Source organism: Clostridium sp. UBA1056, assembly GCA_002316385.1.
In the GTDB taxonomy this organism is placed as follows: domain Bacteria; phylum Bacillota; class Clostridia; order Clostridiales; family Clostridiaceae; genus Clostridium_J.
In genome coordinates this window covers 116,125-167,150 of record DCDL01000054.1, presented here as the reverse complement: position 1 = coordinate 167,150, position 51,026 = coordinate 116,125, and the positions used below count along the sequence as shown (strand labels likewise).

The 51,026-nt window shown below is 30.2% G+C and carries 50 protein-coding genes, 1 tRNA gene and 3 riboswitches; of the genes, 10 read left to right on the top strand and 41 right to left on the bottom strand.

What is annotated here, in order from left to right:
• Positions 1-51 precede the first annotated feature (51 nt).
• Positions 52-1,023, bottom strand: a complete 972-nt coding sequence (locus B3W71_RS13985; RefSeq protein ID WP_346889542.1) for an NAD(P)/FAD-dependent oxidoreductase — start codon at positions 1,021-1,023, stop codon at positions 52-54.
• Between the two features lie 514 nt (positions 1,024-1,537).
• On the opposite strand from B3W71_RS13985, the gene B3W71_RS13980 reads away from it, so the two are divergent.
• A complete protein-coding gene (locus tag B3W71_RS13980; RefSeq protein ID WP_346889564.1) occupies positions 1,538-1,849 on the top strand; it encodes a GNAT family N-acetyltransferase in 312 nt (103 codons plus the stop codon).
• 369 nt (positions 1,850-2,218) lie between these two features.
• Positions 2,219-2,695, top strand: coding sequence for a YbaK/EbsC family protein (locus B3W71_RS13975; RefSeq protein ID WP_346889541.1), 477 nt, complete (start codon positions 2,219-2,221; stop codon positions 2,693-2,695).
• A gap of 262 nt (positions 2,696-2,957) precedes the next feature.
• Here B3W71_RS13975 and B3W71_RS13970 read toward each other — a convergent pair whose 3' ends face one another.
• The 7 genes from B3W71_RS13970 to yedE all read right to left on the bottom strand — a co-directional run bounded on the left by B3W71_RS13970 (position 2,958) and on the right by yedE (position 8,361).
• On the bottom strand, positions 2,958-3,860 hold the full coding sequence (locus tag B3W71_RS13970; protein WP_346889540.1) for a HAMP domain-containing sensor histidine kinase: 903 nt from the start codon (positions 3,858-3,860) through the stop codon (positions 2,958-2,960).
• Between the two features lie 123 nt (positions 3,861-3,983).
• Positions 3,984-4,748, bottom strand: coding sequence for an ABC transporter permease subunit (locus B3W71_RS13965; protein WP_346889539.1), 765 nt, complete (start codon positions 4,746-4,748; stop codon positions 3,984-3,986).
• The gene (locus tag B3W71_RS13960) at positions 4,741-5,664 is read right to left on the bottom strand and encodes an ABC transporter ATP-binding protein (RefSeq protein WP_346889538.1); all 924 of its coding nucleotides are present in this window, start codon (positions 5,662-5,664) and stop codon (positions 4,741-4,743) included. Before B3W71_RS13960 ends, B3W71_RS13965 begins: the two co-directional genes overlap by 8 nt.
• A gap of 159 nt (positions 5,665-5,823) precedes the next feature.
• Complete coding sequence (locus tag B3W71_RS13955; protein ID WP_346889537.1) at positions 5,824-6,519, bottom strand: response regulator transcription factor; 696 nt, start codon at positions 6,517-6,519, stop codon at positions 5,824-5,826.
• A 306-nt stretch (positions 6,520-6,825) separates the two neighbouring features.
• Positions 6,826-7,062 (bottom strand): DUF3343 domain-containing protein, encoded by a 237-nt coding sequence (locus B3W71_RS13950; RefSeq protein WP_346889536.1) that lies wholly within the window; start codon positions 7,060-7,062, stop codon positions 6,826-6,828.
• 2 nt (positions 7,063-7,064) lie between these two features.
• Complete coding sequence (locus B3W71_RS13945; RefSeq protein WP_346889535.1) at positions 7,065-7,280, bottom strand: sulfurtransferase TusA family protein; 216 nt, start codon at positions 7,278-7,280, stop codon at positions 7,065-7,067.
• Entirely contained in the window at positions 7,264-8,361 is a 1,098-nt protein-coding gene (gene yedE, locus B3W71_RS13940; protein ID WP_346889534.1) for a YedE family putative selenium transporter, read from the bottom strand. Before yedE ends, B3W71_RS13945 begins: the two co-directional genes overlap by 17 nt.
• A 181-nt stretch (positions 8,362-8,542) precedes the next feature.
• Here yedE and B3W71_RS13935 point away from each other — a divergent pair, with 181 nt between their 5' ends.
• Positions 8,543-9,718 (top strand): aminotransferase class V-fold PLP-dependent enzyme, encoded by a 1,176-nt coding sequence (locus tag B3W71_RS13935; protein WP_346889533.1) that lies wholly within the window; start codon positions 8,543-8,545, stop codon positions 9,716-9,718.
• A 272-nt stretch (positions 9,719-9,990) separates the two neighbouring features.
• A riboswitch (cobalamin riboswitch) is annotated at positions 9,991-10,173 on the bottom strand.
• Positions 10,174-10,474: 301 nt separating this feature from the next.
• Positions 10,475-11,095 carry a DedA family protein gene (locus B3W71_RS13930; protein WP_346889532.1) on the top strand — a complete coding sequence of 207 codons (621 nt, stop codon included), beginning with the start codon at positions 10,475-10,477 and terminating at the stop codon, positions 11,093-11,095.
• Between the two features lie 431 nt (positions 11,096-11,526).
• On the opposite strand, the gene asrC is transcribed toward B3W71_RS13930, so the two are convergent.
• The 19 genes from asrC to B3W71_RS13835 all read right to left on the bottom strand — a co-directional run bounded on the left by asrC (position 11,527) and on the right by B3W71_RS13835 (position 27,726).
• Positions 11,527-12,489: a sulfite reductase subunit C gene (gene asrC, locus B3W71_RS13925; protein ID WP_346889531.1), complete on the bottom strand. Its 963-nt coding sequence runs from the start codon at positions 12,487-12,489 to the stop codon at positions 11,527-11,529.
• A gap of 14 nt (positions 12,490-12,503) precedes the next feature.
• On the bottom strand, positions 12,504-13,298 hold the full coding sequence (asrB, locus tag B3W71_RS13920; RefSeq protein WP_346889530.1) for an anaerobic sulfite reductase subunit AsrB: 795 nt from the start codon (positions 13,296-13,298) through the stop codon (positions 12,504-12,506).
• Entirely contained in the window at positions 13,299-14,306 is a 1,008-nt protein-coding gene (asrA, locus tag B3W71_RS13915; RefSeq protein ID WP_346889529.1) for an anaerobic sulfite reductase subunit AsrA, read from the bottom strand.
• A 14-nt stretch (positions 14,307-14,320) separates the two neighbouring features.
• Positions 14,321-15,091, bottom strand: a complete 771-nt coding sequence (locus tag B3W71_RS13910; protein WP_346889528.1) for a formate/nitrite transporter family protein — start codon at positions 15,089-15,091, stop codon at positions 14,321-14,323.
• A 73-nt stretch (positions 15,092-15,164) separates the two neighbouring features.
• Positions 15,165-15,857: a Crp/Fnr family transcriptional regulator gene (locus B3W71_RS13905; protein WP_346889527.1), complete on the bottom strand. Its 693-nt coding sequence runs from the start codon at positions 15,855-15,857 to the stop codon at positions 15,165-15,167.
• Between the two features lie 571 nt (positions 15,858-16,428).
• Positions 16,429-17,136, bottom strand: a complete 708-nt coding sequence (locus B3W71_RS13900; RefSeq protein WP_346889526.1) for a CbiQ family ECF transporter T component — start codon at positions 17,134-17,136, stop codon at positions 16,429-16,431.
• Positions 17,130-17,441, bottom strand: coding sequence for an energy-coupling factor ABC transporter substrate-binding protein (locus B3W71_RS13895; RefSeq protein WP_346889525.1), 312 nt, complete (start codon positions 17,439-17,441; stop codon positions 17,130-17,132). The genes B3W71_RS13900 and B3W71_RS13895 overlap by 7 nt, the downstream gene beginning before the upstream one ends.
• 1 nt (position 17,442) lies before the next feature.
• Positions 17,443-18,183 carry an energy-coupling factor ABC transporter permease gene (locus B3W71_RS13890; RefSeq protein ID WP_414632034.1) on the bottom strand — a complete coding sequence of 247 codons (741 nt, stop codon included), beginning with the start codon at positions 18,181-18,183 and terminating at the stop codon, positions 17,443-17,445.
• A 232-nt stretch (positions 18,184-18,415) separates the two neighbouring features.
• Positions 18,416-19,192, bottom strand: a complete 777-nt coding sequence (locus B3W71_RS13885) for a cobalt-precorrin-6A reductase (RefSeq protein ID WP_346889524.1) — start codon at positions 19,190-19,192, stop codon at positions 18,416-18,418.
• A 22-nt stretch (positions 19,193-19,214) separates the two neighbouring features.
• Complete coding sequence (cobJ, locus tag B3W71_RS13880; RefSeq protein ID WP_346889523.1) at positions 19,215-19,940, bottom strand: precorrin-3B C(17)-methyltransferase; 726 nt, start codon at positions 19,938-19,940, stop codon at positions 19,215-19,217.
• 175 nt (positions 19,941-20,115) lie between these two features.
• On the bottom strand, positions 20,116-21,108 hold the full coding sequence (cbiG, locus tag B3W71_RS13875; RefSeq protein WP_346889522.1) for a cobalt-precorrin 5A hydrolase: 993 nt from the start codon (positions 21,106-21,108) through the stop codon (positions 20,116-20,118).
• A 36-nt stretch (positions 21,109-21,144) separates the two neighbouring features.
• On the bottom strand, positions 21,145-21,897 hold the full coding sequence (gene cobM, locus B3W71_RS13870; RefSeq protein ID WP_346889521.1) for a precorrin-4 C(11)-methyltransferase: 753 nt from the start codon (positions 21,895-21,897) through the stop codon (positions 21,145-21,147).
• Between the two features lie 11 nt (positions 21,898-21,908).
• Positions 21,909-22,574 (bottom strand): cobalt-factor II C(20)-methyltransferase, encoded by a 666-nt coding sequence (locus tag B3W71_RS13865; protein WP_346889520.1) that lies wholly within the window; start codon positions 22,572-22,574, stop codon positions 21,909-21,911.
• 39 nt (positions 22,575-22,613) lie between these two features.
• A complete protein-coding gene (cbiT, locus tag B3W71_RS13860; RefSeq protein WP_346889519.1) occupies positions 22,614-23,177 on the bottom strand; it encodes a precorrin-6Y C5,15-methyltransferase (decarboxylating) subunit CbiT in 564 nt (187 codons plus the stop codon).
• On the bottom strand, positions 23,178-23,783 hold the full coding sequence (cbiE, locus tag B3W71_RS13855; protein WP_346889518.1) for a precorrin-6y C5,15-methyltransferase (decarboxylating) subunit CbiE: 606 nt from the start codon (positions 23,781-23,783) through the stop codon (positions 23,178-23,180). It abuts the gene before it with no gap.
• A 10-nt stretch (positions 23,784-23,793) separates the two neighbouring features.
• Complete coding sequence (gene cbiD / locus B3W71_RS13850; RefSeq protein WP_346889517.1) at positions 23,794-24,873, bottom strand: cobalt-precorrin-5B (C(1))-methyltransferase CbiD; 1,080 nt, start codon at positions 24,871-24,873, stop codon at positions 23,794-23,796.
• A gap of 16 nt (positions 24,874-24,889) precedes the next feature.
• Positions 24,890-25,516: a precorrin-8X methylmutase gene (locus tag B3W71_RS13845; RefSeq protein ID WP_346889516.1), complete on the bottom strand. Its 627-nt coding sequence runs from the start codon at positions 25,514-25,516 to the stop codon at positions 24,890-24,892.
• Positions 25,517-25,567: 51 nt separating this feature from the next.
• Positions 25,568-26,884, bottom strand: a complete 1,317-nt coding sequence (locus B3W71_RS13840) for a cobyrinate a,c-diamide synthase (RefSeq protein ID WP_346889515.1) — start codon at positions 26,882-26,884, stop codon at positions 25,568-25,570.
• An 11-nt stretch (positions 26,885-26,895) separates the two neighbouring features.
• Positions 26,896-27,726: a sirohydrochlorin cobaltochelatase gene (locus tag B3W71_RS13835; protein ID WP_346889514.1), complete on the bottom strand. Its 831-nt coding sequence runs from the start codon at positions 27,724-27,726 to the stop codon at positions 26,896-26,898.
• A gap of 142 nt (positions 27,727-27,868) precedes the next feature.
• Positions 27,869-28,049, bottom strand: a riboswitch (cobalamin riboswitch).
• Between the two features lie 201 nt (positions 28,050-28,250).
• On the opposite strand from B3W71_RS13835, the gene B3W71_RS13830 reads away from it, so the two are divergent.
• Together B3W71_RS13830 and B3W71_RS13825 are read left to right on the top strand one after the other, a co-directional pair.
• On the top strand, positions 28,251-28,493 hold the full coding sequence (locus B3W71_RS13830; RefSeq protein WP_346889513.1) for a GIY-YIG nuclease family protein: 243 nt from the start codon (positions 28,251-28,253) through the stop codon (positions 28,491-28,493).
• 131 nt (positions 28,494-28,624) lie between these two features.
• Entirely contained in the window at positions 28,625-29,266 is a 642-nt protein-coding gene (locus B3W71_RS13825; RefSeq protein ID WP_346889512.1) for a hypothetical protein, read from the top strand.
• 68 nt (positions 29,267-29,334) lie between these two features.
• On the opposite strand, the gene B3W71_RS13820 is transcribed toward B3W71_RS13825, so the two are convergent.
• The 6 genes from B3W71_RS13820 to B3W71_RS13795 form a co-directional block, all read right to left on the bottom strand.
• On the bottom strand, positions 29,335-30,486 hold the full coding sequence (locus B3W71_RS13820; protein WP_346889511.1) for an MGDG synthase family glycosyltransferase: 1,152 nt from the start codon (positions 30,484-30,486) through the stop codon (positions 29,335-29,337).
• A gap of 329 nt (positions 30,487-30,815) precedes the next feature.
• A complete protein-coding gene (locus B3W71_RS13815; protein ID WP_346889510.1) occupies positions 30,816-31,352 on the bottom strand; it encodes a hypothetical protein in 537 nt (178 codons plus the stop codon).
• Between the two features lie 54 nt (positions 31,353-31,406).
• Positions 31,407-32,081, bottom strand: a complete 675-nt coding sequence (locus tag B3W71_RS13810) for a hydrolase (protein ID WP_346889509.1) — start codon at positions 32,079-32,081, stop codon at positions 31,407-31,409.
• A 982-nt stretch (positions 32,082-33,063) separates the two neighbouring features.
• Positions 33,064-33,139 (bottom strand) — tRNA-Trp (locus B3W71_RS13805).
• Between the two features lie 83 nt (positions 33,140-33,222).
• Positions 33,223-33,783, bottom strand: a complete 561-nt coding sequence (locus B3W71_RS13800) for a DUF3867 domain-containing protein (RefSeq protein WP_346889562.1) — start codon at positions 33,781-33,783, stop codon at positions 33,223-33,225.
• A 466-nt stretch (positions 33,784-34,249) separates the two neighbouring features.
• Positions 34,250-34,870, bottom strand: a complete 621-nt coding sequence (locus tag B3W71_RS13795) for a CBS domain-containing protein (protein WP_346889508.1) — start codon at positions 34,868-34,870, stop codon at positions 34,250-34,252.
• Between the two features lie 349 nt (positions 34,871-35,219).
• On the opposite strand from B3W71_RS13795, the gene tsaE reads away from it, so the two are divergent.
• Genes tsaE through rimI form a run of 3 tightly spaced genes read left to right on the top strand, consistent with a single transcriptional unit; the run spans position 35,220 to position 36,821 of the window.
• Positions 35,220-35,678 (top strand): tRNA (adenosine(37)-N6)-threonylcarbamoyltransferase complex ATPase subunit type 1 TsaE, encoded by a 459-nt coding sequence (gene tsaE, locus B3W71_RS13790; protein WP_346889507.1) that lies wholly within the window; start codon positions 35,220-35,222, stop codon positions 35,676-35,678.
• Positions 35,675-36,382, top strand: a complete 708-nt coding sequence (gene tsaB / locus B3W71_RS13785; RefSeq protein ID WP_346889506.1) for a tRNA (adenosine(37)-N6)-threonylcarbamoyltransferase complex dimerization subunit type 1 TsaB — start codon at positions 35,675-35,677, stop codon at positions 36,380-36,382. The genes tsaE and tsaB overlap by 4 nt, the downstream gene beginning before the upstream one ends.
• Positions 36,375-36,821 (top strand): ribosomal protein S18-alanine N-acetyltransferase, encoded by a 447-nt coding sequence (rimI, locus tag B3W71_RS13780; protein WP_346889505.1) that lies wholly within the window; start codon positions 36,375-36,377, stop codon positions 36,819-36,821. The genes tsaB and rimI overlap by 8 nt, the downstream gene beginning before the upstream one ends.
• Positions 36,822-36,938: 117 nt before the next feature.
• Here rimI and B3W71_RS13775 read toward each other — a convergent pair whose 3' ends face one another.
• Both B3W71_RS13775 and B3W71_RS13770 read right to left on the bottom strand, forming a co-directional pair.
• Positions 36,939-37,568, bottom strand: a complete 630-nt coding sequence (locus tag B3W71_RS13775) for an ECF transporter S component (RefSeq protein WP_346889504.1) — start codon at positions 37,566-37,568, stop codon at positions 36,939-36,941.
• Positions 37,569-37,769: 201 nt separating this feature from the next.
• Positions 37,770-37,883: riboswitch (FMN riboswitch) on the bottom strand.
• Positions 37,884-38,019: 136 nt separating this feature from the next.
• A complete protein-coding gene (locus B3W71_RS13770) occupies positions 38,020-40,194 on the bottom strand; it encodes a Tex family protein (RefSeq protein ID WP_346889503.1) in 2,175 nt (724 codons plus the stop codon).
• A gap of 172 nt (positions 40,195-40,366) precedes the next feature.
• On the opposite strand from B3W71_RS13770, the gene B3W71_RS13765 reads away from it, so the two are divergent.
• Complete coding sequence (locus B3W71_RS13765) at positions 40,367-41,710, top strand: M28 family metallopeptidase (protein WP_346889502.1); 1,344 nt, start codon at positions 40,367-40,369, stop codon at positions 41,708-41,710.
• A gap of 3 nt (positions 41,711-41,713) precedes the next feature.
• Here B3W71_RS13765 and prfB read toward each other — a convergent pair.
• The 6 genes from prfB to B3W71_RS13735 form a co-directional block, all read right to left on the bottom strand.
• Positions 41,714-42,821, bottom strand: a protein-coding gene (prfB, locus tag B3W71_RS13760; protein ID WP_346889501.1) for a peptide chain release factor 2 whose coding sequence is annotated in 2 segments (ribosomal slippage) — positions 41,714-42,742 and positions 42,744-42,821 — 1,107 coding nt in all. Because the reading frame shifts where the segments join, the coding sequence is not laid out codon by codon here.
• A gap of 2 nt (positions 42,822-42,823) precedes the next feature.
• Complete coding sequence (gene secA, locus B3W71_RS13755) at positions 42,824-45,325, bottom strand: preprotein translocase subunit SecA (RefSeq protein ID WP_346889500.1); 2,502 nt, start codon at positions 45,323-45,325, stop codon at positions 42,824-42,826.
• Positions 45,326-45,578: 253 nt separating this feature from the next.
• Positions 45,579-46,109, bottom strand: coding sequence for a ribosome hibernation-promoting factor, HPF/YfiA family (hpf, locus tag B3W71_RS13750; protein ID WP_346889499.1), 531 nt, complete (start codon positions 46,107-46,109; stop codon positions 45,579-45,581).
• Positions 46,110-46,882: 773 nt separating this feature from the next.
• Complete coding sequence (locus B3W71_RS13745; RefSeq protein WP_346889498.1) at positions 46,883-47,563, bottom strand: ComF family protein; 681 nt, start codon at positions 47,561-47,563, stop codon at positions 46,883-46,885.
• The gene (locus tag B3W71_RS13740) at positions 47,536-48,558 is read right to left on the bottom strand and encodes a hypothetical protein (RefSeq protein ID WP_346889497.1); all 1,023 of its coding nucleotides are present in this window, start codon (positions 48,556-48,558) and stop codon (positions 47,536-47,538) included. Before B3W71_RS13740 ends, B3W71_RS13745 begins: the two co-directional genes overlap by 28 nt.
• Before the next feature lie 14 nt (positions 48,559-48,572).
• Positions 48,573-50,780, bottom strand: coding sequence for an ATP-dependent RecD-like DNA helicase (locus tag B3W71_RS13735; protein WP_346889496.1), 2,208 nt, complete (start codon positions 50,778-50,780; stop codon positions 48,573-48,575).
• Between the last annotated feature and the right edge of the window lie 246 nt (positions 50,781-51,026).

Here is a 51,026-nt window from a genome sequence, read left to right as displayed (position 1 = left end):
TTCCTTGTCTAACTCAAAATATACTTCCCATCTTTGACTTATTATTTATTTTCAGATGCCTAAGTATTCTGTTGCATATTTAGCTGCTAATCTTCCTTCATTCATAACCTTCTCAATATTAGTATATCCATCAATAACTGCTCCACAAGCAAATATTCCTCTTTGTGATGTTTCCATTTCTTCCGTAATAGATATTCCTCTATTCTCTTTATTTACGTCTATGCCTACTTTTTCCGCTATAGGCGTATCTGGCTTTAAATGCATACATAATACTAAGGTATCACAGTCTACATATGTACATGTTTCTTTAATAGCTTTATAATTTTCATCTAATTCTACTATATCAACACCAGTAACTCTGTGAGTACCATATATTTTTACAACTCTATGATTAAATAATATAGGAATATTAAAATCTTCTATATACTCCTTAGAACTGTTCCACACAGCTGTAATAGATTTACTTGTTTCTATCATATTTATTACATTTGCTCCTTCTAAAATCAAGGTTCTAGCCGCAAGCATTCCTATATCATCAGATCCTAGAATAATGCATCTTTTTCCTGGCAGTACTCCTTTTCTATTAATATATTTTAGAGTTGAGCAAGCTGTTGTAATTCCAGCCATTCCATATCCTAATATATTTTTATATCCAAAAGGTCTTTCTCTAGAACCCATTGCAAGAATTATGGCTCTTCCTGCTATGGTATTTATTCCTTCAGTACTGTTTACTATAACAACTTCTTTATTCTTTTTTAATTCCAAAACTGTAGTATCACACTTAATAATTACTCCTTGATTTAAAGCATCCTTTACTAACTCTGATATTAACTCAGGAGCTGTTAAATTTTCTTTTATGTTTTTATAGTAAAAACCTGTTTGAACACATGAAAGCATCGCTCCACCAGGCTCAATATCTCTATCTATAATAATAACCTTTTTTACTCCTCTAGACTTAGCCTCAACTGCAGCCATAATCCCACTTATTCCTGCACCTATAACTATTAAGTCAAAAGTCTCCATAAATATCCTCCTATCCTAAAATTCTATAGAACCTGCTTAGCTTATTATACTATTTTTCCTGACTTTTATCATTATTTTCTAAGCCTCTTCCACTTATTACCATAATAAACCTAAATATAACTACACTTATTGCTAATATGTTTCCTTAAGCTCTATTACCATATTTATGTATTAATTATACAGCTTGTAATTTTACTTTCAAAGATGTTTAAACCATTTTATTACTTTTTATCAAAATTATATACCTATATAAGTAAAATGTAATATAATATAGCTAAAGATCTATATTCTTTATTTAAATGAAATTTCTGTATTAAATTTAATTTCTTAGATGGAGATAAATTAAATTAATAAACTTTATTTATTAGGATTTTTCTATATTCCCTATAGAGGAGGTATTTATCTTGAACTTCAAAATTAGGAAAGCAGACCCTGAAGATGTAGATGCTCTTAAACAGTTAAACTATGAATTTAATGATGTAATTGTAACTAATGATAACATTAGGGAAATGAAATTATTGTAGTTGCTACAGTAAACAATTCACCAATAGCTTTTGCCTGCGCAAAAATTACTAAATCCATTTGTTATAATTATAAGGATGCTGAAATCACAGAGGTTTTTGTAAGAGATAATTATAGAAAACAAGGTATTGCTAAATCCATGATTAAATTTATAGAAGATATTTTTGAGGAAAATAAGGCTAATCATATAGGAATTTTAACAGGAACTAAAAATTTTGCAGCACAAGACTTATATAAAGATTGTGGCTATAATCTAAAAGAAAAGGTGATGATGGTAAAGTATCTTCATGACAAAGAACATTAAAATACTGAGGTATAAGTCATTAAATACCTATAGCTAACGCAACATTTTAAAATGTTAAAAAGTTAGAATTTTAAAATGTTAACTTTTTGTATAGTTTAATAGGTAAATATTTAACTTTTTCTGTATATAAAACTTTCCCTATAAAACTAAGTTTATAATGCAACCCTTTATATAGCTTTACTTATATGCTAATGAATTCACAAAATACTTAACTACCTTTGATAAAATTTAGAACTTACACCTTAATATTATTACTGATGAAGGATAATGTATCCATTATCTTCTTTAGTATAACTTACACTTTAATATTATTACTAGCGAAGGCCATAGCAATATAATAACTGATATACCAAGGAAGGAAGGATTAAAATGTCTATAGAAAATGTTCGTGAATACTTAAGTCAATGGAATCTTGATTCTAAAATTTTAGAATTTGATGTATCTAGTGCAACTGTTGAACTTGCAGCCCTTGCCCTTGATGTAATCCCAGCAAGAATTGCTAAAACTCTATCCTTTAAAAGTGATGAAGGCTGTATCTTAATTGTTACTGCTGGTGATGGGAAAATTGATAATAGCAAATTTAAGACTCAATTTAAAATGAAGGCAAAGATGTTATCTCCTGATGAAGTTATCCAGCTAACTGGTCACTCCATTGGAGGTGTTTGTCCCTTTGGAATAGGAAACCCTAATGTGAAAATCTATACGGATATATCTCTTAAGCGATTTGATACAGTGTTTCCAGCTTGCGGTAGCAGTAATAGTGCCATCGAGCTTAGCTGTGATAACCTTTATAAATATTCTAAAAGTCTAGAATGGATTGATGTTTGTAAGGGCTGGGAAGAATAAGCTCTATATAGATTTGCATTAAATTTTATTTATTTTTAATATATACATATACTATTACCTTAAGTTATTTAACATGCTAATTTACTAACAATAATTAAAGTATAAGCCCAACTTTAATCTAAATTGGCTTATTTCGAAACAGTATAAGAATAAATAATTACGCTTTTAATTCACTTCATAAATATATATTAAAGGAACATTCAAAAGTTGAATTTTCAACTAAAAATGTTCCTTTAACCTTATTTTATATTTTTATTGTATATTATAAACTTAATTTACATCTAACTTCAATAGTAAAAACATTATCTTCTAAACTTGCAGAAACTTCATGTCCCATACTTTCTGCAAGTTTCTTTACAATAGTTAAGCCAAGTCCTGTGTTTTGACCAGTTCTCATCCTATCTGCAGTAAAGAATCTATCAAAAACATGTTCTAAATCTTCCTTTGCAAAGTTCTCTACTTTATTGCTAAAAGTAGAAATAATCATTCCTGCTTCTTGTCTTTGAGAAATAACCATAGTTTTAAAGCCATGTTTTAAAGAATTTTGAAATATGTTTGTAAAGATTCTAATCATAGCATTTTCATCTGCAATTATGGTTGGTAGTTTCTCTTGTAAATCTACGGATACTTCAAAATCCTTATCAATGAAATCATTATAAAAGGCTGCTATAATTTCCCTTAGCAAACTTTCAATATTAACATTTTTAAGTTCTAAGACATATTCCTTCGCTTCTAATCTAGACAAATCATAAAAGCTAGTAATAAGGTTCTGTAATACCTTCGAGCGTTTTTCTATAATATTTAAATACTCGCTCTTCTCTTCTTCACTAGTAGTTTCATCTTTAATTAACTGCAAATACCCTAAGATAGAAGTAAGAGGAGTCCTCAAATCATGAGAGATATTTGCAATCTGCTTTCTCAATTCTCGCTCATTCTTCTCATGATTTATTCTATCATTCTGGTTTATCTCTAATATTAGATTAATTTCTTTTATCATTTTCTCTATATTTTCATTAGGAGAAGTTAGTCTTAGCTGTTGATTCGTATCTACATTTCTAAGACTTTTCAATTCCTTGCTTATATTTTTAATACTATAGTAATTCAGTAGAAAGAGCACTATAAATAATACTGCTATACCACCAAATAAAATAGTTATATATATCATATAATGCTCCTTTCTAAGAATTATCTTTTAAATTATTATTTAATAACGATAACTCTATCTATCCTACATGAATAGGATAATTACTCAAATATTTTTATAGATAAATGAAATATTATTTATATTTTATTTTATTTCTCTTCTTCTAAAGGATACTATTCCTATAGCTGTTATTAAAATTACATATATTATACCTAATATATAGCACTTTGCAATGTCACCACCAGAAATAATCCCTTGTGAACTTATGAATTTTATCTGGTTAGAAACTAAAATTGATTGTATCTTTACAAATATATCTTTAAAGTTTGCAAGAATTGACACTATTCCTGGAAATATAGCTACAACTCCTAAGTAAGCAAAGGCAAGTGTATTGTTATTTTTAATATTAAAGGCAAGTAAATTTGCAATAGCGAGACCTACTACCCAAAGTGGAAATACAGCAATAAGTTTAGTGCCAAAATTTTTAAGTGCTTCTACTGTAGTTGCTCCATCTGAACCAAGAAAAATATAAGAGCTTAGTATTAGTACAATAGTAACTATAACTAAAGATACTATAGCTACAATTACCTCTGAGATAAACTTTCCTAGGTATATCTTTGTTCTATTAATTCCAAAGGATACTGTATTCTTTAAAGTTTGATGCTTGTATTCATCTGAAAATACAATATCTACAATCATAATTACAGCATAATATATCATTCCAAACATACCTGTTGAAATCATTAGTATCTCAGATATTGATATCCTAAAAATTTCTGGTTGTTTTTTTATAAACCATGCTGCCAATATGTTCACTAAAATACATACTAGTGATAAGATTCCAACTACTATATATGGATATTTACGACGAGTAGTTCTATATAATTCACTTTTAATATAATTAAGCATTGATACCACCTCCAACTAATGAAACAAAATATTCTTCTAAACTAGTTCCATTTACAGTCATAGAATTTAGCTCTATTCCGTTATTAACAATTAGACCACTTATCTTGGAAGGTGTATCTGTAAATTTATAAATACGAATTATGTTATTAGGTAGTATTTCATACTCATGGCAGTTTAATTTATCTTCTAATAAAACTGCAGCCTTTTCTGCGTTATTTACGCTTATTTCTAAACATTCTTTGCACTTTTCTTTAAGATCTTCTGCAGATATCTGCTCTACCATATGTCCTCTATCTATGAATCCATACTCTGTTGCTATGCTAGCTAATTCACTTAGTATATGACTAGAAATTATTATTGTAACATTTTTCTCTTCATTTATCTTTAAAAGAAGATTACGGATTTCAACTATTCCCATTGGGTCAAGACCATTGATTGGCTCATCCAAAACTAAAAAATCTGGATTATTCATCATTGCAAGAGCTAATCCTAATCTCTGCTTCATTCCTAGTGAAAAACTTTTAAACTTTTTATTTTTAGTATCGCTAAGTCCTACATCTTTAAGCAGCTGATCTATACATTCTGAACCCGGTATACCTCTTTGTATTCTGTAATATTCAAGATTTTCTGCTGCTGTTAGATAAGGAAAGAAGCTTGGAGTTTCAATCATTGCTCCTACTCTTCTCCTTGAACTTTCCAGTCCTCTATCTGTGGTTTCTGAAAATAATTCAATTTCCCCACTAGTTTGCATGGTTTGACCTACAATCATTCTTAATAAAGTAGTTTTCCCAGCGCCATTTTTTCCTACTAATCCATATATCTGTCCTTTTTTTATATTTATATTAGTAGACGTTACTGCCTGAAATTTTCCATAGGCTTTACTTAAGTTTCTTGTAATTAGTATACTTTCTTTCATAAATATCAACCTTTCCTTTTCCTATTGTCTTTATTGTAAAATTTAAACCTCAATAAATACTTAAGAAAAGTTAAAGAAATCATAAAGTTGATGACTATTTAAATATTTTCTATAAATCATGTTTAATCTATTCTTAATATTATAGATAATAATATTAGTTTACTCAGCCATGGTAAAACCTACACCCCAAATTGTTTTTATATATTCGGTTTCTTTATCTAACTTTGAAATCTTAGCTCTAATATTACTAATATGTACATTTACAGTATTATCTTCTCCATAGAACTCTTCATTCCATACATTTTTATATAAGTTTTCTCTAGTAAATACCTTTTTAGGATGTTTTAATAAAAGCTCTAGTATAGAAAATTCTCTTACCGTTAATATAAGTTCACTTCCATTTACTGTGACCTTCATAGTTTCCTTATCAAGTACTAGATTTTTATAAATTAGAAGTTGCTCAGTATCTTCTATATGATTAAACTTCTTATACCTTCTAAGCTGTGCCTCAACTCTAGCTGTTACTTCACTTATCTCGAAAGGTTTAGTAATATAGTCATCTGCTCCTAATTTCAATAATTTAACCTTATCTGAAAGCTCAGTTTTTGCAGATATAATTATAATTGGCATGGTCTTAGTCTTTCTAACTTCTTCTATTAATTCCTCACCACTTAATCCTGGAAGCATCAAATCTAAAAGTATCAAATCATAATTATACATATTAATACACATTTTAGCTTCACTGCCTGAATATGCACTACTCACTTCATAGTTTTGTTTTTTAAGAATTCTACATAGTAAACCATTTATATCTACATCATCTTCTACCACTAAAATAGATACCTTTTCTCCCATAGATAACACCTCTCTCTATTAGCATAGTAATATGAATTTACATATATATTCTTTATATCACATAACTAGCTATATATAAACAGAGTTCTTTGCTTCAGAGGGAGTTTTTACTCCCAGTGAAGCTTACTAACAGAATTCTNNGAAATCGTTATCCAGGGACGTACCAGCTCTTTACTCCCACTTTGAAGAAGATGGGAGTATTAGAGCTGGTAGTCATCGGATAAATCTAAAAATCTTATTTACTAATTTATTATTCCTAATAAATAAAAAAGAATCTACCTTTTAACAGATAGATTCTTTTTTACTTTATTCACACTCGTATACAAGAATATTTTTATTATCATCTATTTTAAATATTTTTTCAATTTCTTCAGTTATCATATTATTTATATCTCTATCTGTCTTAAATTTTACCCCTATTCCACAGTTAGAGCTAATCTTTCGTGGCACTGGCATAGTTTCATTGACTATCTCTAGCCTTTTCAAATATCTATGATATTTTATAGCTCCTGAATGAGTGAAAAAAACTCCAATATACTGCATAACTATTTAATTGCCTTTATTAAATAGTCTTCTTCAACTTCTGAAACTTCCGCTCTAAAACCAGCATTTTTAATAAATCTTGAAATATTTTCTTTAGCTACATTATTATCAACTAATATTTCAAACCCCTCTTTATTTGAACTTAATGCTTTTTTAGCCATCAATACTGGTTGAGGACAGCTTATTCCTCTTGCATCTATTTTAACCAATAGAAACACCACCTTTTTTTTCAGACTTATTTGCATTAATATTAAATGACTTATTCATGCAGAAATAAGAGATTCCTAATAAGATTGCTATTCCTATAAATACTGCAATTTTTCCATTACCAGTTGGGCCTTCTCCTGAAGATGCTAATCCAAAGTTGTGAGCAAAAGCTGCTCCAACAATCATTCCCATAATTGTAATTGCAGAATCTGCATTTCCTTCTCCTGCAAGTATTAACTGTCTTAATGGGCATCCTCCTAAAAGCACTGAACCCCATCCTGCAACTAACATACCCATGAAATTCCATAGTGCATCATTATGAGCTATAGGTTGTTCAACAAAACCTAATTTAAAATATCCTAATGCTAAATTACCTACTAGTGTAACTACGAAAATAGCTATGAACCCCCACATTAAATAGCTATCCTTGAACATGATTAAATCCCTAATTCCCCCTACCATGCAAAGTCTTGTTCTTTGTGATACAACTCCTATAATAAGTCCTGCTATTAAAGCAATCCATATTGGTGCATGCATAGAACCAGGACCTTTTGCACTAAAGAATATAAATGCTGGAGCAGATATTAATAATACTAATAACATTACTGCTATAACTGGCATTGAATATCCTTCAGCTTTATTTAAGTTATAATTTCTCTTTAAAGTAAATCCTCCATTTAAGAATTGGATTCCAATAAATATTCCTGCTGCAAATCCAAGTAATCCTATTATGGCATTTAAATCTCCACCTGCTATTCTCAGAACCATTCTAAGTGGACAACCTAAAAATACTAGAGCACCTATCATAACTACTGCTCCAAGAATAAATCTTAAAAATGGTGAAGAACCACCTTTTACCTTAAATTCTTTTGTAAATAGTGCAATTATAAATGCACCTAAAACTATTCCTATAATTTCTGGTCTTATATACTGTACTACTTCAGCTCTATGTAAACCAAGGGCCCCTGCTGTATCTCTTAAGAAACAAGCTATACATGCTCCCATATTTTTAGGGTTTCCAAAGTACACTAAAGCTACAGATAACAAACCAATAATTCCGCCGGCTAAAATTATGCCTCTTTTTTCTTTCATGCTTTACTCCCCCCTATATATTTGATAATATTTAATTACAAGTAAAGTTTAACATATTTTTATAATTTTATTAAATTTTTATTACAAATAGATATCGACTTATCTATTTGTTAATTAAATGAATAATTTCACTTAATTTTTCACAATACTATAAAGTGATATAGATTTCAGGAGGGATATTATGAGAAAAGTATATTTAGATAATGGTGCTACATCTTTTCCTAAACCTAGCTCAGTAGCCGAAGCTATGACCAATTATATAGTTAATGTAGGTGGAAACGTAAATAGAGGTAGCTATGATAGCTCTTTTGATGCAGAAAATGTAGTATATGAGACTAGAGAATTATTATGTGAACTATTTAATTTTTCAAAACCTGAAAATGTAATCTTTACTGGAAATATAACTCATAGTCTCAATGTTATTTTAAAGGGATTCTTAAAACCTGGTGACCATGTAATTATTTCTTCTATGGAACATAATGCCGTTCTTCGTACTTTAAATGCTCTAAAAGATAAAGGTATAGAATATTCTATGGTACCCTGTAATTCACTAGGAGAGTTAAATACATCAGATTTACATAAATATCTTAAATCTAACACTAAAGCTATAGTAATGACTCACAGTTCTAACATATGTGGAACAATTATGCCTTATGAAGAAATCGGTAAGTTTTGCAAAGAAAATAACATTTATTTCATTGCAGACACAGCACAAACTGCTGGCTCTATCACAGTAGACATGAAGAAAATGAATATCGATATTTTATGCTTCACTGGCCATAAGGGGCTTCTTGGACCTCAAGGTATAGGTGGATTTTTAATAAAAGATGAATTGGTTAAAGTAACTGATCCTCTCATAGAAGGCGGTACTGGCAGCTTTTCTGAGTACGAAGTTCAACCTCATTATATGCCAGACAAATTTGAAGGTGGTACAATAAACATTCCTGGAATTTTTGGTTTAAATGCTTCTTTAAAGTATTTAAAAGAGAAAGGAATCGATAATATCAGAGAACACGAAATGAAATTAACTCAACTGTTCTTAGATAATATCAAAGATATTAAAGACATAAAAATCTTCGGTCTACCTTCAGTAGAAAATAGAACTCCTGTAGTATCCATTGATTTTCCAGAAGGCGATAATGGGGAAATATCCTATATGTTATCTAAAAACTATGGCATATCTGTAAGATGTGGACTTCATTGTGCTCCATCAGCTCATAAAACCTTAGGTACTTATCCTAATGGAACAGTACGCTTCAGCTTTGGTCCATTTAATGCTGAAGAAGATGTATTGTATACAGTTAATGCCATTAAAGAGATTATAATTTCCTTAGACAATGCTGGTATATGCTTTTAATTTTTATTAATAACCTTCTTAAAAATAATTAAAGGCCCGAAGATGAAATATCTTCAAACCTTTAATTACTTTATATATAAATTTTTTATAGGGCAATAATTATTAAGGAAATAAAATATAAATACTATTCATACATACTAAAACAGAAAATAAAAAGCCCTTTAACTCTTCAGTTAAAGGGCATAAAAACAATAGAAAATCACATTAAAATACAAAGAAATACTTTAATATATTCCACTCTTTTATAACACCCCTCCATCCACCGTAGAGTATTTAGTGCATTAATACAGGCAGGTCTTCTGACTCTGGTTCATAGTTGCTTCAACCTTCCCAATTTTCATCAGTGGCATTTTAAGAAGCTTCTCACCATTACAGCGGCGGGACCGTATAAGAATTTCACTTATTTCCCTTTTAAACAAAATATTAAACTTTGTACCTCTATTATTTATATTTATTTTTCTTTATTAATAATTCTAAGTAATTTAGTATTATATAATTTACTACTTCAAATGAAATATGAATATAATAAATCGTTTACACCATTAGTATACCTCATTTATAAATATAATTCAAGTAATTTTCGTAATCATTCTTAAAATATATAAGTTATATATCTAAAAATATAATAATATATATTACCACACACTTTTATATTTAACTTAAACTTAACTTAACTTGTCTTTGAATTTACAATTTTTAAGTTTATAATACTTTTATTTAATTCCGTAGGTAAAATATAAAATTTGAGGTGCTTATATGGATTTCGTTAGTAGCTTTCTTGATATGATAATATCCACTATTCAAGGCTTTGGATACCCCGGTGTATTCTTAGCTGTATTCTTAGAATATTCATGTTTACCACTACCTAGTGAGGTACTACTACCATTTATAGGTCTTTTAGCTTCTTATGATAACTTTAGCTTTATTGGAGTTATTATTATCAGTACTGTAGCTGGTTTGCTTGGCTCAACTCTTTGTTATATTATTGGATACTTTGGAGGTTCTGCTATAATAAATTGGCTTTGCAGTAAATCTTCTGGTGCAAAAAAGAGCTTTAACAAATTAGATATATTTCTTAATAAGTATGGAAAACCCGCTGTATTTTTAAGCAGGTTACTTCCTTTAACTAGAACTTACATATCTCTAGCTGTAGGTGCGGTGAAGATGAGCTATTCTCAGTTTATCCTATATTCCTTTGGCGGTATAACAATATGGAACATAGTTCTTATATCTTTAGGATATTTCTTAGGTGAAAACACTGATTTAATTGAAAAAATATTAAAAGATTATTCTATGGTAGCTATAACTATTTTAGTAATAGGCATTGGATTTTTAGTTTATAAATTCATGAAAAAGAGTAAAAAGTCTTTTAAATAATTTTAAAAGACTATCTGAAAATAATCTACTAATATTAATCTAAGCTTTAGTTTAAACTGTACCCTGTAAGGTAACACAGTCTCTTTTCTGTGTCTATCTTACAGGGTACAGTTTATCTCTTTTTATATAAACAGAGTTCTTGCTTCAGAGGGAGTATTTACTCCCATTGAAGCTTAGAAATCGTTATCCAGGTACCGTAGCCGCTCTTTACTCCACTTTGAAGAAGATGGGAGTATTAGAGCGGGTAGTCATCGGATAAATTAATAATTCTTAGGCACAAAATAAATAATAGACCAAAGATTCGAAGTATATTTGNNTCACGAGACAAGGAGTTAAAATCCTATCATAGTGGCGCTATGGCAGGATTTTAACGACGCAGTATTCGTAGCAAATAGACGAGAAAACTAATCTATTATTTATTTGATAGTGCCTTAATACTTAATTCCATCCCAGTACATAGTTTCTTGAACAATAGTTTTATCCGATAGATTAACTCCTTCCATTGCCCACTTTTTAAATTCTGGGAATCCTGTTCTATCTACGATATATCCTATATGCTCCTTACCACCTGGGGCATCATTATCTATATATTCCTTAACATAGTTATAAGTATTACAGATAATTTTTATGATACTTTCCTCATCTACCCAAGCTATAAAATCTTTTGCCATACGTGGATTTTTCTTTCCTGTTCTACCTAAAAGAACAAGCTTGTAATATTTTTCTCTACTTCTAGTCCATGCATCGGTCGGACATGCTATTACACACTCTCCACATCCTATACACTTTTTGTGATCACGTTGAATTTTATAGTTATTCATAGTTAATGCTCCAGTGGATTTCCTTGTACATGCTTTTACGCAAGCTCCGCAGGATACACATTTATTCATATCATATTGTGGTTCAGTCATTCCTATTATTCCAAAGTCATTTAATCTAACTTTTGCGCAGTCATTAGAACACCCTGTTAATGCCACTTTAAAGTGTAGGTCATTTGGGAATATAGCCTTTTCTATCTTTTTAGCAAACTCTGTTGTATTGTAATTAGCATATGGACAGATATTGTTTCCTACACATGCAGATATATTCCTAGTTCCAGCTGCAGAATAACCAATACCTTCATCTACTTGATTAATTTCTAATCCTTCGATGATTGGTTGTAATAAAGCATTTACTTTATCTATATCTTCAAATCTAATACCAGGTACTTCAAATCCTTGCCTCGTAGTAATGTTTACAGTTCCATCACCATATTTTTCTGCAATCTCTTGAACCATAGATAAATACTTAGCATCCATCTTCCCCCCTGGAACACGAATTCTTGATGCAGTAAATCCTCTTCTTTTTGTAACTCTAAAGGCATTCTTTTTAAGTTTTTTAGTGTTTATATCCATATCCTCACCTCCAATTAATCTATTAACTCTTTACCCTTTGTATAGTTAAATACAGGGCCATCTAAGCAAATATAAGCATCATCTATTTTACAGTGTCCACATTTTCCAATTCCACAACACATTTTTCTCTCTTGAGAAATCCAAATATTCTTCTCTGGAATTCCTCTCTTTAAGAATTCTGCAACAGTAAATTTCATCATGATTGGTGGTCCTACTACAACTACTTGTACATCATTAATATCTTTTATATCCATATCTGGAATATACTTAGTCACCATTCCCACATTTCCTTTGTAATTCTCCTCTGCTTTATCTACAGTAAGAATTAGGCCTATAGTATTCTTCCATCTTTCAACATCATCTTTAAATAAAACATCTTCTGGTGACTTAAATCCACAAATTAAAGAAAAGTTTTTAGCATCCTGTGGATTATTAGCAAAATAGTCCACAATTCCTCTTACTGGAGATAGCCCTGTACCTCCTGCAACTACTACAACCTCATGCTCCTTATAAGTTTCTATATCAAAACCATTTCCATAAGGTCCTCTTAAAAACAATTTATCTCCTACATAGTTACTAAATATTTCATCGGTAACCTTTCCTACCTTACGTATTGTTAAATCCACAGTGTCTTTTCCAATACCACTTACTGATATAGGTGCTTCTCCATACTTAGGTATAGATACTTCAAAGAATTGACCTGGTTTTACATCTCCAATATAGCTCATTCTAAAGGTATACTCAATTTCTGTATGTTGTACTACTTCCTTTATTTCTGAAATAAAAGGTATATATTCATTTTTACTCATCTACTTCACCTCATCACATGCTGATTGCAATTTATTGATACAGTTACTAAATGAAATGTATTCTGGACATATATCATCACATCTACCACAGCCTACACACATATGGTAACCCCATTTTTTCTTGTAATCATATACTTTGTGTAATACCTTAAAGCGCATTCTTTGACCTTTATTTTGTCTGAAACTATGACCACCAGCCATGTCAGTAAATCCATCCACTTGACATGAAGCCCATACTCTTCTACGCTCTCCAACTTTACTATTATCATGATAAAAAATATCTTGCATAGTAAAGCAAGTACATGTAGGACAGACAAAATTACAACGACCACAAGCAATACATCTTTGATTATATTCATCCCAAATAGTTGATTTCATAACATCTAAGGTAATTTCTTTTGGAATGTTAACGCTAACATTATTTTCAGTAACGTATTCTGGTTCTACATTTAAAGTTTCAGCATTTTCACCTTTTAATAGAATGTCAAAAAGTTCACATTTACTATCAAAATAAATCTCATCATTATCTACTTTAATATATCCATCATAGTTATCTGATTTATTAGTTCCCATGTCTACACAAAAACAATTTTCGAAGGTTGTTTCACATCCCATTAATATAAATTTTGTGTTTTCTCTAAGTCTCTTATAATAGTAGTCTTCAAATCCATTTCTTAAATATATATCATCCATTCTTCTTACAGCATTTAAATCGCAGCTTCTTAAAAATACTATAGAACCTTTAGACTTAGGTGCTGCTTCTTTAACTTCATCTTCAGTAAAATAAAATAGTGTTTCAGATTGTGGTAATAATACTTCCTTAAAGGAAAAATGAGATTTTTCATTAAATACTACATCCTGAATTTTAGATATTTGTCCATATCTAACTCTGTCTGTATCAGAGAAATTTGCACCGCCCTTGATTAATACAGGAGCGTATACTCTATATTCTGATGAGAGCTCTTTTAAAATTTTATTAAACTTGTCTAAGCATAATTTGTAACTCATAATTCACCTCTAATTTACTTTTTTTCTCTTGATATCATATAATATGGAAGAGCCACAAATAAAATACCTCCAACCATATTTCCAAGTGTTACAACTAGAATATTATATATATATCCACCTATAGTGACATCAGCACCAAAAGGTGATAATAAACCTATAGTTAATACAGTCATATTAGCAACACTGTGCTCAAAGCCTACAGTAATAAATATAAATAAACACCAGAATATCATGATAAGTTTTGCAACTTCCTCTTTGCATTTAAATCCACACCAAACTGCTAAACAAACTAAGATATTACAGAATACAGAACGGAAAAATAGTGGTATTAATGGCATTGCCATCTTCACTTCTGATGCTTTTGCAATATATTCCCCTACACTCCCTGTAGCTAATCCTGTTAATTTAAACATTATCCCTGCTATAATAGAGCCTAATAGATTCCCTAAAAAACATACTATCCATAGTTTCACAGTACTTTTCCACTGTACATCTTTATTAAAAGATGCTGATGCTAGTACAAAATTGTTTCCAGTAAATAATTCTGCGCCTGCCATTATTACTAGACTCAACGCTCCACCAAAGGATAACCCCATGATAATCTTTGTAGCACCTGAACCTACTGCTGTTAACTGACCTCCTATTGTAAAAATAAGCATAGAAGCTAATCCTACAAATAATCCTGCTAACATAGAAGAAATGAAGTACCCTATTGGATTTTCATTTAACATCTGAATCTTAGATTTACCTGCTACACATACTTTGTTAAAATCTCCACAAACCATAGTAAACCCCTTCCCTTTTTTAATATTATAGCTTCATTATAGACTGCTAAAATTTAAAACACCGTGACTTTAATCACGGTGTTTTAAAATATTCTAAAAGTTTTTCTTCATTTTTTATTATAAATTTCTTATTGCTATATTCAATTAACCCCAACTCACTAAGTTCTTTACATGCCCTTGATATGGTCTCTCTTTGAGCTCCGAATAAATCTGCTAGATAAGTTATACTAATTTCCATGTCTATTAATATTCCATTATTTAATGGTACCCCATAATCCCTTCCTAACTTCCAAAGCTTTGATGCAACTCTTTTTCCCATACTTAAAACTCCAGTAGTATTTTTAAACTGCCTATACATCCTTCTTACTTTTAAGGATAGAGACGATAGAATAATTTTTGTAAGATTAAAATCTTGCTCCATGAGTTGTAGAAGTTCTGTAATATTGCAATACATTATTTGAGAATCTTCTATGGTTTCACAATTTATGGATGCAGTAGTACTTTGTACTATTACTTCATTTATAAAATCTTCTTCTCCTAATATAAATATAACTTTTTTCTGACCCTTTTCATTAAATTTATATAATGAAACCTTCCCCTTTAACAAAATATATATATTTTCTACAGTATCCTTATCTCTAAATAATACCTTTCCCTTCTCGTATTTATTAATCCTAGTAATATTAGATAGCTTTCTTAAAGTATCTTCATTTAAGTCGTTAAAAACATGAATATTTCTCAATTCCTCTAATTTAACATACCTCATTTTTTAATTTAACCCCAATCATTTTTCAATTATTTCAATCTATAATACATACTTGCATCTATTTTTAAAATTTACTTTTATAAATTTATTATATATCCATTTCAATTATATATTAACAAATCTCTCAATTAAAAACTAAAAATTTTAATTGAAAATAATTTTCATTTGTATTGACATAGATAAAATAATATAGTATTATTTTATTGAGAATAGTTATCAATACTATCGAATCCTTAATCTTTTATATTTATCCAGGACGTACTTTCCTTATACTCAAAGGGAAGTACATCCTGGATAACAATTTTTAAAGGAGTAGATCTCCTAAGAACTTTGTTTATCTTATATAGAGAAGCTCCTTTAATTCACTTTGAAAGGAACTTCTCTATTTTTTTACCTTATTATAAATGTTGTTACTTCTTTGTATGTTGTATGAGCCTAACGGGTGTACTCCTATAGGGATTGACAGTTGAATAATATATTGGAGAATTTGTAACACTAATAAAAACTTTAAAGCAAATTTTATTACTTTAATCTACTAAAGAGCCAAAAAATAAAAAGCATACCTACAGCTCTAAAACCACTTAGGTATACTTACCAAAATAATAAGAAATATAATATATCCTATTGTTATAACTATTCTTTTATATGACAAATCGAACTCTTCACAGCCATAGTATATATTTCCTCTATAGCCTCTACTATTAATTCCATCTTTAATTTCTTTCCAACGTTTTAATGTATTAATAAAAAGTAATCCAGCAAGGGCTCCTGAATCCTTAACTTTATTTTTAAAACCTCCGAATGCACCTCTACATAGCATCCCTTTACGTAAGGTCTGAAATTCATCATCTATAAGAATCAAGAATCTCTCCATAGATTTTCCTATATCACAGATATCCCTAAGGCAATTTATCTTAGAGAATATATAAAATACATGATCTGTAGGTGTTGTTAATGTTAAGAAACTAACGGTTATACCCCCAGACACTGCCTTTAATATAAGTATTGCTGTATTATACCATCCATAATCAAATACAAAGGTTATAGAAGAAACTAAAGCAAATAAAAATGTTGCCTCAACAAAGTGTTTTACTACGTGCAAGGGATTTTTGCAAATAATATGAAGTATAAGAAAAAAAACTATGTTTATAATCAATGGATAGCACTTAGTACTAAAACTAAGTGCTATTATTGGTAATATACATAAAATTATTTTCTCTATAGGATGGATATTAGCTAATTTACTTAGCTTTGAATATGAAAGTACTGTTCTTAACATTCTTTCGCTTTTCCACCTACATTAGTCTTAGCTCCATTTTTCTTTGAAGCACCTTTTTTAACCCCAACGTAGTATCCTATAAATCCAGCTCCTATTGCTGCTTGTAGACAGAAAAGAAAACTTTCAATTTCTCCTGATGGTGGTTCCCACATAGGCTCTGCCCATGGCTCATAATCTCCATTTAATTCTTGAATTTTAACTTCGATTTCTCCATCGGCCCCATTAAATTCACCATTTCTACCTAAAAATAAAGAGCCTACTACAATTGCTATACATAATAAAATTAGTCCTATATTTTTTTTCATATTATTTTACACCTCCAACTTCTAATAACTCTTCAGAGGCATGTTTTTCTATAAAGTCAAATATCATAACAGTTATTATTCCTTCTACTATAGCAAGTGGAACTTGAGTTATAGCGAAGATTGATACAAATTTTCCAAAAGCAGCTAGGAATCCTCCTGTAGTAGCTGGGAATGCAAGTCCAAGTTGAATAGATGTAACTAGGTATGTTGCTAAGTCTCCTAAGGTTGCTCCTAAAAATATTGCCGCCTTTCTATTTTTATTTTTAAGTAATTTATAAACTCCAAAGGCTACCAATGGTCCTGCAATACCCATTGATAAAACATTAGCTCCTAAAGTTGTTAAACCACCGTGAGCTAAGAAAAGTGCTTGGAATAAAAGAACTACTATAGAAACCACAGACATAGCAAATGGTCCAAATATCATTGCTCCAAGACCTGTTCCTGTTGGATGTGATGAACTTCCTGTAACTGAAGGTAGTTTCATTGCTGATAATACAAACGCAAAAGCTCCTATTAATGCTAAAAGCATTTTTAAATCTTTGCTACTCATAGTTTTTCTTCTAATATCTCTAATTCCTAATGCTACAAATGGGATACATGCTACAAAATAGAATGCACACCAACCTACTGGTAAAAACCCTTCTGCAATATGCATACCATAAGCTACTCTTGGTACTGTAAAAAATAGCGTTAATGCCCATATGAATATAAATGATTTTTTAGTGATTATTGATTTATTCATAATCTTTCCCCCTTATATTAAATTAAAATAATTTAATTTAAATATAGTGCCGCTAGCATTGCTTATATTTAAATTATATATACTTAACTGTAGCTAAATATTATTATGGTACTTAATAAATCTAACGTGCACTTTAGATTTATCTTCCATAATCCTTAACATCTCTTTATGTAATGGATAAATAAAAGTTACTCCCACCGTTACCCGAGTATTTTATTTTTCTTTGAAGATGTTATTTAAAGTTTTCTTTATTGCTACAGATATAGTTACATAACTCTTCCTCATCATTAAAGACTTTTCCATAGTCCATGGTTTTTCTTTCTACTACAAAAACTTTAATTCCCATGTCTATTGCAGCCTTTATTTTTTCATAAGTTCCACCTTGTGGTCCACTATCTTTTGTTATTAGTGCCTTACCATCATACTCCTTTGTAAAGGCTTTATTTAACTCGTAGCCTATAGGTCCTTTTATGAATATTAAGTCTTCTACCTTAACTCCTAAAGCAAATACCTCCTCCATAACCTTTAAGGATGGTAACACTCGATGAACTATCCTATTTTTAAGTTTTAGCTCCAATATCTTATCTATATTTCTACTTCCTGTAGTGTTTAAAATACATCCGTCTAAATCTTTTAAAGCTTCCCCTAACTCTTCATAAGTTGGTACCTCTACTATTAAATCATTCTTAGGGAATGTATCTAAAGTACTCTTTCTTTCGTATCTTATATACTCAATGTTCATCTCCTTTGCTATTTTCATAGCTGTTCCACTTATTTGAATTGCATAGGGATGAGATGCATCTACAAGTACTTTTGCACCATTTTCTTCAAGAAGTGCCTTTAAGTCTTCATAAACTAATGGCTTATCATTTAATATCTTATATTTATAGTCTACTAAAAGCTCTCCACCATAGGTGGTAGCTGTAGATACTAAAATGTTATCTGTATGTTTATTTAGATGGGAAAGAATTACCTTTCCCTCTGATGTACCTACTATTAATGCTATCATTGTAATTCTCCTCCCTTAGCGCCTACTTGCTTCCTAGTTTATATCCTCTTGGAGTTATGAATAATCCATCCTTTATATAGCTCTTTGTATTTCCTATAATTACTATAGTCATCATGTCTACTATAGAATCATCAAAGGTTCCTATAGTACAAACTGTAGCTTCTTGTCCTTCTCTTAATGCATGCTTAACTATAGCTACTGGTGTATCTTCATTTCTATATTCTTTTATTATATCTATAGCTTCTCTTAAGTAATGTGGTCTTCCTTTACTCTTTGGATTATATAGGGAAATTATAAAATCTCCTTCAGCTGCAAGTTTAACTCTCTTTTTTATGTCTTCATAAGGAGTCATTAAATCACTTAAGCTTATGTTACAGTTATCATGCATAAGTGGAGCTCCAACTACTGATCCTGCTGAAGATGATGCTGTAACTCCTGGAATTACCTCTACTTCTTCATCTTTTTTCATTTCAAGAATTAATCCAGCCATTCCATATATTCCAGCATCTCCTGTACTTACTACAGCTACTGTTCCTTCACTAGTTAATCTTAACGCTTCCTCACATCTTGCTTCTTCACCCATCATTCCTGTAGAGTAAACTCTCTTACCATCTAAAAGTGGCTTTATCATTTCTATATACTTTGTGTATCCTACTACTATATCACTTTCTTCTATAGCCTTCACTGCTTTAATTGTCATATGATCAAGTCCTCCTGGACCGATTCCTACTACGTATAATTTTCCCATTACTTTTCCTCCATTATCTGTAGACTACTCTACCCTTTATTTTTTACTTAATCTATATCAATCTCTTATAATCAAATAAACGAACTTTATAAGAGCCTTATATGCTATATAATTTAAGATTTCATCTTTCAACTTTAGTAGCTTATACTTCCTTAATTCTACATAAAAACTCTATTTATTCTATTCTTCCAATACAAAGGGTTATTCCTTCAAAGCTAATTTTATATGTGAGTAGTTCTCCTCCTGCTAATTCAACACAAGGTTCACAAACAGCTCTCACTCCTATAGATTTCTTAACGAAATCACTTCCCTTATATTTATGTTCTATTTCTTCAATTTCTTTTAGAGAATGAATTTCCATGGGGCAGTTTAAAAATTCACTTAATGCAATTAATGCCCTTTCATCCTTTTTGACTTCCACTGTAGAAATAGCTTTTACTGCTCTTAAATCTATATTATACTTTCTTAAAGTATCCACAACAAAGTTTTTAACTTTGTCTTTATCCACATCTTTTCTACATCCCATGCCTAATATAATATTTTTTCTTATAAGTTTAAGGTGAATTAGGCCCTCAACCTGTGGTATATTATCCACATTTATTTTATTAGATACTGTAACTATGGCCTTCATATCTTTTGAAGGTATTACATATCCCTTTGGCATCTTTATTTTATTTTCCTCATCTAAAAAACCAACCTTAGCTTTATCAACTAATTTTGCAGCCACATCTTTAGCTATCTTCATATCATCTATAATAAGCTTATTATCTTTTGCAATCATATCTGGGGCATCTATACCCATACTATCTGTAGCTGTAGTTATAACAGGTGTAGCCTTAAGAATTTCTGATACCTTTAAAGCAAGCTCGTTAGCTCCTCCAAGATGTCCTCCTGCAAGACTTATGGAGAATCTACTCTCACAGTCTACAACTACCACCGCTGGGTCTTTATCCTTACCTTTTAGAAAAGGTGCTATACCTCTTACTGCAATACCTGTAGATGAAATAAAGATTATTCCATCTACAGTATTCATAAGCTCTTCACATACAGATTTTAGTTTGAAGTTTTTATTATTATAACTAGAGTAAAGCTTAAGTTCTAAAGTTTCACTTAGTTTTTTTGCAATATTATCTCCTTGTCTTGTTACAGACACTGCTGCTAACTTCATAACTCTCCTACTTTCTAGAATTATAAATTCTAAGAATTATTTTTGCCCTTCTCTAAACATATGAGTAAAGGATTTATCATATAAAAGACTCTTATCATAATCACAATTTATGAAGTCTCCTACTAATATTTGAGCACATTTAGTGATTCCAGCTTCTTTAACTTTTTCTGCTATATCATCTAAAGTTCCAATTATAGCTCTTTCATCTTCCCAAGTAGCTCTTTCAACTACAGCTATATTAACATTTCTTCCATAACCTTTTCTTAATTTTGCAACTACCTTATCTATCATGCTAATAGATAGGAATATAGCCATAGATGCTCCAACTGATGCAAGTCTTTCTAAGTCTTCTGTTTCTGGTACTGGTGTTCTTCCTTCTACCCTAGTTAATATTACAGTTTGAGTTACTGATGGCAGCGTAAATTCTTTCTTTATAACAGATGCTGCTGCTGTAAATGAACTAACTCCTGGAATTACCTTATATTCAATATTTAATTTATCAAGTTCATCCATTTGTTCTTTAATAGCGCCATAAATAGCTGGATCTCCAGTATGAAGTCTCACTACCATTTTATTTTCCTTTTCAGCTCTTTCCATGACTTCAATAACTTGCTCTAAAGTCATTGAAGCTGAATTATGGATTTCACATCCATCCTTACAATAATCCATGTGCTCTTTGCTAACAAGAGAACCTGCATATATAACTACATCTGCTTTTGCTAATGTATCTCTTCCCTTTACTGTAATTAAGTCTGCATCTCCTGGACCTGCTCCTATAAAATAAACCATTCCTCTTCCTCCTAATCTCTATTTGCAATTATAAGTGACATATATTCTTTATTATCTAAGATATCTTCTCTCTTATTTAAGATCTCTTGTCCTTCTCTTCCTGCTCTTTTCACATATACATAGTTAAAACCCTTTGCTTCAAGAACATCTAGCACTTCTTCTTCTCTTTTATAAACCTTCATTATTACTACATACTTTTCATCTTTTATATCTGAAACTCTACTAGCTGGCATTATAAGTAATGGCTCATCACCTATAACTAAAGGTTTTTGTGCAAGACTAGCACTAGCACAGAATGAAGTTATTCCTGGAACTGTTTCAACTTCAAAACCATGTTCTTCTATATATTTAAGTAAATATATATAGGTGCTATAAACAAATGGGTCTCCTAAAGTTAAGAAGGCTACATTCTTTCCTTCTTTAAGCTTTTCTTCTATAGCTTTAAAGGCTTCATATATTTTTTCTTCTTGATCCTCTCCACCCATTGGAAATTGCTTTATCATAACTTCTTTATCTTCTGATATAAAATCCTCTGCAATTCCTAAAGCTATACTTTTTCCACCTTTCATAGCACTTGGTGAAACAATTACTTCACACATTTCTATAGTTTTAACTGCTTTTAAGGTTAATAATTCTTTATCTCCTGGTCCTACTCCAACCCCATATAACTTTGCCATTTATATCACTCCTTCAACTTCCGCTATCCAATACTATTTCTAATTCTTATAAGCCTCTACAATAAAAATTGGATTATATCCAAATAACATGTAACTTTGACCTCTAGTTTTGCTTACTCCAACTTGAGTACAGCTAATTTTTAGTCCTAATTCTTTTAAAGTACTCATTGCTTTATACACATTATCTATAGTTATAAAATTTAAGACCATTACTCCATCATCTTCAAGAAGGTTATGGCATTTTTCAATTATTTTTTCTAAGTTTCCTCCACTACCTCCAATGAAAATACTATTAAACTTTTCCTTCATAGAATCTAAAGCTTCAATAGCTTCTCCTTCTATGACCTCTAAGTTATCGCAACCAAACTTATCTTTATTTTTATAGATTACCTCTAAAGCTTCTTCATCTCTTTCTATGGCAACTACTTTACCCTGTGTACAAAGTTTACTTCCTTGAATTGATATGGAGCCAGTTCCAGCTCCCACATCTAAAAGCTTAGAATTTTCATCTAAGTTAAGTCTTGCTATACTTAGAATTCTAATTTCCTCCTTTGTCATAGGACAGTTTCCTCTTATAAACTCTTCATCTTTTATATATTTCATTTAAATTTCCTCCACTACAAAGACACTTAAAGAAGAAAACTCCTTCTTCATTATCTCCTCTGGTGTACCAACAGTTATCTTCTCATCTTCATAGGATAGGTTTTCTCCTACCCATATATTACAACTTATGTTTTCTTCAAATAACTTACTTGCTAAAGCTTTAGGGGAATTTTTACTATCTGTTAAGAATATACAAGCACTATTTTCTTTAACTAGAGCTAGAAAATCTTCTTCTCTTCCATGAACACTTCCTAAAAATTTACCATTCCAACTCTTTCCTATCTTACTCATTAAATATTGAAAGGAACTGAGGCCTGGTACTATTTCTACGTTATACTCTTCTAAATTTCTCTTTATATAATCTGTAACTCCATAAAAGCAAGGATCTCCTGAGGCAATTACAGATATTTTTTTGCTAGGATTTTCTTTTACTATCTTTAGAATATCTGATAAAGTCTTAACTACTGCTTTATTTGTATTTATAAAGTCTATACTCTCTAGAGCTCTAGAAAATCCTACTACCATATCACTATTTTCTAAAGTTTCAACAGCCTTTGGAAGTATATAATCTCTACTTCCTGGTCCAAGTCCTACTACATATATCATCTTTTCACTCCTATAATGTTGTAGCCAATATTTTAGGATTAGTTGCACCCCAATACATAACTACATCACATTTAAGTTCACCGTAGCTATAAAGTTCCATTCTCTTCTTTACTTTATCTACAATAGTCTTATATATCTCACTATACTCACCATTTAAAGCTTTTATAGCTCCCTCGGTAGTCTTTTCATCATATATATTTCTAATTAAATCATGCGGAGCTCCTGCTAATGCTAATTCTAAAGCTATTACTTCTAGCCTTACATCACATACTCTACTATGAGTGTTGAAGCTTCCAGCAGATATCTTACATATCTTACCTATATGACCTATTATAATTATTTCTTTAACTCCACAGCTAACACAACATTCTATGGCAAAGCCAACAAAGTTTGATATTATAGCCACCTGATCTATAGAATATCCCATAGACTCTGCAACCTTTTCTCCCATATTACCAAAGGCTAATATAAGAGACTTATTTTTTAAAGCCTTCTGTGTTATCTCAATTTTTATTGATTCTTTAATTGACTCCTCAGACATAGGATAAACAATCCCTGTAGTTCCTAATATGGATATTCCACCTACTATATTTAATCTAGGATTAAAAGTCTTCTTAGCTACTTCTTCTCCCCTTGGTACAAATATAGTAATAGTGACCCCTTCATTTTCTGGAAGTACACTACTTACCTCTTGCTCTATCATAAGTCTAGGTACTGGATTAATAGCTGCTTCACCCTTTTCAATATAGAGTCCTTCACCATTAACTACACCTACACCTTTACCACCTTTTAGAATATATCTTTCATCACCTTTTTCAGCTCTTGCCCATATAGGTAATCCGTGGGTAGCATCTATGTCATCTCCACCATCTTTTATAATGGAACACTCTACATAATCCTCACCAAAAACAACTTCATTTATTACTAAGTTTAAAATTATTCCTTTAGGTGTATTAATCTCTATCTCTTTAATTTTTTTACCAGTAAAAAGCATATAAGTAGCTGCTTTAGCTGCTGCTGCTGCACAAGAACCTGTAGTATAACCACATCTTAGCTTTTTACCATTGCTATTTACATATAAATCTAGCATTCTAATACCTTCTTTACTATCTCTCTACTAACATATACATAAGAGCATTAACTATAGCTGCTGCTACTGCACTTCCGCCCTTTCTTCCTCTAACTGTAATCATAGACATATCTTTAACCTTTTCTATCTCTTCCTTCGATTCAGCTGCACCTACAAACCCTATTGGTGCTCCTATGATAAATTTACAATTAGATTTTCCTGTCTCAATAAACTCTTTAAGCTTGAATAAAGCTGTTGGAGCATTTCCAAATACAAAGAACTCTACTCCATCTTCTATAGCTTTTTCTACTGCAGCCATAGAACGAGTTATACCTCTTTCCTTTGCTCTCTCAGCAACTTCTGGTTCTGATACATAACATACAACCTTGCAATTTAATTTTTCTAAAGCTCTTTTGTTGATTCCTGAAAGGGCCATGTTTGTATCTGTATATATGGTTGTTCCCTTTTTTAAAATCTCTAAGGCTGTATCTATAGCGTCATCTGTCATATAAACTAAATCCTTATATTCAAAATCTGCTGTTGTATGAATAACTCTCTTAATTATAGAAAGTTCTCTTTCATCGAAATTATGAGGCCCCATTTCTTCACCTATAATTTCAAAACTTCTTTTTTCTATATCCATTGGTATTTTTATATAATCCATTTTTCCTCCTATTAAAGCAATAATTTTTTATTTTTCACCTTAAATTTATATCTATTTAATTAAGCTCTTTAAAAAGTTAATATTAGAAAAGAAATGTACATGCCCATAAGCTGCTAAAACATTATTTTTTACATATCCACACTTCCACTTCTTTGTGGTTCCATCGTAGACTTTCTTTTCTAATTCATAAATCTTTTCTTCATTTAACTCTACCAGTGATTTATGGAATTCATGACAGTCAATTATCATGTCCTTTGGTATTATGGAATTTTCTTCTGCTACTCTTATAGTTGCATACCCAAAGTTATTAAGCTTTCCAGTCATATAGGATTTTCCTTTAAAGAATCCTACTGCTTCAGCTCCATCTATGCTCTCTGTAAGATACATAAGACCTCCACATTCTGCATAGCACCCTACTCCACTCTTTAATGCCTCTCTGATACTATCTAACATAGATTTATTAGAAGATAACTCTTCTTTGAATACTTCTGGGTATCCTCCACCTATATATATGAAATCTATATTCTTTGGTATCTCTTTATCCTTTAGTGGGCTAAAATACTCAATTGTTCCTATTTCCTCTAAAAGCTCTAAATTTTCTTTATAGTAGAAACTAAATGCTTTATCATAAGCCACTGCAATCTTTATATTCTTATTTTGCAAATGGAAACCTTCACTGTTAGTAGACTGAACATCTGAAGCTCTAAATTCATTTATAAGACCATCTACATCTACATATTCCTCCATAAGACTACTGCACAAATCTATCTTCTTTGATAAATCTTCAACCTCGCTACTCTGAACAAGGCCTAAGTGCCTACTTTTTAATGTTAGTCTTTCATCTTTGGGTATGTATCCAAAAACCTTAATTCCTTTACAATTTCTTTCAATAGCTTTTTTTAAAAGATTGTAATAGCTTCCACTGATATTATTCAGTATTACCCCTACTATATTTACATCTTCATAATTTCTCAAGCCTTCTATTTCTGCACATAGAGTAGCTGATTGAGCCTTAGGCGATAGTACTAATACAACAGGTAAGCCTAGAGTCTTAGATACATGAGCCGTAGAGAAACTAGTATCTATACCCTTTCCATCGTAGAGACCCATAACTCCTTCAACGATTCCTAAATCACCTTTACCTCTTAAATAGCTTTCCTTTACCCCCTCTTCTCTCATTAGGAACAAGTCTAAATTTCTTGAAGCTACTCCAGTTATCTCTCTATGGAAGGCTGGATCTATATAATCTGGTCCAACTTTATATCCTTGAACTTTATATCCTCTATTTATAAGTGTTTTCATAAGAGCTAAAGTAACAGTGGTTTTTCCTCCACCACTACTATTTGAAGAAACTATTATACTTTTCATGCTTAACTCCTTTACGGTGTTTTCTTTGTATCTCCTAGATGAAGATACTTATTATCAATTACATCCTGCACATGATTTATATATATCTGTCTAAACTTTTCAATCTCACCTAAACCATGAAGATATATGTCTACCTTAATCCCAGCTTCCTCTAATATTGTCTTCCATGAATCCTCTTCATCTGAAGCCATATCATTAGTTGCATGATCTCCGGCTACTAACATAAGAGGCGCTAACTTAACATAACTTATGTCTTCTCTTTTAAGTATTTCCACTATCATATCTATGGTCGGATATCCTTCTACAGTTCCAACATATACATTATTATAATTTAAATAAGTAAATACACTTTGAAGGGCTACAAAAGCTGAATTAGCTGGGTGATTGCTTCCATGTCCCATAAACACCATAGGTTTATCCTTTGGTATAATCTCTTTTATAGCATCTACAAATATCTCATAGTCATTAGGGGTTTCTTCTCCACCTTGAAAATGGAGTGCTGGTCTTCCTACTTTTATAGATTTAAACTTATTACTTGCTTTAAACTTATCAACCACTAATCTAATATATTGGAATTCTTCCCCTGGTATTATATGAAGTGGTTGAACTATAACTTCTTCATATCCTTCTTTATATAGTTGCTCTAGAGCTTCCTCGGGAGTAGGTATAACTATTTCATCTCTATTCTTTATCTTTTTTATTATCATGTGTGCTGTAAAAGCTCTCATAACATAATAATCTTTAAATCTCTCTCTTATTTCATCTTCAATCTTTTCTATAGTTAACTTTAACGTATCTTTATAACTCGTTCCAAAACTTACTACTAATATGGCTTTTTTCATTCTAGCTCCTCCAAATTTAATAAATTAACGCAAAATAAACCTCTACCCAAAAGGTAGAGGTTAAAATTCAATTTAACTACATTATGCAATTATAATTTGTAATATATACAAACTATAATATCAACTCCCTTCCCTCCGAAGTGTCATATTTATGCTTTAGGCAGGTCTCCTGACTCACGTATCATCCTCCATCTCACCTTCCCAGAAATACACTCCAGTGGTTTTTCTATGAGATTTCGTCTTCGCACACAGTAGCGGGGGCTGTAGTGGACTTAAACCACTTTCCCTATTAAACATAATGTACCTAAAACTATACTTTATTCAATTTAAATCAACATATTATTTACCGGTTCTCATTAATTTACCCTAATTATACCTTATCATTTAATTTAATTCAACACAAATACATTGTATTTATAAAAATAACTCACTCTATTGATGATAAAATAATGTTATACTATTTAAATAGTATTATATAATAGTAACAATTATTCTAATTTTAATATATTTTATGGAGTAGAGATATGTTTTTTGTTTATATACTAAGATGTAGTGACAATACTTTATATACAGGATGGACAACTGATTTAAATAGACGGCTCAAATGCCATAATAGTGGTAAAGGAGCTAAATATACTAGATGTAGGTTGCCTGTAAAAATTGTGTACTATGAAAATTTACCTGACAAATCATCAGCTTTAAAAAGAGAATGTGAAATAAAAAAACTTTCTAGAGCTGGAAAACTTCTTCTTGTAGAAAAGCAATGAAAGGAATCTAATTATATTGATATTTCAATGCTATACTAACTTATATTTTTCTTATATTATTGAAATATTATATTTGAACTATAATATTTCATAATTTAATTATTTTCATAAGGTGTTATGGAGGAGAATTTATGAAAAACACAAAACTTTCTTTTGCCTTATTATTTAAATGGCTATTTAGGGCAATTTTATTAATATTATTTATTTACTATTTTGCTATAAGAGCTGGTAACAACGCTAATTATATTAGTAATATTTTATTAATATTTCTTACATCCTTTGTACCTGATATAGCCTTGAATGTATTTAAAGTCAAAATGTCTAATTCTGCAGACTTCTTATTACAATTCTTTATATTCCTAGCTCTATTTTTAGGTAGAATGTATAATATGTACTCAATACTTCCTTGGTGGGATTTATTTCTTCACTTTGCTTCTGGAGCTCTTTTAGGATTTTTATCCTTAGCTATATTAAAGCCCCTCATAGGTAAAAATAATTTTAAAATATTACCTCCCCTATTTGTAGGTATATATATATTACTTTTTACTATTGCTGGAGCCGCACTATGGGAATTTTGGGAATTTACAGGCGATCAATTATTTGGGTTAGACTCTCAACTTAATAGTCTTATTGACACTATGACAGATATGATAATGGGTTCTTTAAGTGGAGTTTTAGTATCTATAATGGGATTTTTACACATAAAAAATGGCTCATTTAAATTTTTAGATGAATTTATTAATGCCTTTACAAAAATTAGTAAAGGCAAATAAAAACTCACAATATATTTTATATAAAAATGACCAAGGTCTTAAAAACCTTGGTCTTAAACATTTAAATTTTAAGCAATTTCTGAACCACTTTCAGCTTCACTTTCTTTAATTAATCTTCTTATAAGTTCTAGTAACTCACTAGCTGAATTTGATTTATCAAATTTCATACAATTTTCTTTAATCTCTTTTAACTTATCTCCATCTTTAAGCAAGGCCTCTATAACTTCACTACAGTTATCTCCTCGTCCTATAGATATAGACATTCCATGATTTAATAAAAACTTTGCATTTGCTTCTTCTTGGCCAGGTATTGCATCAAAAGTGATTAAAGGAAGATTTGCCGCTAAAGCTTCTGATACTGTTAATCCTCCCGGTTTAGTAATTAAAACATCTGCTAAGTTCATATATCTATGTACTTCATCTGTAAACTTTATGAGTTTTGTTTGTTTATTACTAAGCTTAATCTGTTCCTTGATTTTATTATATAATATCTTATTATTACCGGTTAGGATTATAATTTGAAAATCCATAGGTATATTGCTTATGTTCTTATATATTTTTTCTATATTATATACCCCAAAGCTTCCGGCCATAACTAATACTGTCATTTTATTCTCACTTAATTCTAGATCTTTTAACAGCACTTTTTTATCCTCTCCATCTTGATGAAAAAAGCCACTATGTACTGGAATTCCATAAGGATGAATTTTGTTAGAATCAATTCCTCTATCTATCATATCCTCTATCATATCTTCACAAGCTACACAATATTCATCTATATTAGGCTTTATCCATGTATTGTGAGGAGCATAATCAGTCATTATGCATATTGATGGTACCTTTATACGCTTATTTCCCTTTAGTATAGAAATCATTTCTGTGGGAAATGGATGAGTTGTTATAACAACATCTGGTGAGAATTCTTCTATCAAAGGCAATAACTTTTTTGAAAACAAAAAAATCAACTTTGTCACTAAACGTGTTAGAACGCCAGACTTGTCCGTTGAGCTATATAAACTTTTATATAGGGCATTTAAATACTTTGCTAGTACTAGATATCCCTTTGTTACTATTCTATTTATAAATGGATTAACATACTCTAAGGTATCTACTACTTTTATATTAGCATCTGGTTCATTTTCTAAAATATATGATTCTAAAGCTCTCGATGCTTTAAAATGACCTCCACCAGTAGATGCAGATAAAATAAGAATATTCATATTTACAATCCTCTCTCTATTTACTTCACATGGTATTATGTAGTAAATCTAACTACTTTATTTTACCACATCTAATATATATTAGTCCAATTAATTAAATCTAATATATCCCATCTAAAGTTGTAAACATCATATCTAACGTTTATTATCCTATATAATTCTATACTATATAAGTTCAAACAAATAAAATTCATTAATACTCTCTAGTGTAATCCAAGATTACAACCAAATTTAATGTATACCTTTATTAAGACTTATATGCATTAGTTATAAGACTACCTTAAAATAAAATTTACACTTTGTAAAGTAAAATATATATATTGTAATAATTAATATTCTTTGTACTTCCCTTTAGATAGCTCTAATACTATTGATAGAATACTCTTTTCTATAACATCCAAAGTTTCTATCAAAGCATCTGTGCAAGATTCTATTTTTTCAGAGGTAGTACCGTAGTTTTCTCGATCTTTTAATTCTACGATTATTACTTCAGATAATTTAAGCACATTTTGTGCATAATCGTTTATCTTTCTATCATTAATATAACCATTAACAAATTTATAACTATTTAAGACTTCTTCAAATTCCATTATGAATTCATCTCTATAATAATTTTCTACATTTATCCAATTAGGAATTGTATTATTTTTAATTTTATCTCCAATAACTTTAAGCTTTTTATTTAGTTCAAATAGTTCCTTATAGCTTTTTATTTTGTCATTATTAATGTATATAATGCGTTCTCTTTTAGATTTTACTTTTTCTTGCTTAAGTAATATTCTCATTATTAATAGAGATATACATCCACCAACTACTGACGATATTAATGGTACTATTATCCCTAATATGAAAATCTCATTATCCATAAATAAATCACCTCAAATATAGTATCGTTTCAAATACTATATTTCTGAAGAAAGTTAATCTTCGTATCTTTTTCTATGGTTAATCATGATTTCATTTAATATTTCACTTGTACTCTGTGGTGTATATGTTATAGCATTAGCCCCAGCAGCTATAGTTTCACGTATACTTTCCTCTGTAGGTCCACCTGTAGCTATAATAGGTACATTGGGATATTTACTTCTTATATGTCTAACAATGTTAGCAGTTTCTTTTGCTCCTGATACATTAAGAATAGTTGCTCCTGCAGCTATTCTTCCATCTATATCATCATGCTCAGAAACCACAGTAACTACTATAGGTAAGTCTATAGTTTCTCTCATTCCTTGTATAACATCATTACTGATAGATGCATTAACTACCACTCCCATAGCTCCTTTAAATTCAGCATCTAAGGCTAAGTTTATTACTCTCTTACCTGTAGTAATAGCTCCACCTACTCCGCAAAATACCGGAATATCAGATGCTAATAATAATGCTTCAGTTATTCTGGGTTGAGGCGTAAAGGGATATACTGCAATAACAGCATCAGCATTAGTATTTCTTATAACTGCTACATCCGTTGAAAACACTAAAGACTTAATTCTTTTTCCAAATATAATAATTCCACTAGCATCTCTAATAACCTTAGGCAATTCAATCATATGACTTCTTAGTAAACCTTTAAACTCAGGTGGTATACGTTTTTCCATGATACTTCTCCTTTCACTACATAAAGCTATGTTTTAAAAACATAGCTTTAATCACGCCTCACATAAATAACTTTAATTTTTATATATAAATTTACAATGTGATTGATAACTTATTTTCTTAACTTACAGATTATATCACAGTCATATTATTTCCTCAATAAATTTATTTTATTATTTTTCATAAGATTATATAGTATATTATGATCTACATAAACTATATAAGGTTGTGATTTTAATTCTTAAATAATTACATTTATTCCAACTATCTATGCACAATTTAATTATAAAATAAACTTTTAAAACTTTATTTATTCTTTAATGAAAGCTAAATATTAAAAATAGCATAAAAATGGAGCAGACCTTAAGGTCTACCCCATCTCTATTATAATTTACCTATAAATCTCGACATAGCTTTCAATGTCTCATATCTATCTGAACCTGATATAAAGTTCTATCTAGTAAGTACTTGTATACATTCCTCTACTTCCGCCTACTGCAAATATCTTCTCTTGATCATAATATCTAATAATATATACATGCGCATATTATTATAACCACTGTACAGACTAACCTATGGAGTTGACTACTTAATAAAAAAATTACTACTATGTTGCTAATTTTACTATGTTTGTTAGTTAATCATATATACATACAAAATTACCTTAAAATGCTCCGTATATCTAATTATCTACGGAGCATTTTAAAATTTTAACATTTTAAAAAGTTATAAAGAAAACTATTTAAATAGTTAACACTTTAAAATGTTGCTTTTTATAGGTATTTCTCTTTAAAATTCTCAGTAAAGCATGGAATGTTAACAGTGTCATCTATAGTGTTTTTAACTAGCATAACAAGTAAGTATAGTAAATATGGTAAATATAGTAAATCTATATACTCACCTACTATCTTTTTCAATCTCTATATAAAAACATATTTAAAATAAAAAAAGTCAGTAGAATTAATAATTCTACTGACTTTTTTATGGCAGGGGCACGAGGACTTGAACCCGGAACCAACGGTTTTGGAGACCGCTACTCTACCAATTGAGCTATACCCCTTCGTTACTTGTTCATTATATTATATAATAAACATAAATGCAAGAGGTTTTCTACAAATTGTTCACCATATTCCTAAACTTATACTAATATAAATAAGTTGAAGCATTCTCGCATATCGAGATGTTTAACATCTTATTATCCACTATCTTTTTATAAGAACATAGAAATTCATTCAATTCATTATCAGTTAAATCTATTTTCCCATAACTTTTTAATATAATATTTTCATCTTGAAGAATTACTTCTATATCATTCTTGTCATTTTTAATATTATAGGAGTTTATACTTCTTACTTTTAGCTTACCTTTATACTTTTCTTGAAAACTAATCACTTTTCTAGCATCTTCATATTCATTTCCTAAATTATTTAAAGAGGTATCTATCCCTATAGATCTCATTTGATCTTCTAAGTCTTCAGTTGAAATTCCGTATCTCTCCATAACCTTCTTTTGGATATTCATAAATTTCTCTTGAGATATATTATTTTCTTTCATGTACTTAAATATTTCTCTACTCATTTCTGCCATAGTTAACTTACCTTGAGCCATGGAATAATACATGGAGTATATATAGTTTTCAAATTTATCTACATCTTTGTCTGTCGCTTTATTTTTTAATTCATTAAAATCTATTACATCACTAATTTTAATCAGCTCCTTGAATACAATATTTTATTCTATTACATTCTTTATTTTATCCTATAAGTTTTATTTTAATATCTTAACTTTTTTATTTTATTTGATATCAAACTACTATAGTAATTCTGCCATCTATAAAAATGCAGGATACTATAATATGTATATATTTCAAGTTTACATTTGGATATAAGTTATACTAAGTCTTAGTAGGGGTAAATTTCCTCTTAAACTAGATTACACTTAATATGATAATAGGCTTACTCAAAATATGGCCATCATTTAATGATTGATTATAAATATAAGTTAAGATAAAAGCTCATAAAGTCAAGAAATATGTTTATAAACTAGTATATTATAAAAGTATTCAAATTACTACTATATTGATTATGGATTTAAAATATATTAATTCTTTATTAATATATGATTATGTACTGTTGAGTATGCAGTTTATTCTGCATACTCAACTATAGTCTTATTGTATTTTAAAACCAGCCTCTTTTACCTTATTAAGTATTTCGTCCATATTATCAGTATTTAATCTTATTACTATTTCTTTCACTTCTGTTAAACTCTTAGGATCAACAACTACAAAGCTTATTATTTGTCCCTTATTTTCAGTAATTATTCTTGATAATTTAGATATTTGTCCAGGTATATCATAAGCAATTACAGCTAAACGTTTACCTTTATTTAATCCAAATAATTCTGTAAATTGGTGAAATATAGCATGATGTGTTACTATTCCCTGCATTTCTCCATTCTTATTTATAACTGGCACAAAAGAAACGCTTTTAGTTTCTAGGAAGTGTGCTGCCTCTTCTATTTCATTAAACGGAGTTATTGCTGGTACATCTGTTCTCATTACATTTTCAACTAAAAAATCTGATAGTAGACATTGTCTCTCTATAGATTTTTCATAGTAATATGTGTATATTTGTTCTTTTGAAATTGCTCCACAGAATTTGTTCCCTTCTACTACTGGTATGGATAAAAATTTATTTTCTTCCATTACCTTAAGAGCTTCTCCTATGGTTACCCTTGGTGTTACAGTTGTTAATTTTTCTCTAGATAACATCAAATTACTTACAAACATAATTTATCCTCCTCTACTTATTTGTTATTCTATATTATACCTTATTTTAGTATACTAATGTTAGTACTTTGATATATTTCCTTATCAATATATTAAGTATATTTTCTTACTAAATTATTTATTCCTAATACATAACCAATATATAATACGTGAAATATGTAGATTTGTTTACTCAAATATAAGTTTAATTTGTAAAAACATAATAAATCATTTTAAAAGTACTTTAATGCTACAGGCTGAAAAAACATTAATCTAATTATTATAAATTTATTTTCATAATGAAAAGTAATTTTACTATTTGCTTTTCATTTTTTTTCTTTTGGGCTAAAATATTAATGAGGTGAATCATATGGAATTTATAGTTAGTAATATTGATGAATTAGATTCCCTAGGCATACAACTAGGAAAAATGTGTAAAGAAAATGATATTCTATGCCTTATAGGTGATCTTGGTACTGGTAAGACTCATCTTACTAAAGGGATTGCAAAAGGTCTTGGAATAAATGAATGTATAACCAGCCCTACCTTTACAATTGTTAATGAATATGAAGGCAGATTAAAGTTATATCATTTTGATGTATATAGAGTAAATGATCCCGATGAAATTGCTGCCATTGGCTTTGATGAATATATATTTGGAAATGGAGTTAGTGTAATTGAATGGGCTAACTATATCGAAGAATTAATACCTGAAGAAAGTTTAACTATAAATATAGCTAAACTTCCGGATTTAGGTGAAACTTATAGAAAGATTACTCTTTCTTATACTAACAATAGATATGATTATATAAAGGAGTTGAAGCTATGAAGATTTTGTCCCTAGATTCTGCAACAGAGTGTGCAACTGTAGCTATTATTGATAATGATAAGATTTTAGGAGAAACTATCGTAAATTACAAGAAGCAGCACTCTGTAATTATGATGCCTATGATAGATAATCTTTTAAAAAGCTGTAGTCTATCTGTGTCTGATATAGATGGCTTTGTAGTTTCCAGTGGTCCAGGTTCTTTCACTGGTCTTAGAATTGGTATGTCTACTATAAAGGGTCTTGTGCAAGCCACTAAAAAACCTTTTGTAACTATAAACTCTCTAGATGGTCTTGCAAATAACTTATTCAATACACAAGGTATTATTTGTCCTATAATCGATGCTTTAAGGGGTAATGTATATACTAATTTTTATAGATTTAAAAATAATAGTCTAGTAGCTTTAAATGAGCCACAATTATTATCAATGGAAGAAGTGATAAAAAAGTGTAGTGACTTTAATGAACCTATTACCTTCATAGGTGATGGTACATTAAAATTTAAGGATAGTATACTAAATTCCTTAACAAAAGCTTTCATAGCGCCTAGTCATCTTAATGTTACAAAAGCCTCTTCCATAGGATATTTGGGATATCTGAGATTAGCAAATAGCGAGGGTGATAATGTACTTAACAGCTCTCCTTTATATCTTAGACTGTGCCAAGCAGAACGTGAGTATGAAGAAAAGGTAAAAAATCATGACTGATGTAACTGTTGAAAGAATGAACTCATTTAATATACTAGGTGTTAAAGAAATTTCTGACCTATGCTTTTCAAGTCCTTGGTCCTTACTTTCTATGGAAAAAGAACTGATTAATAAAAATGCTATTTATATAGTTGTAAAATTAGGTAGTAAGGTTGTAGCCTTCGGTGGAATGTGGATTATATTTGATGAAGGTCATATAACTAATATAGCAGTTCATCCTGATTTTAGAAGAAATAACTTCGGAGATATTGTTGTAGAAAATCTTATTAAAATTGCTAAGGATAAAAATATGGCTTCTCTGACTCTAGAGGTTAGATCATCCAATATAGCTGCCATAAACCTTTATAAAAAACACAATTTCTCCGTGGAAGGTATTAGAAAAAATTACTATCAGAGTCCAAGAGAAGATGGATATATTATGTGGAATCATAATATATAGGTTATATAATTTTAAATGAAAAGACGATAGGAGAAAGTTTTTACTATTTCTCTTATCGTCTTTATTAATTACTTTTTATAGTTTGATTTTTTCAATGGATGGGCTTCTCCATTTTTATCAAGCACCCTTTTTTATAGCTTGCTCTGCTAAAATATTTTCTCTACTTATTAATGGTGATATTCTTTTATAAGATACAAAGGTTATAAGTGATACTATTGCTCCCTTTATTATATTAAAAGGGGTTATTCCTAAAACAATTATGCCTACAAGACTTCCAATATTGGAATTGCCTTCAGCAGAAAAACCTATAACGTTACTCATACCTCCCATTATTGTAGCGTATAATGGTATTAATATATAATAATTAAATAATGCTCCTACTATAGTCATGACTATAGTTCCTATAATTAGTCCTATAATTGCATTCTTTTTAGTTTTGTTTTTATGATAAATATATGATGCTACGAATACAAAGGAACCTCCAACTAAAAAGTTAGCAAATTCTCCAACTCCACCTGTATAACTACCATGAAACACTAGGTTTAATATTACCTTTCCACCTTCTATAATCACCCCTGCTACTGGTCCTAATGCAAAACCACCTATAAGTGCAGGCAAATCACTAAAATCAAGTTTTAGAAATGGTGGAAATCCTGGTATAGGAAACTCAAATAGCATTAATATAAACGCCATTGCCACTAATAAAGAGATTTTTACTAGTCTGTTTACATTTTTAGATGTCTTCATTATTATTAATACCCCCTAAATTTACTGCAAACTTCATAGGGTGAATTTATAGTACCCTAATACTTTAAGATTTGTTTATGTATTATACTAGTTACAATAAGACTATTTATTAAGCTTCATTGTTAAATATACTACTTATAACAAAACTAAAAAGCCCTGATTGAAAATCAGGGCTAAAACAAGCATAATTAAAATACTATATACCTACTTCTTTCATCCAGACTATACTGTCGGCTTCGGAGTTTCACCGAATCAGCCTTTCGGCTCGCGGGCTTTACCGCCGGTGGGGAATTACGCCCCGCCCTGAAGTGCATTATTAACTTTTACTACATAATAATTTTACCATTAAAATTATTACATTACAATATATTTCTTAAGGTTACCATAAAATTCAGATATTTTTTTAACAAATTTCTTAATCTAAATTTCACTTAACTTTCTAGGAACTATTTTATTTTAATTCTGCATCTTTTTTCATTGATAAAGATATTCTATTTCTCTTTTCATCTATATCTATTACTGTAACTTCTACTACATCTCCTAGTTTAACTACATCAAGTGGATGCTTAACAAATCTATCACTTAATTGACTCTTATGAACAAGACCATCTTGATGTACTCCAATATCTACAAAGGCACCAAAATCTGATACATTTCTAACTGTTCCTAATAGCTTCATTCCCTTTTTAAGCTGTGATAATTCCATAACTCCAGTCTTAAATATTGGTTTTGGCATTTCTTCTCTAGGGTCTCTTCCCGGTTTTTTCAGCTCCTTTATAATATCTAAAAGCGTTGGCTCACCTATACTTAGCTCTTTAGCTAAATTAGCTACACCCACAGCTTTAACTTTCTCCTCTATATCTTTTATAGTTTTATTAATTAAATCTTTATCATCATATTCTAAAATAGTCATAAGCTTTTTACAAGCTTCATAACTCTCTGGGTGTACAGAAGTGCCGTCTAAAGGCTCCTTACTGTTATCTACTCTTAAGAATCCCGCACATTGCTCATAAGCTTTATTTCCTAATCTCTTTACCTTTAGAAGCTCTTTTCTTGATTTAAACTTTCCTGTTTCATCTCTATAGGCAACTATATTTTGTGCTATAGTAGAATTTATTCCAGATATATAAGATAAAAGAGATGGTGTTGCTGTATTTAAATCTACTCCTACATTATTAACACAGTCCTCAACTATGTTCTTTAATGATTCATCTAATCTTTTAACAGTAACATCATGCTGATATTGTCCTACACCTATAGATTTAGGATCTATTTTTACTAATTCAGCAAGAGGATCTTGAAGTCTTCTTCCTATGGATATGGCCCCTCTTACTGTAACATCTAAATCTGGATATTCCTTTGTAGCAAGTTCAGATGCAGAATAGACTGATGCTCCTGCTTCAGACACTATTACATAGTATATATCTTTATCTGTTTCTTTCTTTATCTGTGCTATAATTTCGCCCAATACTTCTTCTGATTCTCTACAAGCAGTACCATTTCCAAGAGAAACTACATCCACATTATGCTTTATCATCATCTTCTTTAATATCTCTTTAGCCTCTTTAACCTTAGCTTCACTTGCAGCCGTAGCATGAACAGTAACATATTCTAAAAATTTTCCTGTATCATCAAGGATAGCTACTTTACATCCTGTTCTAAATCCAGGGTCAAATCCCATTACCGTTTTTCCTTTTATAGGTGGGGACATAAGCAGAGCTTTAAGATTCTCTTTAAATATTTTTATAGCTCCATCTTCCCCTTTTTCCGTAAGCATATTACGTACTTCTCTCTCAATAGATGGATATATTAATCTCTTTATTGAGTCATCTATACTCATATCAATATATTCATTACACTTTATATTATCAGTATTCATTGATCTACTTATATAATTCTTTATTCTATCTACATCACAAGTAATCTTAACTGCCAGAACTTTTTCATTTTCTCCTCTATTTATAGCAAGTATTCTATGAGAAGGTATGAATTTTACTTTTTCACTGTACTCATAATACATTTCATATTGAGTTCTTTCTTCACTGCTTCCTTTAGTTTCTATAACTCCATTATTTACTACATAATCTCTTATCCATTTTCTAAACTGAGCATTGTCACTTATTTTTTCACTGATAATATCCAGAGCTCCTTGAAGGGCTTCTTCTATAGAGCCTACACCTTTATCTTCACTTACAAATTCATTGGCATAATCCTCAACATACTTCTCTCCTCCAGCAGATAATATATATTCACTTAGAGGCACTAACCCTTTCTCTGTAGCTATTATGGCTCTAGTTCTTTTTTTAGGCTTAAATGGTCTATAGATATCCTCTACCTCTGTTAAAGTTTCAGCTTTGTCTAAAGATATTTTAATTTCATCTGTTAACTTCCCTTGTTCATCTATTAATCTAACAACATCTTCTTTTCTAGCTTGGAGATTTCTTAGATATGTAAGTCTTTCTGAAAATTTTCTTAGAATTACATCATCAAGACCTCCTGTTTTCTCTTTTCTATATCTAGCTATAAAAGGTACTGTATTTCCCTCATCTAATAATTCTATTACGTCTTCTACCTGAGACTTGCTCATAGGAAATTCTTTAAGTAATTTCTCATTTATAATTGACATCTTTTCTCCTCCTGATTGTTACTAATGCATCTGAAAATAAATAATAAGNNNTATTTTTTGAAGATGCCTAAGCATCGTATTCTTTAATTTTATCACAACCTAAGCAAAATATATCATAACCTAAAAATATTGTTCATATAAATAGTAATGTAGTAATATTTAAGGTGATGTCATGAAAAAATTTATAGTCTCTTATCTGCTAACTTTTTCTCTAATTGTTTCTTCTATAAGTTATAGCAGTTTTGTAATGACTAAAAACTTCAGTACTGAGGAAGTAAAAGAAACTATCCAATATCTATCTTCTGATAAGTTTAAAGGCCGACTAAGTGGGACCTTAGAAAATGCTTTAGTTGCTTCCTATATAAAAGATGAGTTTGAAGACATAGGCCTAAACCCCCTAAGTAATAGCTATTACCAAAGCTTTCAAGTGAATTATCCTAAGAGTTTATCAGATGAACCTATGATTGCAGTTATCGGCAAAGATAGAAAAATACATAAGACTTTAGAGTATGGTGTAAATTACAAAGAAGATTTGCTTAACTTTAAAAATACAGAAATAGAATTTAATGATTCAGACATCTCATCTAGAAATAATGATGCCATATCAGTTTCTAATGATATGGGAACCGCAATCTTTTATACTTCATCTAATAACACTCTTAGTTTTAGAAGCTCTTTTTATAATGAAAGCAATAAAGGTCTCTTTGTTACGGTAACAAAAGAAACTCTTGCAGATATAGAAAATTATTTGAAGGAAGGCTTCTCAATCTACACCTATATTCCTTATTCCGTAGAAGAAACAACTATTAATAATGTAGTAGGTATGATTAAAGGTAGGGATTCAACTCTTCCACCTTTAGTTTTAGGTGCGCACTTCGATCACATAGGTACCGATCTAGGTGGAACTGTTTATAATGGTGCCCTAGACAATGCTTCTGGAACGTCCTTTCTTTTACATCTTGCCAGATATATAAAAACCTTAGGAGTTCCTGATAGAGATATAATCTTTGTTGCATTTAATGCAGAAGAATTTGGACTTAAGGGCTCTAAAGCCTTTGTGGATGAATATAAAGATTTGTTATCTGGAAGTAGAGTCTACAATTTCGATATGATTGGAAGCTATGATGGTACCCCTCTTTGCATTATGGCTGGTAAAACTAACACTGTTAAAACTCCTATAGTAGAAGAATTAACTACAGTGTTCCAAAATGAAAAAATATATTTTAATTATCTTTTTGAAAATTCTAGTGACCATGGGTCCTTTGTAGATGCTGGAATCGAAGCTGTAACCCTTTGCGACTATGATACTTCTAGAATCCATACTCCAAATGATAAAATAGAATATATTAGTGAAGCTGCAATTGAAAGATGTTTCAGCGTTGTGAAACATCAAATATTTAAAGATGGCTATTCTAACAATGTGATACTCAATCATTTAGCGTTAATGCTAGTTTCATCCTTAATTGCTTCTATAATTTTAAGTCTTATTTATTACAATGTAAAAAAGAGTAGTTAAAAACTACTCTTTTATTTGTTTTAAATATTCATTTATAAACATATCTATATTTCCGTCCATCACTGAACCTACATTGGCAGTTTCAGCTCCAGTCCTATGATCCTTTACTAAGTTATAAGGATGGAATACATAAGATCTTATTTGACTTCCCCAAGCATTATCTTTTACTTCGCCTGTTATATCTTCAATTTTATCCTTATGTTCACGGATTTTAATATCTATAAGCTTAGCTTTCAGCATTTTTAAAGCATATTCTTTATTAGTATGCTGACTTCTTTCATTTTGACATTGAACTATAATATTAGTAGGTATGTGAGTTATTCTTACTGCAGAATCAGTAGTGTTAACATGTTGTCCACCTGAACCACTAGATCTATAGGTATCTATTTTTAAGTCCTCTGATCTAATCTCTATATCTTGATTATCAGTAAGCTCTGGTAAGACTTCACATCCAGCAAAGGATGTTTGCCTCTTTCCACTAGAGTTATATGGTGATATTCTAACTAATCTATGAACACCCTTTTCTGATTTTAGATATCCATAAGCAAAGTCACCAGTAACTTTAATAGTAACTGCCTTTATTCCAGCTTCATCATCAGATACGTAGTTTAAAACTGTAACTTTGAACCCATGGTCCTCACACCATCTAGTATACATCCTATATAGCATATTGGTCCAATCTTGAGCATCGTTACCTCCAGCTCCTGTATGAAGCTCTAGTATAGCATTATTTCTATCATATTCTCCACTTAAAAGAGTTTCTATATTAAGATTTTCTATCTCTTCATCTATAACCTTTAACTCACTTTTTATATCCTTGTAAGAGGAGGAATCCTCCTCCTCCAAACTCATTTCTATTAATATTTGAACTTCTTCTGTCCTAATCTCTAAATTATGAAAATTATCTAACTTATCCTTTATAGATTTGGCACTTTGAGTAATTTCTTGTGCCTTATTTATATCACTCCAAAAATCCACTTCTTGCATCTTAAATTCAAGTTCTGATAATTTCTTTTCTTCTGCTGCTATGTCAAAGAGACACCTTCAATTCTTGTAATCTTTCATTTATGACATTCACTTGATTTAAGCATTCTTCTAACTGTAATATCACTTTTACTCTCCTCTTCCACAACAGTTCTTATATTTATATCCTGATCCACATGGGCATTGGTCATTTCTATTTGGCTTAGCTTTTTTCTTTACTGGTTCCTTCTTTAAAGAATTATCTTCATTAGTTGAAGTTATTTCAGCTACTCTTTCTCTTTCTGGAGCCTTTTCAACTTTAACATGGAATAGATATTTAACTGTTTCATGCTTGATGTTCTCAATCATCTCTGCAAACATTTCGCTACCTTCCATTTGATATGCTTGGGCTGGATCTTGTTGCTTATATGCTCTAAGTCCTATACCTTGTTTTAAGTGATCCATACTATCAATATGATCCATCCACTTAGAATCAACTATCTTAAGTAGGATAACTCTTTCGATTTCTCTCATTTGCTCTTCGCCAAACTCAACTTCTTTTTCATCATATAATTTTGTTGCTTTATCTAATAATAAACCTATAATTTCATCATTAGATAACTTAGAAATTGCTTCTGTAGTTACTTCTCCCTTAGGTAGATATATATCTTCCATGTATTTTATTAATTTGTTTATTTCATCATCGAAAGTATCATCTACACCACTAATATGACTTACAACTGAGCTTTCTATAACATCCTTTATCATAACTTGAATTTGGTCTTTTATATTAGCTCCCATAAGCACTTCTTGTCTTTGTTTGTAGATAATTTCTCTTTGCTTATTCATTACGTCGTCATATTTAACAACATTCTTTCTTACATCAAAGTTATTTCCTTCAACTTTTTTTTGTGCACTCTCTATAGCACCACTAACCATTTTACTTTCAATAGCATCATCTTCTTGAAGACCTAATTTATCAATCATACCTCCAAGTCTTTCTGAGCCAAATATTCTCATTAAGTCATCCTCAAGAGAAATGTAGAATCTAGATTCACCTGGGTCTCCTTGACGACCAGCACGACCTCTTAACTGATTATCTATACGTCTTGATTCATGTCTTTCTGTACCTAGTATTTTTAATCCTCCAAGGTCTACTACACCTTCTCCAAGTTTGATATCTGTACCTCTACCAGCCATATTCGTTGCAATAGTTACAGCACCCTTTTGTCCTGCTAATGCTATAATCTCTGCTTCTCTTTCATGGTACTTAGCGTTTAATACTTGGTGCGGAATACCTTTCTTCTTAAGCATGCCTGAAATTACCTCAGACTTATCTATACTAACTGTACCAACTAGAACTGGTTGACCTTTCTCATAAGTCTCTACTATTTCATCTACTAAACACTTATATTTCCCTTTAATAGTTTTATAAACTACATCCGGATTGTCTTGTCTTGCTATTGGCATATGAGTTGGTATTACTATTACGTCAAGACCATAAATTTCTCTAAATTCAGCTTCTTCAGTCTCAGCAGTACCAGTCATACCTGCAAGTTTAGAGTACATTCTAAAATAGTTTTGGAATGTTATAGTTGCAAGAGTCTTAGATTCTTTTTCAACCTTTACACCCTCTTTTGCTTCAATAGCTTGGTGTAATCCATCACTATATCTTCTACCTTCCATAAGTCTTCCTGTGAAGTCATCAACAATGATTACTTCACCATCTTTTACTATATAGTCCTTTTCATTTTTCATTATATGATTTGCTTTTAATGCCTGAACTAAATGGTGTTGAATATCCATATTTTCAGGATCTGCATAGTTTTCTAAATGGAAATATTTCTCTGTCTTTGCTATACCTTCATCAGTAAGTATAACTGAATTTTTCTTTTCATCTATTAAATAATCTTCTTCTAATAATCCCTTAACGAAGAAGTCTGCAATTCTATAGAAATCAGTAGATTTATCTCCTTGACCTGATATGATAAGCGGAGTTCTAGCTTCATCTACAAGTATTGAGTCAACCTCATCCACGATAACATAATTCAAGTCTCTTTGAACTTTTTCTTCTTTATAAACTACCATGTTATCTCTTAGGTAATCGAATCCGAACTCATTATTAGTACCATAAGTAATATCACAGTTATACATTTGTTGTTTTTCTATTTGAGTTTGACCATGAATTATAACTCCTACTGTAAGTCCTAAGAACTCATGAATCCTTCCCATTTCATCTCTGTCTCTTTTAGCAAGATAGTCGTTAACTGTAATTATGTGTACACCTTTGCCTGCTAATGCATTTAAATAAGATGGAAGAGTAGCAACTAAAGTTTTTCCTTCTCCTGTTCTCATCTCTGCAATTCTACCTTGGTGTAATACAGCTCCACCAATTATCTGAACATCATAATGTCTAAGACCAAGAACTCTTTTAGATGCTTCTCTAACTACCGCAAAAGCTTCTGGAAGAATGTCATCTAAAGTCTCGCCTTTTTTTAGCCTTCCTTTAAATTCTTCAGTTTTTTCTCTTAATCCTTCATCGCTTAATTTCTCTACACTCGCTTCAAGAGAATTAACCTTTTTAACTATTGGCATAATTCTTTTTATTTCTCTTTCACTGTAGGTACCAAATATCTTATTAAATATTTTCATCTAATATCATCCTCACTCTTTCTATCTAAGGTTTATTAACTACAATCATCGCATAAATACTAATTAAGATTATATCAGTTATTCTTTGTCACTTCAACTTTATACCTATAGTTTTATCCAAATTAAGTAAATTATCATCCTAATTTAACATAGAATTAATAATTCCTATAGTAATAAAAAACTCTATAGCGACTGCTATAGAGTTTTCCCTTAATATATTAAATATATTTTAATTTTTATTCCTAAATCAACCTTAGAAATCTTGCTCAATTAGACCATAATTTCCATCTTTTCTTTTATAAACAACATTCACTTCATCTGTGTCTCCGTTCATAAATACGTAGAAGTCATGTCCTAAAAGTTCCATTTGTAATACCGCTTCTTCTTGATTCATAGGTTTTATAGCAAATCTTTTAGTTTTCACTATTTTAGGTTCATTGCTCTCATCATAACCATCATAATGCTCTATGTTATTAAATCTTAAAGAATTATCATAATGTCTTCTTTCAAGCTTAGTTTTTTGTTTTCTAATTTGACCTTCAAGCTTATCTATTACTGTATCAATTGCACTGTACATGTCTCCATTTTTTACTTCTGCTCTTAGTAATGTACTATTAAATGGAATTATTACTTCTATTTTGTGTATATTCTTCTCTACACTTAGTGTAACTGTGGCATTAAGATCATTGATAAAGAATTTATCTAGTTTTGATAATTTCTTTTCAACTGCCGCCTTTAGCCCTTCAGTAGCTTCAATATTTCTTCCTATAACTCTAACTTTCATAATTCCAGCTCCCTTCATATTAAAAAGGATTGTTCTAGTTCCTTTTAATATTTGTATTTTGTAATTACATTTTAAACTTTAATATGACTACTTGCAAGAAAGCTTTATTTAATATTCTGAAAAGTTTTCTTTTTAACCTTTACTAGCTTTCTTTTCCTTTTCTCTACGACTTATATTGCCTTTATATAGTATATGAAATTTTTTATAAGATATGATATAATAAAATTACATGTGCTGGATATCATATATTAAAAATACAGTTCTATATATCATTTCTTAATAAAAACTAAAATCTCATTTTATATCTAATGTGGTAACTTATAGTTTAAGGCATCTTCAAAAAATAAGTAAGTCAGAATGCTCGTCTATTTTGTGCTATCCGATGACTACCAGCTCTAATACTCAAAGTGGGAGTAAAGAGCTGCTACGTCCCTGGATAACGATTTCTAACCTTCAGAGGTATAAAAACCCCTCTGAAGCAAAGNNACTTATTATTTATTTTCAGATGACTAAATAAAAAATAGCAGCCTATAAAAGACTGCTAACTAGTACCGCTAAGGTACTTTATGTCGGTTGACCTGGTCTTTGACCCCACACTCGCCTACTGGAGCTTTTGCTACCCAGAATTACCCTCTCACTACTAACCCTCTCGCATTTATGCGGTAGGACTTACCTCTAAGCCGCACCATGCTCATTAAACATTTTATTTAACTTACGTGGATCGTTTCGCCTGCGACTGGCATCGACTTTCAACCACAAACCCGACTCTTATATTATACTCTACTTTTTGCCACTGTCAATATAAAAACTTCTTTTGCATTTATTTCCTTAATAGCTTTTGCTGCATAAAAAGCCGTAGCTCCAGAAGTGATTACGTCATCTATAATAAGCACTCTCTTTCCTTCTATTTCTTTTCTATTTTTACTCGTAAAAGAGCCCTTTATATTCTCCCACCTCTTTATGTTATCTAATCCAATTTGATCTACACTATTATTTATTTTATAAAGCAAGTTTTTATAAGGTATATTGCACTTTTTGCTTATATATTTGCATAGAACTTCACATTGATTAAATCCTCTGTTTTTTAAAGAAATTTTACTACTTGGAATAAAAGTTAATATATCTACTTTATCCATTAAATATTCTAATATAAAATCACTCATATAGTTTGATAAAATTTTTCCTGCTAAAAAATTTTTATTATATTTAAATTTTAAAATTAATTTCTTTAATCCATAAGCGTAGAATCCTAAAGAATAACTTTTAAATTCTTCATCTTCATGGATTATTGAGGATTCTATATTAATTATATTAATATCATTTTTGCACTTTGCACAAAGATAATCTTGCTCTTCATATTCTTCGCAGATTATACATTTATCCTCTATACCATATATAGTAGATAATATACTATCTACTATTTGTTTTATAATTTCAAAACTCCTTCTTCCCAAGCTCTTTTATTTAACTCCCTTAAAATATTTTTACATTTATCCATATGCTCTGTTTCATTATTACAAAGAAAAATAACCTCTTCTCTTTCTTCTATAGATCTTCTATTTACCTTACTAGATATATATATTAAATCCTTATAATTAAAATTATGATGATCTGAAAAAAATATCATAATATTTAAAGGATGTATTCCAGAATAGTTCTCATTAAAATCATCAGTAACTAATATACCATATTCTGATAGTAAAAATTTAGATAGTTCCTTCTTATTATCATTACCTACTATATTCTTAAAAATATTCTTCGTAAGCCTATCCTCTAAATTGCAAAGATATTTATATACATTATTAGCTTTCTTATCATTAGGTGCATATATTATAACTTTCTTATTTGTATTTATTGACCACTTTAGGTATTCATATACCCCCATAGGTATTTCTTCTTCTATATTCATTCTAGTTACTATAACTCTGGGCTCAGCAATTGGAACTTGTTTATCTTTTCTTAAATTATACAATGTAATCCCCTTAGTAAAAATAGGCTCTATTGAATAACTAATCATAGTTCCATAGTTGCTACAAGCATAATTCATAAGTTTTTTTATTGCTTCCTTACTATACCTAGGTCTAGAGTTTATCTCATCATATATTACAAAGTCAAACTTTTCCTTTAAGTATAAGGCTCTATTATGCGTACATATATTAACTTTATCTATATATGTCATTGCCTCTTCATCCTTAATACAATTTATAAGATTCTTATCTATCGTCCCTAATATATCCATCTCTTCTATATCTATATTTATTATATATAATATCTTTTTATGTTCTTCGAAGCACCATTTAAATACCTTATTAAAAATTTGTTCTTTATTATTTAAAGCAGCTATTATATTTATTTTATGTAATTTCTGCTTAGCTTCATCTAATATCCTATCTTCTATAGGTTTCTTTGATACCTTCACTACCTCTCTATTAATTTTTATTAATGACATAAAATCTCTCCTACCTACATATAAATTATCTGTCTTATCCTCCATTTAAGTCCTGAATATCTCTCAAAACTTCGGTTGTTATCTTTCATAAATTCAACTACTTTAGAGCTTCCTACTAATACAACCAGTTTCTTTGCTCTTGTTATTCCTGTATAAAGCAAATTTCTATTCATAAGCAATGGTGGTCCCATAAACATAGGCATAATAACTACTGGAAATTCGCTTCCTTGACTCTTATGAATAGTAACTGCATATGCTAGAGTTATTTCATCTAAATCACTTTCTTCATATTCTACAATTTTATCATCTTCAAAGCATACAGTAATTTTATCTTCATCTTCATTAATTTCTGTTATATATCCCACATCTCCATTAAATACACCCTTACCTTCTTCGCTAGAATTATTTTTATTCCATTTTAGAGTATAGTTATTTTTAATTTGCATAACCTTATCCCCTACTCTAAAAATCATATCTTTAACCTCTACTTCATCCTTATCGTTACTCTTAGGATTCAATACTTGCTGAAGTTGTGTATTTAAATTATCTATTCCCATAATCCCTTTGCGCATAGGTGATAATACTTGTATGTCCTTAATACTATTCCAGCTCTTATTAAATTTAGGAAGCCTAGTTTTCACCAATCCAATAATTTTCTCTAGCATTACTTCACTCTCCGTAGCTCTTTCGAGATAGAAATCGCTATTCTTTATATTTAAAATAGGCATTTTCCCTTCATTTATTAAGTGGGCATTTTGGACTATCATGCTTTCTTGACCTTGTCTAAATATTTCGTTAAGTCTTACTACTTTTACAGCTTCACTTTCTATAATATCTCTAAGTACATTTCCTGGTCCTACTGATGGTAACTGATCTACATCTCCAACAATTATTAATCTAGTACCTATCTGCATGGCCTTTAAAAGAGCATTCATAAGACTTATATCTATCATAGATGCTTCATCCACTATTAAAACATCACATTCTATGGAAGATGTTTCATTTTCTATTTCATCTACCTCTTCTTCGCTATAGCTTCCTATTTCTAAAAGTCTATGAATAGTTTTTGCTTCTCTACCTGTAGCTTCAGCCATTCTCTTCGCTGCTCTACCTGTAGGTGCAGCCATATATACCTTCAATCCTAGACCTTCAAAAATACTTACAATACAATTAATGATGGTGGTTTTTCCCGTTCCAGGTCCTCCTGTTATAACTTCTATACCGTTTAAAAAAGCACCTTCTACAGCTTCCTTTTGAGAATTCGCTAGTTTAATATTTGCCTCACCTTCGAACTCTTTAATTTCCTTATCTATATTTAAGTTTAATTTATCATATTTAGTAGTAGCTAATTCTATTATTTTACGTGTTACAGACATTTCTAAATAAAGATAGGATATATTATATATGGCATCCATATTATCTACTACCTCTCCCTTAATCTTCCCATCCATTATTAGTTCGTAAATACCTTCATCTACTTTTTCATTGCTTATTCCCAGAAGCTTCATTGATTTCTCTGTTAATCTCTCTATTGGTATGAAAGTATTTCCTACAGCACAAAATTCATTAATTATATATATAACTCCACTCTTAATTCTAAACAAAGAATCCTTTTCTATACCTAAGCTCTTAGCAATAGAATCAGCCGTTCTAAATCCAATTCCATTTATGTATTCTGTTAGTATGTATGGATTATCTTTAACTATATTTACACAGTTAACACCAAACTTTTTATAAATTTTCATAGCCATATTAACAGTTATTCCATAGCTTTGAAAGAAAATTATAATATCTTTAGTAACTCTTTGCTCCAAATAAGATTTAGTAATAGTATCTATTCTTTTTTTACCTATACCGGGAATTTCCTCAAGTCTCTCAATGTTTTTATCTAATACTTTTATTGTATCTTCTCCAAAATACTCTACTATCTTTTTCGCTGTAATCTTACCTACTCCTTCAATTATTCCACTAGCTAAATACTTTTCGATACCACTAGTAGTTGTAGGTATTATTTCATGTATAGTTTCTATCTTAAACTGCTTACCAAACTTAGTATGAACAGTCCACTCTCCTTGGACACTATATTCTTGTGATTCATTTATGAATGGTATTATCCCAACAATGGTCACAACTTCTTTCTCACACCTAAGCTTGCATATTGTATATCCATTATCCTCATTTCTAAATACAATGGCTTCAGCTACCCCTTCAATGGTTATCATAAAATCTCTCCTAATACCTATTATTATCTATATATAAATATTATTATACCAAATTAAATCTTATATATATTAACAATATAATAAAATATAGTAACTTGATGCAGTTTTAAAATAAAAATAATTGCGCTTACTAATTTTAAAATCTTGTGCATTTAAATTTCAATTTTCAAAAAGGAGCTTTCGCAAAATATATTACTAATCTTATATAAAATATTGAAGATACATTTTAATATTATTGTTAGCGAA

Bases quoted from the DNA above. Each gene is read 5' to 3' on its own strand.
- yedE (WP_346889534.1), bottom strand. From the start codon at position 8,361: ATGAAAGAAAAAAGAGGCATAATTTTAGCCGGCGGAATTATTGGTTTG.
- hpf (WP_346889499.1), bottom strand. From the start codon at position 46,109: ATGAAAGTTAGAGTTATAGGAAGAAATATTGAAGCTACTGAAGGGCTA.
- secA (WP_346889500.1), bottom strand. From the start codon at position 45,325: ATGAAAATATTTAATAAGATATTTGGTACCTACAGTGAAAGAGAAATA.
- B3W71_RS13865 (WP_346889520.1), bottom strand. From the start codon at position 22,574: ATGGCAAAGTTATATGGGGTTGGAGTAGGACCAGGAGATAAAGAATTA.
- B3W71_RS13830 (WP_346889513.1), top strand. From the start codon at position 28,251: ATGTTTTTTGTTTATATACTAAGATGTAGTGACAATACTTTATATACA.
- B3W71_RS13955 (WP_346889537.1), bottom strand. From the start codon at position 6,519: ATGGGAGAAAAGGTATCTATTTTAGTGGTAGAAGATGATGTAGATATA.
- B3W71_RS13795 (WP_346889508.1), bottom strand. From the start codon at position 34,870: ATGTTTGTAAGTAATTTGATGTTATCTAGAGAAAAATTAACAACTGTA.
- B3W71_RS13765 (WP_346889502.1), top strand. From the start codon at position 40,367: ATGAAAAAATTTATAGTCTCTTATCTGCTAACTTTTTCTCTAATTGTT.
- B3W71_RS13775 (WP_346889504.1), bottom strand. From the start codon at position 37,568: ATGAAGACATCTAAAAATGTAAACAGACTAGTAAAAATCTCTTTATTA.
- B3W71_RS13820 (WP_346889511.1), bottom strand. From the start codon at position 30,486: ATGAATATTCTTATTTTATCTGCATCTACTGGTGGAGGTCATTTTAAA.
- cobM (WP_346889521.1), bottom strand. From the start codon at position 21,897: ATGGTTTATTTTATAGGAGCAGGTCCAGGAGATGCAGACTTAATTACA.
- cbiD (WP_346889517.1), bottom strand. From the start codon at position 24,873: ATGCTAGATTTATATGTAAATAGCAATGGTAAAAAGCTAAGATGTGGT.
- B3W71_RS13740 (WP_346889497.1), bottom strand. From the start codon at position 48,558: ATGTCATTAATAAAAATTAATAGAGAGGTAGTGAAGGTATCAAAGAAA.
- B3W71_RS13770 (WP_346889503.1), bottom strand. From the start codon at position 40,194: ATGTCAATTATAAATGAGAAATTACTTAAAGAATTTCCTATGAGCAAG.
- B3W71_RS13905 (WP_346889527.1), bottom strand. From the start codon at position 15,857: ATGAGGTATGTTAAATTAGAGGAATTGAGAAATATTCATGTTTTTAAC.
- B3W71_RS13950 (WP_346889536.1), bottom strand. From the start codon at position 7,062: ATGCAGTATATTGGAGTTTTTTTCACTCATTCAGGAGCTATAAAATAT.
- B3W71_RS13735 (WP_346889496.1), bottom strand. From the start codon at position 50,780: ATGATAACCATTGAAGGGGTAGCTGAAGCCATTGTATTTAGAAATGAG.
- B3W71_RS13840 (WP_346889515.1), bottom strand. From the start codon at position 26,884: ATGAAAAGTATAATAGTTTCTTCAAATAGTAGTGGTGGAGGAAAAACC.
- tsaB (WP_346889506.1), top strand. From the start codon at position 35,675: ATGAAGATTTTGTCCCTAGATTCTGCAACAGAGTGTGCAACTGTAGCT.
- cbiE (WP_346889518.1), bottom strand. From the start codon at position 23,783: ATGATATATGTAGTAGGACTTGGACCAGGAAGTAGAGATTATATACTT.
- B3W71_RS13975 (WP_346889541.1), top strand. From the start codon at position 2,219: ATGTCTATAGAAAATGTTCGTGAATACTTAAGTCAATGGAATCTTGAT.
- tsaE (WP_346889507.1), top strand. From the start codon at position 35,220: ATGGAATTTATAGTTAGTAATATTGATGAATTAGATTCCCTAGGCATA.
- B3W71_RS13810 (WP_346889509.1), bottom strand. From the start codon at position 32,081: ATGGAAAAACGTATACCACCTGAGTTTAAAGGTTTACTAAGAAGTCAT.
- B3W71_RS13835 (WP_346889514.1), bottom strand. From the start codon at position 27,726: ATGAAAAAAGCCATATTAGTAGTAAGTTTTGGAACGAGTTATAAAGAT.
- asrB (WP_346889530.1), bottom strand. From the start codon at position 13,298: ATGAGTAAAAATGAATATATACCTTTTATTTCAGAAATAAAGGAAGTA.
- B3W71_RS13965 (WP_346889539.1), bottom strand. From the start codon at position 4,748: ATGCTTAATTATATTAAAAGTGAATTATATAGAACTACTCGTCGTAAA.
- asrC (WP_346889531.1), bottom strand. From the start codon at position 12,489: ATGGATATAAACACTAAAAAACTTAAAAAGAATGCCTTTAGAGTTACA.
- B3W71_RS13845 (WP_346889516.1), bottom strand. From the start codon at position 25,516: ATGGATTATATAAAAATACCAATGGATATAGAAAAAAGAAGTTTTGAA.
- asrA (WP_346889529.1), bottom strand. From the start codon at position 14,306: ATGAGTTACAAATTATGCTTAGACAAGTTTAATAAAATTTTAAAAGAG.
- cbiT (WP_346889519.1), bottom strand. From the start codon at position 23,177: ATGAAATATATAAAAGATGAAGAGTTTATAAGAGGAAACTGTCCTATG.
- B3W71_RS13815 (WP_346889510.1), bottom strand. From the start codon at position 31,352: ATGGATAATGAGATTTTCATATTAGGGATAATAGTACCATTAATATCG.
- B3W71_RS13960 (WP_346889538.1), bottom strand. From the start codon at position 5,664: ATGAAAGAAAGTATACTAATTACAAGAAACTTAAGTAAAGCCTATGGA.
- B3W71_RS13935 (WP_346889533.1), top strand. From the start codon at position 8,543: ATGAGAAAAGTATATTTAGATAATGGTGCTACATCTTTTCCTAAACCT.
- B3W71_RS13985 (WP_346889542.1), bottom strand. From the start codon at position 1,023: ATGGAGACTTTTGACTTAATAGTTATAGGTGCAGGAATAAGTGGGATT.
- B3W71_RS13890 (WP_414632034.1), bottom strand. From the start codon at position 18,183: ATGAATAAATCAATAATCACTAAAAAATCATTTATATTCATATGGGCA.
- B3W71_RS13910 (WP_346889528.1), bottom strand. From the start codon at position 15,091: ATGGTTTGTGGAGATTTTAACAAAGTATGTGTAGCAGGTAAATCTAAG.
- cobJ (WP_346889523.1), bottom strand. From the start codon at position 19,940: ATGGGAAAATTATACGTAGTAGGAATCGGTCCAGGAGGACTTGATCAT.
- B3W71_RS13930 (WP_346889532.1), top strand. From the start codon at position 10,475: ATGGATTTCGTTAGTAGCTTTCTTGATATGATAATATCCACTATTCAA.
- B3W71_RS13885 (WP_346889524.1), bottom strand. From the start codon at position 19,192: ATGATAGCATTAATAGTAGGTACATCAGAGGGAAAGGTAATTCTTTCC.
- B3W71_RS13895 (WP_346889525.1), bottom strand. From the start codon at position 17,441: ATGAAAAAAAATATAGGACTAATTTTATTATGTATAGCAATTGTAGTA.
- cbiG (WP_346889522.1), bottom strand. From the start codon at position 21,108: ATGAAGTTAGCAGCAGTGTCTGTAACAAGACAAGGAGATAATATTGCA.
- B3W71_RS13900 (WP_346889526.1), bottom strand. From the start codon at position 17,136: ATGTTAAGAACAGTACTTTCATATTCAAAGCTAAGTAAATTAGCTAAT.
- rimI (WP_346889505.1), top strand. From the start codon at position 36,375: ATGACTGATGTAACTGTTGAAAGAATGAACTCATTTAATATACTAGGT.
- B3W71_RS13825 (WP_346889512.1), top strand. From the start codon at position 28,625: ATGAAAAACACAAAACTTTCTTTTGCCTTATTATTTAAATGGCTATTT.
- B3W71_RS13970 (WP_346889540.1), bottom strand. From the start codon at position 3,860: ATGATATATATAACTATTTTATTTGGTGGTATAGCAGTATTATTTATA.